This is a genomic window from Actinokineospora lacus, assembly GCF_053813445.1.
The window spans coordinates 173015-230251 of sequence record NZ_JBQERA010000005.1 but is presented as its reverse complement, the minus strand read 5'-3'; the positions used below and the strand labels follow the sequence as shown (position 1 = coordinate 230251).

The 57237-nt window shown below is 74.0% G+C and carries 48 protein-coding genes and 1 pseudogene (2 of these 49 only partly in view); 28 read left to right on the top strand and 21 right to left on the bottom strand.

The features are described from left to right. The 3 genes in view from ACTG9Q_RS14420 to ACTG9Q_RS14410 are tightly spaced (each overlapping or abutting the next) and all read left to right on the top strand, a layout consistent with a single transcriptional unit that may run on beyond the window. Positions 1–664, top strand: the 3' portion of a protein-coding gene (locus ACTG9Q_RS14420; protein WP_455573263.1) for a hypothetical protein. Its footprint begins 83 nt before the window's first position; 664 of the gene's 747 nt are visible here — the last part of the coding sequence; its start codon lies off the left edge, out of view; it ends in the stop codon at positions 662–664. After that, positions 661–1563 carry a DUF6895 family protein gene (locus ACTG9Q_RS14415; RefSeq protein WP_455573262.1) on the top strand — a complete coding sequence of 301 codons (903 nt, stop codon included), beginning with the start codon at positions 661–663 and terminating at the stop codon, positions 1561–1563. The genes ACTG9Q_RS14420 and ACTG9Q_RS14415 overlap by 4 nt, the downstream gene beginning before the upstream one ends. Continuing rightward, positions 1560–2546 (top strand): serine hydrolase domain-containing protein, encoded by a 987-nt coding sequence (locus ACTG9Q_RS14410; RefSeq protein WP_455573261.1) that lies wholly within the window; start codon positions 1560–1562, stop codon positions 2544–2546. The genes ACTG9Q_RS14415 and ACTG9Q_RS14410 overlap by 4 nt, the downstream gene beginning before the upstream one ends. Positions 2547–2565: 19 nt before the next feature. Here ACTG9Q_RS14410 and ACTG9Q_RS14405 read toward each other — a convergent pair whose 3' ends face one another. Then, entirely contained in the window at positions 2566–3315 is a 750-nt protein-coding gene (locus ACTG9Q_RS14405) for a spermidine synthase (RefSeq protein WP_455573260.1), read from the bottom strand. Between the two features lie 255 nt (positions 3316–3570). Between ACTG9Q_RS14405 and ACTG9Q_RS14400 the strand changes: the two genes are divergently transcribed. From ACTG9Q_RS14400 to ACTG9Q_RS14380, 5 genes are all read left to right on the top strand, one after another. After that, complete coding sequence (locus tag ACTG9Q_RS14400; RefSeq protein WP_455573259.1) at positions 3571–3906, top strand: cupin domain-containing protein; 336 nt, start codon at positions 3571–3573, stop codon at positions 3904–3906. Between the two features lie 253 nt (positions 3907–4159). Next, complete coding sequence (locus ACTG9Q_RS14395) at positions 4160–4942, top strand: hypothetical protein (RefSeq protein ID WP_455573258.1); 783 nt, start codon at positions 4160–4162, stop codon at positions 4940–4942. After that, positions 4939–5985, top strand: coding sequence for a GNAT family N-acetyltransferase (locus ACTG9Q_RS14390; RefSeq protein ID WP_455573257.1), 1047 nt, complete (start codon positions 4939–4941; stop codon positions 5983–5985). The genes ACTG9Q_RS14395 and ACTG9Q_RS14390 overlap by 4 nt, the downstream gene beginning before the upstream one ends. Then, positions 5982–7034, top strand: a complete 1053-nt coding sequence (locus ACTG9Q_RS14385; RefSeq protein ID WP_455573256.1) for a GNAT family N-acetyltransferase — start codon at positions 5982–5984, stop codon at positions 7032–7034. The genes ACTG9Q_RS14390 and ACTG9Q_RS14385 overlap by 4 nt, the downstream gene beginning before the upstream one ends. After that, positions 7031–8026 (top strand): GNAT family N-acetyltransferase, encoded by a 996-nt coding sequence (locus ACTG9Q_RS14380; RefSeq protein WP_455573255.1) that lies wholly within the window; start codon positions 7031–7033, stop codon positions 8024–8026. Before ACTG9Q_RS14385 ends, ACTG9Q_RS14380 begins: the two co-directional genes overlap by 4 nt. 3 nt (positions 8027–8029) lie before the next feature. On the opposite strand, the gene ACTG9Q_RS14375 is transcribed toward ACTG9Q_RS14380, so the two are convergent. Continuing rightward, complete coding sequence (locus ACTG9Q_RS14375; protein ID WP_455573254.1) at positions 8030–9277, bottom strand: hypothetical protein; 1248 nt, start codon at positions 9275–9277, stop codon at positions 8030–8032. 102 nt (positions 9278–9379) lie between these two features. Beyond that, on the bottom strand, positions 9380–10069 hold the full coding sequence (locus ACTG9Q_RS14370) for a hypothetical protein (protein ID WP_455573253.1): 690 nt from the start codon (positions 10067–10069) through the stop codon (positions 9380–9382). A 238-nt stretch (positions 10070–10307) separates the two neighbouring features. Here ACTG9Q_RS14370 and ACTG9Q_RS14365 point away from each other — a divergent pair, with 238 nt between their 5' ends. From ACTG9Q_RS14365 to ACTG9Q_RS14340, 6 genes are all read left to right on the top strand, one after another. Then, positions 10308–10685, top strand: a complete 378-nt coding sequence (locus ACTG9Q_RS14365; protein WP_455573252.1) for a YybH family protein — start codon at positions 10308–10310, stop codon at positions 10683–10685. Positions 10686–10786: 101 nt separating this feature from the next. Beyond that, complete coding sequence (locus tag ACTG9Q_RS14360; protein WP_455573251.1) at positions 10787–11794, top strand: NAD-dependent epimerase/dehydratase family protein; 1008 nt, start codon at positions 10787–10789, stop codon at positions 11792–11794. Further along, a complete protein-coding gene (locus ACTG9Q_RS14355) occupies positions 11791–12774 on the top strand; it encodes a glycosyltransferase family 2 protein (protein ID WP_455573250.1) in 984 nt (327 codons plus the stop codon). Before ACTG9Q_RS14360 ends, ACTG9Q_RS14355 begins: the two co-directional genes overlap by 4 nt. Beyond that, entirely contained in the window at positions 12771–13988 is a 1218-nt protein-coding gene (locus ACTG9Q_RS14350) for an ATP-grasp domain-containing protein (RefSeq protein WP_455573249.1), read from the top strand. Before ACTG9Q_RS14355 ends, ACTG9Q_RS14350 begins: the two co-directional genes overlap by 4 nt. Before the next feature lie 279 nt (positions 13989–14267). Next, the gene (locus ACTG9Q_RS14345; protein ID WP_455573248.1) at positions 14268–14411 is read left to right on the top strand and encodes a hypothetical protein; all 144 of its coding nucleotides are present in this window, start codon (positions 14268–14270) and stop codon (positions 14409–14411) included. A gap of 67 nt (positions 14412–14478) precedes the next feature. Beyond that, positions 14479–15129 (top strand): pentapeptide repeat-containing protein, encoded by a 651-nt coding sequence (locus ACTG9Q_RS14340; RefSeq protein WP_455573247.1) that lies wholly within the window; start codon positions 14479–14481, stop codon positions 15127–15129. A 52-nt stretch (positions 15130–15181) separates the two neighbouring features. Here ACTG9Q_RS14340 and ACTG9Q_RS14335 read toward each other — a convergent pair whose 3' ends face one another. Next, the gene (locus tag ACTG9Q_RS14335; RefSeq protein WP_455573246.1) at positions 15182–16318 is read right to left on the bottom strand and encodes a hypothetical protein; all 1137 of its coding nucleotides are present in this window, start codon (positions 16316–16318) and stop codon (positions 15182–15184) included. A gap of 478 nt (positions 16319–16796) precedes the next feature. On the opposite strand from ACTG9Q_RS14335, the gene ACTG9Q_RS14330 reads away from it, so the two are divergent. From ACTG9Q_RS14330 to ACTG9Q_RS14320, 3 genes are all read left to right on the top strand, one after another. Next, positions 16797–23033: a type I polyketide synthase gene (locus tag ACTG9Q_RS14330; RefSeq protein WP_455573245.1), complete on the top strand. Its 6237-nt coding sequence runs from the start codon at positions 16797–16799 to the stop codon at positions 23031–23033. Positions 23034–23209: 176 nt separating this feature from the next. Next, positions 23210–23968 carry a thioesterase II family protein gene (locus tag ACTG9Q_RS14325; RefSeq protein WP_455573244.1) on the top strand — a complete coding sequence of 253 codons (759 nt, stop codon included), beginning with the start codon at positions 23210–23212 and terminating at the stop codon, positions 23966–23968. Between the two features lie 112 nt (positions 23969–24080). Continuing rightward, positions 24081–24545 carry an acyl-CoA thioesterase gene (locus ACTG9Q_RS14320; protein WP_455573243.1) on the top strand — a complete coding sequence of 155 codons (465 nt, stop codon included), beginning with the start codon at positions 24081–24083 and terminating at the stop codon, positions 24543–24545. 136 nt (positions 24546–24681) lie between these two features. Here the strand turns inward: ACTG9Q_RS14320 and ACTG9Q_RS14315 are convergent, their stop codons facing one another. Both ACTG9Q_RS14315 and ACTG9Q_RS14310 read right to left on the bottom strand, forming a co-directional pair. Continuing rightward, on the bottom strand, positions 24682–25530 hold the full coding sequence (locus tag ACTG9Q_RS14315) for a hypothetical protein (protein WP_455573242.1): 849 nt from the start codon (positions 25528–25530) through the stop codon (positions 24682–24684). A gap of 194 nt (positions 25531–25724) precedes the next feature. Further along, entirely contained in the window at positions 25725–26744 is a 1020-nt protein-coding gene (locus ACTG9Q_RS14310; protein ID WP_455573241.1) for a polysaccharide deacetylase family protein, read from the bottom strand. 124 nt (positions 26745–26868) lie between these two features. Between ACTG9Q_RS14310 and ACTG9Q_RS14305 the strand changes: the two genes are divergently transcribed. After that, positions 26869–28440, top strand: coding sequence for a putative glycoside hydrolase (locus ACTG9Q_RS14305; RefSeq protein WP_455573240.1), 1572 nt, complete (start codon positions 26869–26871; stop codon positions 28438–28440). A 54-nt stretch (positions 28441–28494) separates the two neighbouring features. Here the strand turns inward: ACTG9Q_RS14305 and ACTG9Q_RS14300 are convergent, their stop codons facing one another. Continuing rightward, a complete protein-coding gene (locus ACTG9Q_RS14300; protein ID WP_455573239.1) occupies positions 28495–29235 on the bottom strand; it encodes a DUF899 domain-containing protein in 741 nt (246 codons plus the stop codon). Positions 29236–29335: 100 nt separating this feature from the next. Here ACTG9Q_RS14300 and ACTG9Q_RS14295 point away from each other — a divergent pair, with 100 nt between their 5' ends. Continuing rightward, positions 29336–29818, top strand: coding sequence for a winged helix-turn-helix transcriptional regulator (locus ACTG9Q_RS14295; protein ID WP_455573238.1), 483 nt, complete (start codon positions 29336–29338; stop codon positions 29816–29818). On the opposite strand, the gene ACTG9Q_RS14290 is transcribed toward ACTG9Q_RS14295, so the two are convergent. Together ACTG9Q_RS14290 and ACTG9Q_RS14285 are read right to left on the bottom strand one after the other, a co-directional pair. Beyond that, positions 29776–30444, bottom strand: coding sequence for a response regulator (locus ACTG9Q_RS14290; protein WP_455573237.1), 669 nt, complete (start codon positions 30442–30444; stop codon positions 29776–29778). The genes ACTG9Q_RS14295 and ACTG9Q_RS14290 overlap by 43 nt on opposite strands. After that, positions 30441–31562, bottom strand: coding sequence for a sensor histidine kinase (locus tag ACTG9Q_RS14285; protein WP_455573236.1), 1122 nt, complete (start codon positions 31560–31562; stop codon positions 30441–30443). The genes ACTG9Q_RS14290 and ACTG9Q_RS14285 overlap by 4 nt, the downstream gene beginning before the upstream one ends. 209 nt (positions 31563–31771) lie before the next feature. Here ACTG9Q_RS14285 and ACTG9Q_RS14280 point away from each other — a divergent pair, with 209 nt between their 5' ends. Both ACTG9Q_RS14280 and ACTG9Q_RS14275 read left to right on the top strand, forming a co-directional pair. Then, positions 31772–32260 carry a DUF6223 family protein gene (locus tag ACTG9Q_RS14280; RefSeq protein WP_455573235.1) on the top strand — a complete coding sequence of 163 codons (489 nt, stop codon included), beginning with the start codon at positions 31772–31774 and terminating at the stop codon, positions 32258–32260. Between the two features lie 90 nt (positions 32261–32350). Continuing rightward, positions 32351–33607, top strand: coding sequence for a DUF4032 domain-containing protein (locus tag ACTG9Q_RS14275; RefSeq protein ID WP_455573234.1), 1257 nt, complete (start codon positions 32351–32353; stop codon positions 33605–33607). A 54-nt stretch (positions 33608–33661) separates the two neighbouring features. On the opposite strand, the gene ACTG9Q_RS14270 is transcribed toward ACTG9Q_RS14275, so the two are convergent. The 3 genes and pseudogenes from ACTG9Q_RS14270 to ACTG9Q_RS14260 form a co-directional block, all read right to left on the bottom strand. Then, positions 33662–34303 (bottom strand): universal stress protein, encoded by a 642-nt coding sequence (locus tag ACTG9Q_RS14270; RefSeq protein WP_455573233.1) that lies wholly within the window; start codon positions 34301–34303, stop codon positions 33662–33664. 46 nt (positions 34304–34349) lie between these two features. Then, positions 34350–34526, bottom strand: a pseudogene (locus tag ACTG9Q_RS14265) (universal stress protein); the annotation flags it as partial. 239 nt (positions 34527–34765) lie between these two features. Then, positions 34766–35470, bottom strand: a complete 705-nt coding sequence (locus ACTG9Q_RS14260) for a hypothetical protein (RefSeq protein ID WP_455573232.1) — start codon at positions 35468–35470, stop codon at positions 34766–34768. Between the two features lie 271 nt (positions 35471–35741). On the opposite strand from ACTG9Q_RS14260, the gene ACTG9Q_RS14255 reads away from it, so the two are divergent. Together ACTG9Q_RS14255 and ACTG9Q_RS14250 are read left to right on the top strand one after the other, a co-directional pair. After that, positions 35742–36287, top strand: a complete 546-nt coding sequence (locus ACTG9Q_RS14255) for an EF-hand domain-containing protein (RefSeq protein WP_455573231.1) — start codon at positions 35742–35744, stop codon at positions 36285–36287. Positions 36288–36452: 165 nt separating this feature from the next. Next, on the top strand, positions 36453–37340 hold the full coding sequence (locus ACTG9Q_RS14250) for a Gmad2 immunoglobulin-like domain-containing protein (RefSeq protein WP_455573230.1): 888 nt from the start codon (positions 36453–36455) through the stop codon (positions 37338–37340). A gap of 10 nt (positions 37341–37350) precedes the next feature. On the opposite strand, the gene ACTG9Q_RS14245 is transcribed toward ACTG9Q_RS14250, so the two are convergent. From ACTG9Q_RS14245 to ACTG9Q_RS14235, 3 genes are all read right to left on the bottom strand, one after another. Next, positions 37351–39537, bottom strand: coding sequence for a M20/M25/M40 family metallo-hydrolase (locus ACTG9Q_RS14245; protein ID WP_455573229.1), 2187 nt, complete (start codon positions 39535–39537; stop codon positions 37351–37353). 75 nt (positions 39538–39612) lie between these two features. Continuing rightward, a complete protein-coding gene (locus ACTG9Q_RS14240) occupies positions 39613–40914 on the bottom strand; it encodes a M1 family metallopeptidase (RefSeq protein ID WP_455573228.1) in 1302 nt (433 codons plus the stop codon). Positions 40915–40922: 8 nt separating this feature from the next. Further along, the gene (locus tag ACTG9Q_RS14235; RefSeq protein ID WP_455573550.1) at positions 40923–44756 is read right to left on the bottom strand and encodes a Pls/PosA family non-ribosomal peptide synthetase; all 3834 of its coding nucleotides are present in this window, start codon (positions 44754–44756) and stop codon (positions 40923–40925) included. Positions 44757–44995: 239 nt separating this feature from the next. Here ACTG9Q_RS14235 and ACTG9Q_RS14230 point away from each other — a divergent pair, with 239 nt between their 5' ends. Next, positions 44996–45307 carry a PadR family transcriptional regulator gene (locus tag ACTG9Q_RS14230; RefSeq protein WP_455573227.1) on the top strand — a complete coding sequence of 104 codons (312 nt, stop codon included), beginning with the start codon at positions 44996–44998 and terminating at the stop codon, positions 45305–45307. A gap of 39 nt (positions 45308–45346) precedes the next feature. Here the strand turns inward: ACTG9Q_RS14230 and ACTG9Q_RS14225 are convergent, their stop codons facing one another. Both ACTG9Q_RS14225 and ACTG9Q_RS14220 read right to left on the bottom strand, forming a co-directional pair. Then, entirely contained in the window at positions 45347–46540 is a 1194-nt protein-coding gene (locus tag ACTG9Q_RS14225) for a metallophosphoesterase (protein WP_455573226.1), read from the bottom strand. A gap of 162 nt (positions 46541–46702) precedes the next feature. Next, the gene (locus ACTG9Q_RS14220) at positions 46703–48037 is read right to left on the bottom strand and encodes a serine/threonine-protein kinase (RefSeq protein ID WP_455573225.1); all 1335 of its coding nucleotides are present in this window, start codon (positions 48035–48037) and stop codon (positions 46703–46705) included. Positions 48038–48277: 240 nt separating this feature from the next. Here ACTG9Q_RS14220 and ACTG9Q_RS14215 point away from each other — a divergent pair, with 240 nt between their 5' ends. From ACTG9Q_RS14215 to ACTG9Q_RS14205, 3 genes are read left to right on the top strand one after another with little or no spacing between them, the layout of a single operon-like run. Beyond that, complete coding sequence (locus tag ACTG9Q_RS14215; RefSeq protein ID WP_455573224.1) at positions 48278–49318, top strand: helix-turn-helix domain-containing protein; 1041 nt, start codon at positions 48278–48280, stop codon at positions 49316–49318. Continuing rightward, positions 49315–50433 carry a helix-turn-helix domain-containing protein gene (locus tag ACTG9Q_RS14210; protein ID WP_455573223.1) on the top strand — a complete coding sequence of 373 codons (1119 nt, stop codon included), beginning with the start codon at positions 49315–49317 and terminating at the stop codon, positions 50431–50433. The genes ACTG9Q_RS14215 and ACTG9Q_RS14210 overlap by 4 nt, the downstream gene beginning before the upstream one ends. Continuing rightward, complete coding sequence (locus tag ACTG9Q_RS14205; RefSeq protein WP_455573222.1) at positions 50430–51446, top strand: LacI family DNA-binding transcriptional regulator; 1017 nt, start codon at positions 50430–50432, stop codon at positions 51444–51446. Before ACTG9Q_RS14210 ends, ACTG9Q_RS14205 begins: the two co-directional genes overlap by 4 nt. Positions 51447–51457: 11 nt before the next feature. Here ACTG9Q_RS14205 and ACTG9Q_RS14200 read toward each other — a convergent pair whose 3' ends face one another. From ACTG9Q_RS14200 to ACTG9Q_RS14190, 3 genes are read right to left on the bottom strand one after another with little or no spacing between them, the layout of a single operon-like run. Continuing rightward, complete coding sequence (locus tag ACTG9Q_RS14200) at positions 51458–53038, bottom strand: tryptophan halogenase family protein (protein ID WP_455573221.1); 1581 nt, start codon at positions 53036–53038, stop codon at positions 51458–51460. Further along, on the bottom strand, positions 53028–53855 hold the full coding sequence (locus tag ACTG9Q_RS14195; RefSeq protein WP_455573220.1) for an alpha/beta hydrolase family protein: 828 nt from the start codon (positions 53853–53855) through the stop codon (positions 53028–53030). The genes ACTG9Q_RS14200 and ACTG9Q_RS14195 overlap by 11 nt, the downstream gene beginning before the upstream one ends. A gap of 18 nt (positions 53856–53873) precedes the next feature. Then, on the bottom strand, positions 53874–55274 hold the full coding sequence (locus ACTG9Q_RS14190) for a cation:proton antiporter (RefSeq protein WP_455573219.1): 1401 nt from the start codon (positions 55272–55274) through the stop codon (positions 53874–53876). Between the two features lie 149 nt (positions 55275–55423). Between ACTG9Q_RS14190 and ACTG9Q_RS14185 the strand changes: the two genes are divergently transcribed. After that, entirely contained in the window at positions 55424–56596 is a 1173-nt protein-coding gene (locus ACTG9Q_RS14185; RefSeq protein WP_455573218.1) for an FAD-dependent monooxygenase, read from the top strand. A 73-nt stretch (positions 56597–56669) separates the two neighbouring features. On the opposite strand, the gene ACTG9Q_RS14180 is transcribed toward ACTG9Q_RS14185, so the two are convergent. Then, positions 56670–57237, bottom strand: partial view of a methyltransferase gene (locus tag ACTG9Q_RS14180; RefSeq protein WP_455573217.1) — the 3' portion only. It continues 446 nt past the right edge of the window; 568 of the gene's 1014 nt are visible here — the last part of the coding sequence; the start codon falls outside the window, past its right edge — the gene reads right to left on this strand; it ends in the stop codon at positions 56670–56672.

Here is a 57237-nt window from a genome sequence, read left to right as displayed (position 1 = left end):
CGCCGTTGCGAACGCGGACGAGCTGGATCTGCCCGGCTACCTCGACTCCTATCCCGACGTGACATCCGGTCTGGGGGCGGTGCGGCTGCTGGGCGCGGACGTCTTCGCCCCGCACCTGCTGCTCAACCACCCGACCGATCCGCGCGACCTCGGCATCGTGACCGAGTCGTTCGCCTGCTTCCCGCCGACGACCGACCTCGACACGCACGAGCAGCGGATCGCGGCGTGGCGGGACTGGGCCACGGTGCTGTTGGTGGCCCGGCTGACCGGGCAGGACCCGCACGACCCGGCCGTCGCGCCGCCGCCACCGGAGACCCTCACGGCGATCCTCGGCGACCCGGCGCGCTGGCAGCGGTGGTCGCTGAGCGCCGCGCAGCTCTCGCCACTGGCGCTGCCGGGGATCAACGGACCGGTGGTCGAGGCCATCTGCCGCGAGAAGCGGGCGCTGTGCCGGGGCGTGGTGCGGGCGGTGCTGCGCCGCGACCACGTCACGGCCACGCGGCTGGCGCGGTGGGTCGCGCTGTCGAGCGTGACGGACCCCGTCCGGCTGCCGCTGGACCCGGTCCTGCTGGTCGAGCACATCCGGCTGCACGGCGGCACCGCGCCGCGGTTGCTGCTGGACCTCGCGGTCGCGCGCCACCTGCTCGGGCAGGCGCCCGCGTGAGCGCGACGCTGGCCCACACGGCCCACCACCTGTCCAGCCAGGCGCTGTCCTACCTGCACGCCACCCGCGACCTGTGCGCCCTGCCCGCCGACACCACCGCCGACCTCGGCGACCCGGACGGCATCTACAAGCCCATCGGCGAGGCCGCGCTGGCCGCGACCCTGGTGCTGCGCGAGGGCGTGGCGGGGCCCGCGGAGCTGCGGGCCGCGCGGGAGCTGCTCAGCTTCTGCTGGCAGCAGCTCCGCGAAGGCGACTTCCTCTACGAACGCCAGCTGCGCTACCCCCTGCTGACCGATCCGCTGGAAACCTACGTCACCTTCCAGCGCAATGGTTGCGAGCACGCCGCCTTGGAGGAGTTGCTGAGGCACACCGCGGCGATGGGCGCGCTGACGGAGGTGGTGCCGAACCGCAGGCTGGCGGTCGCCAACGCCCGCCGGATCACCGGGATCGGCGGTCCGGAGGACTGGGAAGCCATCACCAGGACGACGTGGCTGGGCGGCACCCCGCCGCCGTGGGCCATCGACTGGATGACCGGCTACAGCCTGACGCACACCGTCTTCCACATCACCGACTGGGGCTCGCGCCCGGACGGGCTGGCGCCGGACATCGCCGACTACCTCGGCACCTGGCTGCCGGTGTGGATCGACATCTGGAGCGAGGTCGAGCAGTGGGACCTGGTGGGCGAACTGCTGATCGTCGGGGTGTGCCTGCCCGAGCCGAGGCTCGACGTGGCGGAGTGGGAAGCGCTGGCCCGCTTGCAGCACGCCGACGGGCTGATGCCGCGCGACGGCGCCCCCGTGCCGGATGACCCCCACCAGCGGTTCAGCATCCACCAGCACACGACCATCGTCGCGGCCGTCGCGGGCACGCTCGCGCTGTCCCGGCTGCTGGGCACGTGACCGCGGCGGCGACCCATCGGCACGTCACGGAGGCGCTCGCGCCCCTGCTGTCGGCCGAGGGTCCCGGCGTCGCGGTCGCGGCGTGTCGAGGTGGGCAGCAGGCGGTGCTGGTCAGCGGCACCGCGGGTGGCGGCGACCCGGTCCGGCCGGACACCCGGTTCGAGCTCGGCTCCCTCACCAAGACGTTCACCGCCCTGCTGTTGGCCGAGATGGTCGCACGCGGCGAGGTCGGCCACGACGACCCGATCGACCGCTACCTCCCGGCGGGAACCGCGCCCCGTCGACCGATCACGCTGGCGCACCTGGTCACGCACCGCTCCGGCCTGCCCCGGCTGCCGCCCGGCCTGGTGCGCACCGCGCTGCCTGCCTTCTTCTCCAACCCCTACCAGGCTTTCGGCCCGGACGACGTGCTGAAAGCGCTGCGGCGCACCAAGGTCCGCTCGACGCCGGGCGCGCGGGTCCGCTACTCGAACTTCGGCGTCGGCCTGCTCGGCCTGCTGCTGGCCCGGGCCGCCGACCGCCCGTACGAAGAACTGCTGGCCGAGCGCGTCCTGCGCCCGCTGGCCCTCCCCGACACCGGTTGCGCAAGCGCACCGCAGGCGACCGGCCACTTCCACGGCACACCACGGCCGCCTTGGCGCATCCCCGGCCTCCCGGGCGCGGGCGCGCTGCGCTCCACCGCGCCGGACATGCTGGCCTACCTCAAAGCGCTCCTCGCCCCACACAGCACCGCGCTCCCCACGGCCCTCACCGATGTCGTGGATCGTCCGGGCGGCCCGCTCATCTGGAACCTGAGGAGCAGGCCGGACCACGACTTGCTCTTCCACAGCGGCGGCACGCGCGGGTTCACCTCCTTCGCGGGCTTCAGCCCGCAGACCGGCACCGCGCTGGTCGCCCTGACCAACGCGGGCCCGACGCCGCGCAGCCGGTTCATCCAGCGTTCCTACGAAGCGCTGCACCGGCTCGCGCCGCCGGACGCGTAGGCGGCTCAGGGCAAAACCGTCAGTCGGTCGGCGCGGTCGCCAGGTAGATCGTGCTGGTCGCGTCCCGCCCCTGCAGGGGGTTGTCGAAGCGGACGACCTCGGCGGCGGCCTCGGTGAAGCACTCGCGGAGCGTCGCCAGGAACGGCTCGTCGGGCGGGTCGTTCGACCACAGCGCGAACACCCCGCCCGGACGCAGGCGGTCCCGCACCTTCCCGAGACCCGCGGGGGTGTAGAACTCGGCGTTCGCGGGGTTCAGCAGGTGCCGCGGGGAATGGTCGATGTCGACGACGACCGCGTCGAAGCGCCTGCCGGGCCGGGCCGGGTCCAGCCCGTCCGCGGAGCACGCCATCTCGAAGAAGTTCCCGTGGACCAACTCGCAGCGCGGGTCGGCCGTCAGCACCTCCCCGGCCGCGATGAGACCGCGCCGGTGCCACTCGATGACCTCGCCGAGCGCGTCGACGACCGTCAGCGAGCGCACGCGGGGCTGCTCCAGCACCGTGAGCGCGGTGAACCCGAGACCGAGACCGCCCACCACCACGTCGAGGTCGTCCGCCGGGAGCCGCGCCATCGCGAGGCGGGCCAGCGCCACCTCGGAGGCGGTGAACTGGCTCGACATCAGGAACTCGTCGTTGAGCTTGATCTCGTCGACCTCCCGGCCGGTGACCGGGTCGAACCGGCGGCGCAGGACGAGCTCACCCAGCGGCGTCTGGCGCCAGTCGAGTTCCCGGAAGCGCATCCCCATCACGACCTGCCCGCGATGGCCGAGCACTCACTGAACGGTTCCCTGCGATCCATGCTGCTCCTCGACCTCTGATCGCCAAACCCTACCGTGACCTGCGAATCCTGACTCCGACGACCGGTGGCGCCCGGTCAGAAGGGCGCGGAACCACCGGCATCCGGAGCAGGTTCACCTGGCGGGGTGGCGCGGCCCGAAGTGCGGTGACGACGAGCCGGCACCACGATAGCCACGACACCGGAACCAACGCGGTCGGGCAGCGGCCCACCCGATACGGATGGGAGCGCGATGACCAGCCACCCCGAGATCACGCAGGTCGACGTCCTGGCCACCGAACTGCTGCACCTGGCCGGTGAGCACCCGTCCCGCCGGACCGCGCGGACCCTGGTGACCGGCACCTCCCAGCGGGCCACCCTCATCGCGCTGGCCGAGGGAGCGGAGCTGGCCGAGCACGACGCGCCCTCGGCCGCCACCCTGTACGTCGTCACCGGACGGGTCCGGCTGCACACCAAGGACAACGAGTGGCTGCTGGGCAGCGGTCAGCTCGCCGCCGTCCCACCCCAGCGGCACGCGCTGACCGCCCTGACCGACTCCGCCGTCCTGCTCACCGTCGCCCTGCGCTAGCCACGCCTCGCCGTCACGCTCCCCCATCACCCGACGCCACGCCTCACCGTCGCCTTCCGCCAGTCGCGCGCCTGCTCGCCGTCGCGCTCCCCCATCACCGGACGCACGCCTGCTCACCGGCCACGATCCGGTCGGGACCACCTGTCCGCCCGGGACGTCCACTCCCCCGGCGGGCCTAGTCCCGCTACGCCGACCGGCCCTTTCGCCCGCGGGAACCGTGACCGTCGCGGAAACGGGTGGCACACTCCGCCGCGTGTGGAACCAGGTGCGGGCGATGCGGTGGCGGCGCGGCTACCTGCGGGTGGTGCGGTCGTCGTTCGCCACGGTTCCGTTCTACCGCGAGCTGTGGGCGCTCAGCGGTCGCACCGACCCGGTGCTGGTCCCCGGCCAGACCGGTGTGGACGGTGGCGCGGTCCGCCCGTCCGCGCTCACCGGCCGCCTCGGCGACCTGGTCCCGCTCGCGGGCGGTCCATTCGAGATCGATCCGCTGCGCGGCCTCGGTCCCGTGCTCGCCGAACACCTGCGGGTCACACCCGGCACGCTGGTCGCCGTGGTCGACCAGGCGACGCCGCGCCCGCCACTGGACCTCCCCGCGGGCGTGCGGTCCTGCGTCCTGGACCCGTCCGGGCTGACCGGCCCGTACGCCGGTGTCCTGGAGGAAGTGGCGAACCACGCGCGGCGCGGGGAACGGGTCGTCGCCGTCGGCGTGGACAAGGACCTGGACCAGCTCACCGCCGCGGTGCCGGAGGCGCTGGCGCACCGCCTGACCCGCGTGCCGGTCCGCGGCCCCGAGGACCTGGCGGCCCCGGTCGGGCCACACGCGGTGATCGCGCACCCGCTGCTCGGCGTGCTCGGCGCCCTCGGCGGGTGCGGGCGCTGGCACCTGGACCACTCCAGGGTGTACCTGCGCGCGACCCCGGCGGGCCCGGCGTACACCCTGCTGCGGCAGCGGTCCCCGCGCCTGGTGGACGTCCTCGCCGGGAGCGGGCGCCCGGGTTCGTGCCCGAGGCACGGCACGCCGGTGGTCGAACCATGACGCTCACCGCCCGGGTCCACGACCCGCGGACGGATGACGAGCCCGAGGGCTGGGCGGAGTTCGCGGCCCGGTGCGGGCTGCACGCGGTCTGGGACTACGGGCTGATGCGCCTGGAGGCGTGGATGTCGCGCAACCCGGCGATGCTCGGCGTCGTCCGCGACGGCGAGCGCATCGCCGCCGCGGCCACCGTGCTGGTCTGCCACCCGCGGTGGACGCGCCGGTACGCGCCCGCCCCGAGGACGGCGCGGCCGCGCCCCGGGTGGGCGGAGGTGTACCTGCCCTGGCTGTCGGGCTACCCCGCCGTCGTGTTCGACCCGGACCTCACCGGCGAGGGCCGCCGGGCGGCGGTGCTGGAGTTCGAACGGGCCGTGCTGCGCCACGTCGGCCCGGGTCTGCTGGGGATCGCCTACCGGCCGGTCTCCGGCGACCTGCTGTCCGCTGTGGCCGGTCGGCTGCGCCGCACGTGGCGCAACGACCCGACCACGGTCCTGCCGAACGAGTGGCCGACCGAGGACGGCTGGCTGGCGACGCTGAGCAAGGAGCGGCGGACGAGCATCCGCCGGTACGCCCGCAAGATCGACCGGGACCCCACCCTGCGCGTGCGGGAGGGCTGGGGGCGCACCGACACCGACCCGCACGAGCTGGCCACGCTGATCAACCGGCACCGCGCCCGCCTGGGCACCCCGCCCATGGACCCGAGGAGCGCGGTGGCCGGGGTGTTCCTCGCCGAGTTCCTGCGCAGGCCGGACGTGCGCCTGCTCACCTACCGCGACGCCGACGGCACCCTGCTCGCCGCGAACACGCTGCTGGACCACCCGTCGAGCACCGTGCTGCAACACTGGGCCGCCCGATCCCCGGCCGAGGGCGGCAGGCACAACCTGTACTTCGACTGCTACCTGCGCTGCGTCCGGCACCTGGTCTCGGCCGGGCGCGACGAGCTGACCTCCGGCCGCGGGCTGCTGGACGTGAAGGCGTCGCTGGGGTTCCGTACCCGTGAGCTGCACACGGTCGCCGTGCCCCGCCCGGCGGTCGGCCTCCGATGACCATGGCCGGGCGGGTGCACGACCCGAGGACGGACGAGGAACCCGTGGGGTGGGCGGAGTTCCGCGCGGCCGCCGCCCTGCACCCGGTGTGGGACTTCGACCTGATGCGCGTGGAGGCGTGGTCTGCCAGGGCGCCGGTGGTGCTCGCCGTGGCCCGGGACGGCGCGCGGATCGCCGCCGCCGCCTCCGTCCAGCTCTGGCGCCCGCCCACGAGGGGGTTCGCGGCCATCCCCGGCGCCCGGTCGGTTCGCCTGCGCCCGGTCCTGGCGCAGGTCGTGCTCCCCTGGCTGTCCGGCTACCCGGGCTACGCCTTCCACCCGGACCTCACGGCCGCGGGCCGCCGGGAGGCGGTGCGCGGGCTGGAGCGCGCCCTGGCCCGGGGGCCTGGGGTGCTCGCCGGGCTGGTCTACCGTGCGGTCGATCCCGCGGACCTGCCGACGCTGAGCGGGCCGGGGCGGGTGGCCCGCTCGATCATGCCCACCATGGTCCTGGACAACCGGTGGTCCACGATGGACGGCTGGCTCGCCTGCCTCAACCGCAGCCGCAGGAAGGCGATGCGGCGCGTCGAGGAAACGACCAGGGCCGACCCCGGGCTGGACGTCCGGGAGTCGCCCGGCCGCGACGACGTCGACGGGCACGAGGTGGCCGCGCTGATCAACCGGCACCGGGCAGGCTTCCCGCCGCAATTCCTGGAACTGCGGACCCCGGTCTCCGGCGCCTACCTCGACCGGTTCCTGCGCAGGCCCGACGTGCGCTGCCTGACCTACCGGCGACGCGACGACGGGCGGCTGATCGCGGTGAACACCGTGGTCGACCACCCGAGGAGCCCGGTGCTGCAGCACTGGGCCGCGCTGCGCGACGCCGAGGGCGGCCGCCGGGACCTGTACTTCGACTGCTACCGCCGAGGGGTGCGACACATGATCGACGCCGGACGGGCCGAGATCTCCGCGGGCCGCGGCATGACCGAGCTCAAGGCCACGCTCGGCTTCACCCCCCGCGACATCGTCAGCCTGCTGGTGCCGGGCCCGCTGGCCGGGGTGCTGCCGTGACCGCCGCGGAGGTGCTTGACCCGCGCACCGACCCGGAGCCGCCCTACTGGGCGGAGCTGCGGCGGCGGGCGGGCCTGCGCGCGGACTGGGCGTGGCCGGTGCTGCGGGCGCAGTCCTGGAGCGACCGGTGCCCGCACCTGGTGACCGTCCTGCACGACGGCGACGGCCCGGCCGGGGTGGTGAACGCGGGCTGGCTTGGGCTGCCCGGCCGCTGGACGGGCTTCCTCCCGGTGGGCGCCCGGCCGCGGGTCGGCGCCCTGCACGTGCGCGGTCCGGGCAGCAGCGCCGTGCCCGGCTGGTGGATGGCGGGCGGGGCCAAGGCACTGATCGGGTACCAGCGCGCCATGCGCGCCGAACTCGGTCCCGGCTGCCTGGCCACGGTGCTCCGCCAGGCGGTCCCCGCCGAGCTGGCCGAACTGGGCGGGCGGGTCGTGCTGTCCCGCCCGACCGAGCCGATCTGGAACATCGACACCTCAGGGGTGTCCGATGTGGATGGCTGGCTGCGCCTGCTGGACAAGAAGCGCCGCAGCAACCTGCGCGTGATCGGGCGCAAGCTCACCGACCGGCTGACGGTGACGGTCTCCTCGGGCGAGCCCGCGAGCCCCGCGGAGATCACCGAGCTGCTGCGCCGCAACAACGCCAAGTACAAGGGCCCGATGCACAACCCGGTTCCGCAGCTCACCGGCTACATCGAGGTGCTGACAGGGCAGCCGGACACCGTGACGTTCCGGTACACCGACCCCGGCACCGGCACGCTCCTCGGCGTGGGCATCCTGCTGGACCACCCGAGCACCCCGGTCTGGCGCACCTGGGCGATGGTCCCGGTCGACGACGGCGGCGTGCGGGACCTCTACTTCCTGCACATCACCCGCCTGATCGAGTGGGTCACCCACCACCGCCGACCGACCCTGGTGCTGGGCAAGGGGAAGGGCAGGCTGAAGTCGTCCGTGGGCGCCACCGCCACCGAGCAGTACGCGGCCCTGCTGCGCTGAGCCTCAGACCGGCACCGGCACCTCGGCCGCCGGGCCGCGCAGGCGCACGCGCAGCCACGCGGCCTTGGCCGCCAACCCGACCACCAGCGCCGTCATCGCGCCGACCGCGCCGAGCACCGGCACCAGGAGCACCGACGTCGCCGCGGTCGCGGCCAGCCCCACGGCCGCGGACGAGCCGGTCGTCCGCAGCGCGGCCCCGGTGGTGTTCTCCAGCAGGTAGACCGCGTAGACCACCGCGCAGAACACGGTCATCTCCACGAGCGTCACCCCGGCCAGGGCCAGCGGTTCGGCCCCGAACTCCCGCACCGCGGCGGTCCCCCCGCCCGCCCAGGCGTGGGCCGCGACGGCCAGGACCACCCCGAGGGCCACGGCGGTCACCGCCATGGCCACCCCGCTGATCTTCCTGGCCTGGGCCCGCCCGGCCCGGCCGCCCGCGCCGCGCATCCGCAGGGACGTGGCCGGCTGCGCGATCCGCAGCAGGAGCAGGGCCAGCCCCCCGAGCGCGGCGGACACCAGCGTCGCCAGGTAGACCATGGCCACGTCCGCCGGGGAGGCCAGCAGGGCGAGCAGCACGTAGATCACCGAGATGGACGCGGCGTCGGCCACGTCGGTGAGCGAGGCCAGCACGGCGCGGCGGGTCAGCAGCGGCCCGAGCCCGCCGCGCGGGCGCGACGGTCGCGTTCGGACGGCCGGGACCATGGCCGCGAGCACCGCGCACACCGCGAGCACCCCGCCCACCAGCACGAGCAGGTACCCATACGGTTCGAGGTGCCCGAAGAACGCCAGGGCGGTCGCGCCGAGGACGTGGCAGGCCAGGGCGATGAACCCCAGGCTGTCGCGGGTCGGGTGCCCGAGGAGGCGGTGCGTCGAGGCCAGCGCCGAGAGCAGGCCCTGGCCCGCCAGGTAGACCGACCCCAGCCCGTACAGCGCGGGCAGACCCCCGAGCGGGGCCAGGGCGGCGGCGACCACGAGGCAGACCGCGACCGGGGTGGCCGCGCGCGCCAACACCACGCGCGTCACCTGGTGGGCCAGTTCGCGGGTCCTCGGGACCGCGGTGAGGATGGTCTTCTCCGCGCCCGTCACCAGGAACAGCAGGAACACGAAGGTCCCGGTGGCGGCCACGAACTGGCCGAACCGCTCAGCGCCCCACGCCGGGAGCAGCACGACGGCGGACAGTGAGATGCAGGCCCGCGCGGCTCCGCGGCCCGCGACGACCCGCAGGACGCCGCTCAGGCGCGGGCGCCCGGTCACGGCCGCGACCGCAGCGCCGTCTCAACGTCCTTCGCCGGACCCGCCCACTGTCCGCGCGGTGTCAGCGGCGCGTGCCTGCCCTCGCGGAGCGCCACGCCGGGCTCAGCCGCTCGCCCCGACGGTCTCGGGCTCCGGGCGGCGCTCCGCCCGCGGCGCGCGGCGCGGGAGCAGCCTGCGCCAGAACCGGTCCGGCAGCGTCAGCACCAGGACCGCGAGGACGACGTGCACGCCGATGAAGACGAACGCCTCGTTCTTGGTCAGCTCGTGTCCCACGCGGACGGTCATGTGATCCGCCCAGGACCACACCTCGGGGATCGGCGTCCACTTCGGATCGGTGTGCGGGTTGATGGTCAGGAAGGCCAGGTCCTCCAGACCGGACAGCTGCAGGAGGAGGCAGGCATAGCCGAGCCGCCGGACCGTCCCCCCGGTGCCGCCGCCGAGGCGGTAGGCCAGGACGAAGGAGAGGATCAGGAACGGCGTCAGGGTGAGGATCAGGTAGTACACACCCTCGCCGAAGAAGATCTTGGGCACGAAGTAGGTGAAGAACACCAGGAAGCAGACCGGGATCGCGGCCAGGGCGATGCGCCTGCGCACCACCTCGGCCAGGTCCATCGCGGCGATCGCCTCGACGGCGAGCACGAACGGGATCAGCTTGACCAGGAGCACCCACAGGCTGGGGAGCTCCTTCTCGTGCGGGAACCCGAACCACACCGCCGCGGCGGCGGCGAACGCCGCGACCGTCAGGACGAGGAAAACCCGGTGTGACCGGAATGCCGATTGATCAACAGCCATGAACGCTCCAGAGAACCTGTGTGCCCACCCGTCCGGGCATCGTAGCCATCGGCGGCCGGATGGGAAGGGGGTTCGGCGGAGCGGACCAGCGACCGCGTCCGTTTGGCGGTGTTTCACAGTTTTGAAGAGGCAGCTCCGGGAACAACTGCTCCAATCGGCCGTTGGCTTCCGGAGATCTGCGGTTATTGTTTGCGGACCCAACCGGGCGGCACGACCCCGTCTCAGTGGAAGGAAGCGAGTGGGCCCGGAATCCAACCCCCAGGCGGCCATCGACGCGCACCTGGCCGCGGTGATCGAACGCGACCTGGCGGCGTACTCGGCGACGCTGCACCCGGACGTCACGGTCGTGATCCCCAGTGGGCGGGTAATGACCGGCGCGGACGAGGTCGTGGCCTTTCACAGCGCCTGGTTCGCGGAGCGGGACTGGACTTATCACATCACTCACGTACGCAGCGTGACCACTGGCGACTCGGCCGGTCGGGTGGTCGAGGTGACCTATGTCGACACTCCGGACGCCGAGCCGTCCCGATTCGTCATGGGACTGGTGTTCGTCCGGCACGACAACCGCTGGCTGCTCATCCACGACCAGTGCACCTTGCTCCGTATGGAGGAGTAGTTTCTCAATAGCGGCACAATCGGTGGTTGAGCACTCTTTCCCGACCTCGATGCTGTTGTTACAGTCCGGGCACTTCGCGGCGTGGGAAGGGCGACGCACCGATGAAAAATACTGTTTTAATCACGGGGGTTGCCGGGTTCCTCGGCAGCCACGTGGCGGATTGGATGCTCGCCAAGGGCTACGAGGTCCGCGGTATCGATAACATGATCGACGGCTTCAAGGAAAACGTTCCCAGCGGGGTCGACTTCCGGGTCGCCGACTGCCGCGGCGTCGCCGAGTACGAGGACATGCTCGACGGCGTGGAGATCGTTTTCCACTGCGCGGCCGCGCCCTACGAGGGCCTGTCCGTGTTCGCGCCGTACCTGGTGAACGAGCACACCACCGGGGCGACGGTGGCGATGCTGTCGGCGTCGGTGCGCAACGGCGTGCGGCGGTTCGTCCACTGCTCGTCGATGTCGCGCTACGGCGCGCTGGTCCCCCCGTTCACCGAGGACATGCGCCCGGAACCGCTCACCCCGTACGGGATCGCGAAGTACGCCGCGGACCTGCAGGTGAAGGCCATCGCCGAGGTGCACGGCATGGAGCACAACATCGCGGTGCCGCACAACATCATCGGCCCGCGCCAGCGGTTCGACGACCCGTACCGCAACGTCGCCGCCATCATGATCAACCGGGCGCTGCGCGGCCTGCAGCCGGTGATCTACGGCGACGGCAGCCAGTTGCGGTGCTTCAGCTTCATCACCGACGTGGTGTCCTGCCTGACCAAGCTGGCCATCGACCCGGAGATCGTCGGCGAGGTGGTGAACGTCGGCCCGGACGAGGGCACGGTCAGCGTGCTCGAACTCGCGCGGACGATCTGCGAGATCGTCGGCATCGACTGCGACCCGATCTTCATGCCCGCCCGGCCGCTCGAGGTGCACCACGCCACCTGCAGCTCGGACAAGGCCCGGCGCCTGCTCGGCTACCGCACCGAGGTGGGGCTCCGCCAAGGCTTGGCCGAGATGGTCGAGTGGATCTCCGCGCAGGGGCCGAGGGAGTTCGACTACAACCTCGAACTGGAGATCGTCAACGACCTGACGCCCGCCACCTGGACCCGGCGGCTGATGTGAGCGGGCTGACGGCGATCGTCCCGTGCTACAACGAGGGCGCCCAGGTCGACGTCGCGTACCGCGAGGTGTGCGACGCGCTCGGCGCGATCGATGACCTGGAACTGCTGTTCGTCGACGACGGCAGCAGTGACGACACGCTGGAGCGGATCAAGCGCATCGCCGGGGCCGACCCGCGGGTGCACTACGTGTCCTTCGCCCGCAACTTCGGCCTGCCCGCCGCGGTCACCGCCGGGTTCCGGCACGCGGCCCGGCCGTGGGCGGTGCAGCTCGACGCCGACATGCAGTTCCCGGCGGCCGAGACGTGGCGGCTGCTGGACACCGCGAGCGACGGCTATGACGTCGTCTTCGGGGTCCGCGCGGACCGCAAGGACTCGGCGCTGCGGCGGCTGGGCGCGGCGGGCGCGCACTGGGTGGCGCGCAAGCTGCTCCACGTCGACGTGCCGCACGGGGCGACGTCGTTCCGGGTGGTGCGCACCGAGGTCGGCCGCACCATCGTGAACCTGCCCACCGGCAACTCGCACTTCGTCGCGAAGGCGCCGCAGATCGGCGCCCGGTGCGCCACCGTCGCGGTGGCGCACCGCGAACGCGTGGCGGGCACGTCGAAGTTCCGGCTCGGGCGGCTGGCCGGGGACGCCTTCGAGCTGTGGTTCGGGTTCTCCTGGCGGCCGCTGAACGCGGTGTACCTGCTGGCCGCGCTGGCCGCCGTCGCCGCGGTGGTGGTGTCGGTCCTCGGGATCGTCGGCGCCGTGGGCGGCACGGCGCTGCTGGTCACCGCGCTCCTGGTGTCGGCGACGACCATGCTCGGCGTCGCCGTCGTCGGGCGCTACCTGCACCGGCGGATGGCGGACGCGCGGCCCCGCCGGATCTATTACGTGCGAGAGGCGAACATCCCCCTGCCCGACGACGAGCTGCTGGACCGGGGCATGCCCGCCCCGCCACCGCCGCGCAGGCAGGCCGAGGCGCGGGCGGTGACGCGGTGAGCACCGGGGAGCTGCTGGTGCTCGGCGCCGGGGAAGAACAGGTCGTGCTCTACGAGGAGGCCCGCCGCCGCGGCCTGCGGACCATCGCGGTGGACATGCGCACGGACCGGCCGGGCATCGCGCTGGCCGACGAGTTCCTGGCGATGTCCACAACGGACCACACGGGCATCGCTGAGGCGTTGCGCGGCAGGCGGATCGCCGGGGTGGTGTCCACCGCGGCGGACACCTGCCTGGCGTCGTGGCACCACCTCTGCGTCCACTTCGGAACGCCTTGGCTCTACCCAGCCGAGGCGGCGGCGGTATCGATGGACAAGTCGGCGTTCCACCGGACCGCCGCGGCCGCGGGCGTGCCCACCTACCGCTGGGCGCAGTCCGGTGACCTGGCGGAGCTGGCCGCGACCGTGCGCGGGTTCCGGTTCCCGGTGGTCGTCAAGCCGACCGACGCCTCCGGCGGGCGCGGCGTGCACGGCGTGCGCGAACCGGCCGAGCTGGACGCCGCCCTGCGGTTCGCGGCCGCGTCGTCGCCGCGCGGGCAGGTCATCGTCGAGGAGTTCGTCGAGGGCGTGAACTACACGGTCAACGTGTTCATGTCCGCGGGCGAGGTCGCGCTCAGCGTGATCACCGAGAAGCACATCCTGCCGGGACCCGGGTTCCTGATCGGCGGGCACACCGCCCCGGCGCCGCTGGCCCCGGCCGCCGAGGCGGAGATGACCCGGGAGGCGCGCGAGCTGTGCCGCGCGTTCGGCCTGCTCGACGGCCCGGCGAACTTCGACGTGGTGCTCGGCCCGGACGGCACGCGGTACGTGCTCGAAGTGGGCGCGCGCATGTCCGGCAACGGTTTCCCCCGCCTGGTCTCGGCACTGGCCGATGTGGACTGCGTGGCCGCCCTGGTCGACCTGGCGATCGGCGAACCGGTCCGGCTGACACCCCGGCGGTGGCGCCCGACTCGGCTGCACGTGCTCACCTCCCCCCTGCCGGTGCCCGGTCGGTTCGTCTCCGCCCACGGCCTCACCGACGTCGCCGCCATGCCCGACGTGACCTCGGTGGAGCTGTTCATCGACCCCGGCGACGTGGCACAGCCGTTCACCGAGGCGGGCCGCAAACTCGGCTGGGTCGTGGTCAGCGCCGACGACCAGACCAGCCTGCCCACCCGGGTGTCCGAGGTCGTCGCGGCGCTGGACCTGGTCGTCCACCCCTCCGAGGCGGTCGCCTAAGCGGGCATCACCAAGGGGTCGTGCCTGCAAGCCCACCTCGGAGAGCGCTTCGGTGCGGAGCTTGGCGACGGCCAGGTACCCGGGATCGGCGACCAGCGCGGCGGAACCAGTGCCCGCGAAGACGACCTCGGCGCCGTACCGGGGCAGGATCGTCGTGCCAAGTCCTCGCCGTACTCCTGGCACGACCCGAATGCCGCCCTCCGCAAACCACAGCAGGTCCACCACCGACCCTTCCGGTAGTCATCGACCGAGGTGCGGTGGTTGGGCCACCATGGAGGCATGAGGGAACAGCCGGTGCAGGTGAGCCGCGCGATACGGGGTTTCCAGCGGCGGCCACGCGTGCGGCAGGCGCTGGCGGCGGGGTTCCTGGCCGCCGCGGTGGTCAGCCTCGTCCCCCGGTGGTGGGGCGGATGCCCACCGTGAGGACACCAAGGTCCTGCTCGACCGCTACTGCAAAGCCGCTGAACTCCTGGGAGCCCCCAACGCCTCGGTGCGCATCGCGGGCGTCTACGCCTTCGCGGCGTTGGCCAACGACGCGCCCGACGCGCGCCAAGGCTGCATCGATGTGCTCTGCGCCTACCTGCGCCAGCCCCATGGCGATCCCGACGCCGAGGATCACCGGCGGGTGAGCGCCGACCCGCCTCAGGCAGGCCGCGACCACGGACAGGAGCGACAGGTCCGGCTCACGATCATCCGCCTCATCCGGGACAACCTGCACCTCCCCGATGACGACCCGCGCACCTGGCGTGGGCACGACTTCACCTTCACCGGCGCGGTCCTCGACGGCGGCGACTTCAGCGGGGCGGCCTTCACCGGCGAGGGCACCGTCACCTTCGCGGGCGCCACGATCACCGGTCCCTTGTCCTTCGCGGGGGCGAGCTTCGCGGGTGGGACCGTCTCCTTCGACCGCGCCCGGTTCGCGGGTGGCAGTGTTTCCTTCCACGGAGCCAGGTTCACTGGTGGCGTCGTCGACCTCTCCACCGTGGACGAAAGCCTGCCTCCCCCGGCCGACGCGCTGTGGCCAGGTGGAACGGCGGTGCCCGCCGGCCTGCGGTTGCCACCCGCTGCCGGAGGTCCTACAACTCAGCCTGAGGCGCCGCCCCAGCCTGAGAACGCCCAGCATGAGGACGACCCAGCCTGAGGACGGCCCGAGCGGCGAACCTCAGGTGTGAGGCCGCGGTCCCGCGATGAGGTCAGCCGAAGCGGGCGGCGATTGCCTTGGCGAGGGGTTCCAGGCGGTCGCGCATGTCCTTGGGGGTCCAGTCCGAGGTGCCGTTGGTGAGGCCGCAGTCGACGCGGACCAGGTGGGGGCCGACGGTGAACAGCAGGCTGAAGTAGGAGGGGTTGCCGACGCCGAAGACGGCTTTCTCGCCGATGCCGGGGATGTCGGCCGCGCCGTCGATGTCGCCGCGGTCCTTCGCGAGGGCCGAGCGGGCCGCCGCGGGGTCGGGGTGGGCGGTGACCGTCACCTTGGGGGACATCGCGCCGTCGAGGTAGGTAACGCCGTCCGGAGCCGGGAAGCCCTGGTTCTTCGTGGCGGTGGTCCGCGCGCACGAGCTGGTGACCGACGACCTCGCCGGGAGGGTGTACTTGCGGGTGACCCGCGCCGGGTTGACGACGTAGCCGACCGCGTCCTGGAAATCCGGGCCGGTGAAGACCGTGCAGGCGTCGGTGACGACCCGGTCGCCGCCTTGGCTGAGGTCGCCGAGCCCGGCCGGTTCGCCCGGCGCGTCGGCCAGGCCCGCCGTGACCGAGTTGACGATCTTGGCCATGGCCGCGTGCGGGATGTCCGCCTTCTTCCTCCCCCAGCTCAGCGCGAGCCGGAAGGAGATGTTGCGGGACTGCCAGTGGACGGCGGCCGCGCCGTCCTGGTCCTCCACGACGGCGCCCTCGGCGCCCTCCAGCGGCCGCACCCCGTCGGTGGGCAGCTTGTCGGCGGGCGGCTCGGCCCCGTACTGCCGCATCTCCAGCGTCACATCGCGGAAGGCCGCCGTGCCCTCGTAGTCGTCGGCGGCGATGGTGCACGTCGAGTGGGTGCCGTAGGTCCACGACGGGCGCGACGAGGGGTCCACGCGCGGCAGAGGGTCGGTGTGAATCTCCGTCACCCGCACGCCTTCGTCGCCGACGGGACCGATCCGCGTGGGCATGCTCGACGGGTCGAGCACACCACACGCGTTCACATAGGGGTAGTCGCCGACGCAGTAGTCGCCCGAGCACCGCTCACCCGCGCCTCGCCCGCCGGGTCCACGCTCAGTGGGCGCACCGCTGTCGTCGTCGCCGACCAGCAGGAACGTGACCACCCCCGCGACCAGCACGACCACGAGCCCCACGACCAGCCACACAACCCCGTGCCCGCGCCGCGGCGGCGGGGGCCCCGCCCACATCCCGGGACCAGGACCAGGACCAGGACCGGGGCCGCCCGGATACGCGGGCCAGGGCTGCTGCCCGGGACCGCGAACGTATCCCGGGCCCTCAGGAGGTCCGGGATGCTGCGGATACGGCGGCGGCATCGACGGCATGTCCGACACTCAAGCACACCGCCCACCGCCGGACGCGCACATCGGCGCAAATGTGATGACCACTTCGCTTCCGCCCCCACGCTGGGAAATGTCCCGACTGGCCACAACGAACGGACACAAAGGCCACGCCGCCGGACCGGCGATGTCAGCGATCTGGCCAATCGCCCCCTCGCCGCCGCGTTCTCCCTGGCAGCGACGGTGCCGAAGCGCGTCAGCGCACCGTCAGAACGCCGTGCTTGCCTGGATCAGCACCCTGCGCGCCCATGTGATAACGCCCTGTGGAGGTAACGTGGTCCCCCCGATCTCCGGCGGCCCGCATTCCGAGCGTTCGAACGACGAGCACATCGCGATCGTGGGAATCGGGCTCCGCTTCCCCGGCGGGGCCCGCACGCCCGGGGAGTTCGCCGACTTCCTCCGCGCGGGCGGGTCCGGGATCAGGCCGGTGCCCGAGGACCGGTGGGACGTGGCCGCCTTCCGCGCGGCCTCCGGCGGCGAGAAGGGCAAGATCCAGAGCCCGGGCGGCGGCTTCCTCGACCGGATCGACGAGTTCGACGCGGGGTTCTTCGGCATCTCGCCCAAGGAGGCGCAGTACACCGACCCGCAGCAGCGGCTGCTGATGGAGACCACCTGGGAGGCGCTGGAGGACGCCAACGTCGACCCCGCGGCGCTGCGGGGCGGCAACGGCGGCGTCTACGTCGGCGCGGGGTCCATCGACTACGCGATGGAGCTGAACACCCTGGGCGACGAGGAGCTCGACGGGCACCTCGCCGCCGGGATCACCTTCTTCCCGATGTCCGGGCGGCTGTCCTACTTCCTGGACTGGCACGGCCCGTCCATGACCATCGACACCGCGTGCGCGTCGTCGCTCACCGCCCTGCACCAGGCGGTCGTCGGGCTGCGCCGCGGGGAGTGCGAGGTCGCGGTCTGCGCCGGGGTCAACGCCCTGCACTACCCGCGCACCTCGGTGATCTTCTCCCACGCCAACATGCTCGCCCCCGACGGGCAGTGCAAGACCTTCGACGACGCCGCCGACGGCTACGTCCGCGCCGAGGGCTGCGGCGCCCTGGTGCTCATGCGGCTCTCCGACGCCGAGCGCGAGGGCGCCACGGTCGTCGCGGTCATCCGCGGCTCGGCCGTCGGCCAGGACGGCGACGGCCCCGGCCTGTCGGTGCCCAACGGCGCCGCGCAGGTGCGGGTGATGCGGGCGGCCCTGGCCGACGCCGGGCTGTCCCCCGCCGACATCTCCTACGTCGAGGCGCACGGCACCGGCACCCCGCTCGGCGACCCGATCGAGATGGGCGCGATCAGCGACGTCTTCGCCGAGTCGCACACCCCCGCGGCCCCGATCACGGTCGGCTCGGTGAAGACCAACGTCGGGCACCTGGAGCCGGTGGCGGGCATCGTCGGGGTGGTGAAGGCCGTGCTCCAGATGCGCGACGGCGTCATCTACCCGCACCTGAACTTCACGAACCCGTCCGGGCGCATCCCCTGGGAGCGCTATCCGGTCACGGTGCCGACCGGGTGCGTGCCGTGGTCGGCCGAGCGCCGCCGCGCGCTGGTCAACAGCTTCGGCTTCGCGGGCACCATCGCCGCGGCCGTCATCGAGGAGCCCGCCCCGGCCGCCGCCGAGCCGCCCGGGGCCGACGGCCCGCACCTGTTCACGCTCTCGGCCAAGAACAAGCGGGCCATGCGCAACCAGGTCGCCCGGTACCGCCGGTACCTCGACGAGCACCCCGACGCGGACCTCGGCGACCTGTGCTACACCGGCAACGTCGGCCGCTCGCACCTCCCGCTGCGGGTGGCGGGGGTGGTGGCCGACCACGCCGGGCTGGCCGACCTCCTCGACCGCCACGCCGCCCAGCTGGACAGCGGCGCCGGGGCGCCGGTCGAGATCGGCAAGGTCGCGTTCCTGTTCAGCGGGCAGGGCACCCAGTACCCGGGCATGGGCGCGGCGCTGTACCGGGCCTACCCGCGGTTCCGGGCCGCGTTCGACGAGTGCGACGCCCTGTTCGCCGCGCACCTGGGCCACTCCGTGCGCGACATCGCCTTCGGCGAGGTCGAGCGGCCCGAGGAGCTGCACCAGACCCTGCACACCCAGACGGCGCTGTTCTGCCTGGAGTACGCGCTGGCCACGCTCTGGCGGTCGTGGGGCGTGCGCCCCAACGTCCTCATCGGGCACAGCATCGGCGAGGTGGTCGCCGCCGCGGTGGCCGAGGTGTTCTCCCTGCCCGACGCCGTGCGCCTGGTCGCCGCCCGCGCCCGGCTGATGCAGTCGGTGTCGGCGCCGGGCGGGATGGCCGCAGTGCGCGCCCCGGTGTCCGAGGTGGCCCCGCTGCTGGCCGCGCACCCGGACCTGGCGATCGCCGCGGTGAACTCCCCCGGGCAGTGCGTGGTCTCCGGCGGTGTCGCCGCCCTCGACTCCGTGGTGGCCGACCTGGGGAGCAGGGGGATCGGGGTGACCAGGCTGGCGGTCTCGCACGCCTTCCACTCGCCGCTGATGGCCGAGGTCTTCGACGAGTTCCGCGCGGCGATCTCCGACATCGCCTTCGCCAAGCCCCGGTTCACCCTCATCTCCAACCTCACCGGCAAGGTCGCCCGGTTCGCCGACCTCGGCACACCCGAGTACTGGGTGCGCCACATCGCCGAACCGGTCCAGTTCGCCGCGGGCATGGCCGAGCTGCAACGGCGCGGCCCGCACGTGATCGTCGAGATCGGCCCGTCGGCGGCGCTGTCGGCCCTGGCCAAGCGGTGCGTGAGCGCCGAGGACCACCGCTGGGCGCAGAGCACGGACAAGTCCGACACCGGCGGCACGATCCGCCACGCCCTGGCCCGGCTCTACACCGCGGGCGCCGCCATCCGCTGGCCCGAGGTGCACCGGGGCCGCGAGTGCCGGAAGGTCACGCTGCCCACCTACGGGTTCGACCGCAAGCGCTACTGGCTGCCGGTCGGCGCGGGACCCGCCACCGCGGGCGCCGCGGGGCACCACCCGCTGCTCGGCGCGGAGACCACCACCGCGGAGCAGGCCGCCTCGGGTGTGCGCGAGTTCCGCACCCGGATCAGCCCGCGGACGCCGGGCTACCTCGCCGACCACGTCGTCGCGGGCCAGGTCGTCTTCCCCGGCGCGGGCTACGTCGAGATGGTGTTCGCCCTGCAGGACGCGGTGTACGGCGAGACCGCCCGCGCCGTGTCCGACCTGCGGATCAGCGAGCCGCTCTTCCTCGCCGACGACCGCGAGACCGAGGTCGCCATCCGGCTCACCGAGACCTCCGACGGCGCCGCCGAGGTGTCGATCAGCAGCCGCGCCGACGCCGTCGAGCGCTGCCACGCCACCGCCGCCATCACCGCGCCGGGCGAGCGCGGCGCGCTGGCCGAGCTGCTGCCGTTGGCCGCGGGCGAGCCCGAGGAGGTGCTGAGCGCCGAGGAGATCTACGCCGGGTTCGCCGCCGTGGGCATGGCCTACGGCCCGCGGTTCCAGCGCGTCCAGGCCAACACCCGCCACGGCGGCGGTTTCGCGACCGCCGAGCTGCGCGGATCGCGGCAGGCGGGACCGGAGCACCTGCCGCCCACCATCCTCGACGGCGCCCTGCACACCCTCGCCTGCCTGGTCGACGACGGCAACAACTACCTGCCCGTCCGGTTCGGCGAGGTCCGCCTGCTGCGCAAGCCGCGCGCGGAGGACCTGCGGGTCCTGCTGCGGCTGCGCGACGGCGGGGAACCGCGCGTCGAGGGCGTCGACCTCACCGCCGACCTGGTGATCCTGCAGGGCGACCTGCCGGTGGCCGAGGTGCTGGACCTGGGGCTCAAGCGGCTCGCCGACGGGACCGGCGGCCAGGGCCGGGCCTTCCTGCACCGCCCGGTCTGGCTCAAGCGGTCCCAGCTGGGGCCCGTGATCGAGCAACCCCGACGCGCCCTGCTCGTGCGCGGCGCAGCGGGCACCGCGCTGGTCGACCGGGCCGCGGACACCGGGGTGGAGCTGGTCTTCGCCGCCGACGCCGCGGAAGCCGCCGCGCTGATGCGGACCACCGCGTTCTCCGACGTGTGCTGGTTCTGGCGGGCGGCGGACGGCCCGACCACCGAACCGGGGCTGCGCGCCGAGTGCGAGGACAACTACCGCGACCTGCTCGACCTGCTCACCCTGCTCGACAGCGCGGACTTCGGCGGCGACCAGCGGCTGTGGCTGGTCACCACCCGGGGCCAGGTGCTGCCCGGCGACTCCCCCGGCGACGCCGGGGCCGCGGCGGCCACCCTGTGGGGTTTCGGGCACTCCCTGCTCAACGAGCGCCCCGGCTACCGGGCCACCCTGCTCGACCTGCCGGTCGGCGGGGAGGCGCACCTGGTCGAGGAGCTGCGCTGCCGCGACGGCGGCGAGTTCCAGCTCGCCTACCGCGACGGCCTGCGGCACGTGCGGCGGCTGCTGCCGCTGCGCCCCGGCCACGACGACGACAACATCGCGTTGTCCATCAAGGACTACGGCCGCTTCTCCGGCGTCCGGCCGGGCCCGGCGGAGGACATCGCCCCGGTGGGCGACCAGATCCAGGTCCGGGTGCACGCCGCGGGGCTCAACTTCAAGGACGTGCTCAACGCCCTGGGCATGCTCAAGGAGCACGCCGAGAGCCTGGGGGTCGAGTACCGGCCGCTGCCGCTGGGCTTCGAGTGCTCGGGCACCGTGGTGGCCGCCGGACCCGAGGCGGAGTTCGAGGTCGGCGCCGAGGTGATCGTCAACTACGCCGGGCTGATGCGGCGGCTGGCCACCGTGCCGTCCTCGGCCGCGGTGCGCAGGCCCGGCCGGATCAGCGCGGTCGAGGGCGCGGGCCTGGCCTCGGCCTACGTCACCGCGCACTACGCCCTGCACACCCTGGCCGGGCTCAAGGCAGGCGACCGGGTGCTCATCCACGCCGCGGCGGGCGGGGTCGGCCAGGCCGCGGTGCGCCTGGCGATGGCGGCGGGCGCCCAGGTGTTCGCCACCGCCAGCCCGCACAAGTGGGGCGTGCTGCGCGAGCAGGGCGTCGAGCACCTGATGAACTCCCGGACCCTGGACTTCGCCGACCAGGTCATCGAGGCGACCGGCGGCGCCGGGGTCGACATCATCCTCAACAGCCTCAACAAGGACTTCATCCCCGCCGGGCTGCGGGCGATGGCCCGCGGCGGGCGGTTCGTCGAGCTGGGCAAGGTCGGGGTGTGGACCACCGAGGAGGTGGCCGCCGCCCGGCCCGACGTCCGCTACCACAACTTCGACCTCAGCGAGCTGCCCGAGGACGAGGTGGTCGCGCTCACCAAGCGCATCCTGACCGAGGTCACCGCGCGGATCGCCGACGGCGGGCTGGAGCCGATCACCACCACGCGGTACTCCCTCGACGAGGTCGAGGAGGCCTTCGGCGTTCTCAGTCGGGGCGCCAACGTCGGCAAGCTGGTCATCGGGTTCACCGACGACGAGGCCGCCGAGCCACGCCCCGTGCCGGTGCGCCCCGACCGCACCTACCTGGTCACCGGCGGCCTCGGCGCGCTGGGCCTGCTCACCGCCCGCAAGCTCGTCGACCTGGGAGCCAGGCACCTGGTGCTCGTGGGCAGGCAGGGCGTCCCCCGCCCCGACACCGCGCACCTGCTCGACCGCCTGGGCGCCGCGGAGGTCACCGTCTGCCGCGGCGACGTCGGCGACAGCGCGGACCTGCGCCGCATCGGCGCCGTCCTGGCCGGGCTCCCTCACCCGCTCGGCGGCATCGTGCACGCCGCGGGCGGGCTGGCCGACGCGCCGGTGTCGGCGCAGACCTGGGAGAGCGTCGAGGCGGTCTTCCAGTCCAAAGTGTACGGCTCGTGGCTGCTGCACGAGTTCGCCGAGAACAGCCCGGAGCTGGACTTCTTCCTGCTCTACTCCTCGGCGGCCTCGGTCATCGGCAACGCGGGGCAGGCCAACTACGCCGCGGCGAACGCCTTCCTCGACCAGTTGGCCCACCGCAGGGTCCGCGCGGGCAAACCCGGCCTCTCGCTCAACTGGGGCCCGGTCGCCCAGGTCGGCATGTCCGCCCGGCTCGGCGACCAGCACGCCAAGGCGTTCGAGAACAGCGGGGTGGCCTTCTTCAGCCCCGCCAAGGCCATGCGCGCGCTGGAGTCGCTGCTCGGCGGGCCCAGCGCGCAGGCCGCCGTGGGCGAGTGCGACTGGGGCCGGTTCGTCTCGATCAAGCCGATCACCAACGCGCTCTACCAGGAGCTGACCCGCGACACCGGCGCCGCCGCGGCGGGCATCGACCTCGACGCCCTGCGCTCGGCCCCCGACGCCGAGCGGCTCGCGGCGATCGACCGGTTCATCAGGGCGAAGGTGGCCGACGTGCTGCACTTCAGCGACGTCGACGACATCGACTCGCGGGCCCGGTTCGCGCAGATCGGCCTGGACTCGCTGGTCGCGGTCGAGCTGAAGAACGCCCTGGAGGTCGCCTTCGGGATTCCGCTGCCCGCGACCGTCGCCTTCGACCACCCGACCGCCCACGACCTGGCCGGGTTCATCGACGGCCAGATCACCGTCGCCGCCTAGGCCGTGCTTCAGATGTGGAGCACGGCATAGCCGCGCCAGTCCGGCCGCAGGCGGCACGCCGGATACGCCCGAAACAACACCGGTATGAGGACGATCCGTCCGCACCGCCAGCGGCCGGACTGATCACGGCTCTCCCGCACACCACATCTGAAACACGACCTAGGGAGGACAGCGCCATGCCGCCGACCGTCGGAACCCGCTGGCTCCAACCGGCCGACGTCTCCGCAGAGGCAGGTCTGCGCCTGCTGCTGTTCCCGCCAGCCGGGGCGGGCGGGACGATCTTCCGGGACTGGCCGGGCCTGCTCCCCCGCGACGTCGCCGCCCAGGTGGTCACCCTCCCCGGACGCCTGGACCGGTGGGCGGAGCCCGCGCACACCGACTTCCCCACCCTGGTCGCCGAGCTGTGGGCGGAGCTGGAGCCGGAGCTGGACGAGCGGCCGTACGCGTTCTTCGGCCACAGCATGGGCGCGATGCTCGCCTACGCCCTGACCCAGGCCATCGAGGACGACGGCGGCGACGGCCCGGTGCTGCTCGCGGCCTCGGCGTGGGCGCCCGTCGGGTTCGCCACGCCGACCGTGGAGCACGCCCGCCAGCCCGACTCCGGCCTGGTCGAGTGGCTGCGGGCCACCGGCTCGCTGCCCGAGGAGGTCACCGCCGACCCGGCCGCCCTGGCCATGGTGCTGCCCGCGCTGCGGGCGGACCTGGAGCTGTGCGCGGGCCACACCGACACCGGGGCGCGGGTCACCTGCCCGGTGGTCACCTACAGCGGCCGGTCAGACCCGCTGCTGGCCCCGGGCGCGATGGGCTCGTGGGCAGCCCGTACCGCCGAACACCTCGGCCACCGGGAGTTCCCCGGCCACCACTTCTACCTGACCGACCACGCCCTCACGGTGGTCACCGACCTGGTGGGCGCCCTGCGCGGAGCGCAACGATGATCAGCACACCCTGCGAGAACGGGCCTGGGGCCTGTCCTCAAACCCCGATCCCGACTCTCACCGACCAGGGTCTGAGGACAGGCCCTGGCGCCCACAACCCGAGGAGCCCGCGATGACCGACCTGACCGACCACCCGGAGTACGGCGTGGTGGCCACCCTCCCGGTTCACTTCGGTGACCTCGACGCGATGGGGCAGCTGCACAACGCCCGCTACATCAACCTGATCGAGCAGGCGGGCGAGGCCGTGCTGGCGGGTGTCGGCCTCACCTTCAGCCACGGCAAGGTCACCCATCCCGACATGTTCGCCGCCATCCGCGAGCTGCACATCGCCTACCACTACCCGGTGCGGTCCACCGGTCCGGTCGCCGTGCACCTGTGGATCGAGGCACTGGGCACCTCCAGCCTCCGCTGGGGGTTCCGCGTGCAGTCCACCGACGGCTCGGTGACCCACGCCGAGGGGCACCGCACCGTCGTCAAGGTGGACCCCAGCACGGGACGCTCGGCGCCGTGGTCCGAGGAGACCCGCGCGGCGACGACCAGGCTCATGCGCACCGAGCAGGCGACGAACCCGGTCTGAGCCCACCGCCCGGCGCACGCGGTGGGGGCACCATCCCAGGTGGACCCCACCGCCGCCGGGGCGGCGACCGCCCAATGACCACCCACTGGTCATCCACAGTGGACACTGGGATCACCTTTTGGCGGCGCCGCGCCGCTCACATCGTGACGCAGACGACCCGGCCGGTGGCGGACCAGTGCCCGGCGTAGCCGTCGTCGTCCTCCCGCGCGCCCAGCTCGTACCAGTTGGTGCCCGCGGAGTACGGCCCGGCCAGCACCTGCCCGGCCGGGGAGCCGCTGCCGGAGCCGACGAGCGACCAGCCCGCGGAGAGCCGCCGCTGGTCGGGATCGCACACCAGCACCAGGGACTTGTCCGAGGAGTCGGCTGCCGAGACCGCGGTGCGCAGGTGCAGGCCCGGCAGAGGGTCGGCGCACACCGCGTACGTGGTGAGCCGCCAGGTGTCGGCGAACCCGTCCTGGTCCTCCATGCCGGTCACCGCCACCTGGCCGAGGTCGGCGGCCTGCGCCACCTGGTTGAGGAACACCTCGCCGTCGCTGCCCGCCAGGCTCCAGCCCGCGGTGAGCAGGCGCTTGCCCGCCGGGCACGCGGCGGTGACCTGCTTGTTGAGCGAGGTGGACTCGGAGGAGGCGCTGACGACGACGTGCCCGGGGACCGGCAGCGCGCAGACCGCCTGCACGGTCAGCTGCCACTGCTCGGCGGTCCCGTCCTGGTCCTCGCGGGCGACCGCGATCGCCGACGTCGCGTTGGGGATCAGCGCGGTGACCACCACGTCGCGCACGCCGCCCACGACGAACGCGAACGCCCCCAGCAGCCGCTTGCCCGACGGGCACCCCGCGGCGGCGATCCGGGTCGTCTCCGAACCGGGCGCGGCGGGGGCCGACCAGACCAGCTCGTGGCCGGGGATGGCGGCGGCAGCGGGCGCGGCGACCCCGAGGACGCAGGTGGAGGTCAGCAGGATGGTGCAGAGCAAACGCGGTACGGACACGGGGCCGCCTCATCGCTGTCGGGATCTACACAGCCAGGGACGTCTCAGCGGTCTCGCGGTTGCTGTTCGGCACCGGAGCAAATTCCCCGTTATCTTGATAAAAGATAGCGGATAGAACAGTAATGGTTGTTGACCTTTTGGAGCCGCGGGAATTCAGTCGATCGCATCTGGGGAACCCCGGCGCGCCCGTGGGGTCAGTACTGGACGGCCTTGGGCTTGTGGGACGCGGCGACCGTCCTCGATGTGCCGCGGGGGAAGACGACGCGGTCGGGGACGCCGTCGGAGGTGTAGCGGGCGGCGGGCTGGGCGGCGAGCTTGTCCAGCCAGACCGCCGAGCCGAAGGCGGCCTCCTCCCCCGTCCGGCCCTGGGAGCGGATGCGGGGGATGTGGAGGGGGTCGAAGTCGGCCGAGTACGGCGACGGGGCAGGGTTGGCGCCGACCTCCAGGGCGCCGATGTAGGTGTAGGCCGTGCCGTCGGCGCTGCCCTTGACGGCCATGCCCTCCTGGTCCGGGTAGATGCCGAAGGGCAGCGAGATGGTGCGGGGCTTCGTCCCGGGGACGGCCTCGCGGATGGCCGCGTCGCCGCGGGCGATGTCCCGCTGGGCGCCCGCGGCGGAGGCCTGGCCCAGGTTGGAGTGGGTCAGGGTGTGGTTGCCGACCTCCATGTCGTGGTCGACCAGCCACTTCAGCGCCCGCTTGCCGCCGGGGTCGGCGAAGGGGTCGCCGTTGACGTAGAAGCTGGCGACCGGGCGGAAGGCGGGGTGGTCGCGGGCGACGTCGAGCAGGATTCGCACCGCCGTGCCCGGCGCGGGCTCGCCGCCGGGGGTGAGCGCGAACTGCGTCGGGTCGCCGTCGTCGAAGGTGAGGACGACCGGGTGGGTGCCAGCGGGGATGTCGATGTCGCCCGTGGCGTACTCGGCGGTGGTGATCGGGACGTACTTCTCGCGGGCGAGGCGCACCAGTTCGGCCTTGAAGTCGGCGGGGGTGCGGTCGTAGACGCTGGCGGGCTTGTGGACGAGGCGGTGGTACATCAGCACCGGGATGTCGCCCAGCTCGTTCGCCGCGTGCGCGGCGGGGTCCGGTGGCGGGCTCGTCGTGGGAGCCTGCGGCGGCGGTGGCGGCGCGCTCGCGGCCGGGGGCGCCGCCGGGGCGACCCCGCACGCGCTCACCAGGACAACCAGGGCGCCAAGTGCGGCGATACGCGGACCAGTCACGCCTCCACCGTCGGTCGAGACCCTCGGGACGCGCAACGGAGGGACACGAACGTGTGCGATGTGGTTCACAGGTCCCATTCTGGATACGTCCCCACGGAATGGCATCTGCTCGGGAGGTCCGGGAATGGGTTCAGGCAAGAAGGGCGGCCGCGTCGCCGTGGTCGTGGGAGCGGTGGTGCTGGTGGCGCTCGCCGTCGTCACCCCGCTGACCATTCGCGCGCTGTCGTCGAAGCCCGTGGTGATGGGCTTGGCGGACGGCGCGGTGGTGTCCGCCGACGGCGTGCGGGACCTCGCGGTCACCGTGCCGGAGGGCACCGACCCGCACGAGGTGCGGCTGCTCCTCGATGGCAGGCCCGTGGCGGCCACGGTGGACGGCGACCGCGTGCTGCTCACCGACGAGGTCGCCGAGGGCGAGCACACGCTGACCGCGCGGGTGCCCGACTCGGTCCCCCTGCTCCCCGACGAGGACATGAGCAGGACCTTCACCGTCGACCGCACGCCGCCCGCGCTGTCGGTGAGCGCCGAGGTGGTGACCGACCTGCGCAAGCCGGTCGAGGTGACGGGCAGCGCGGAGGGCGCCGCCGAGCTCACCGTCGACGGCAAGGCGGTGCCGCTCGGCCCCGATGGCGCGTTCGCCGTCACCCTGCCCACGGCGGCCACCGCCAAGGTCGCCGCCCGCGACACCGCGGGCAACGCCGTCGAGCAGGACTTCACGGTGCCGACGCGCCACCCCGGCATGCGCGCGGTGCACATGTCCGCGGCCGGGTGGGCGTCCAAGGCGCTGCGCGAGCCGGTGCTGCGGCTGATCGAGGACGGGCGCATCGACACCGTCCAGCTCGACATCAAGGACGAGAGCGGCGAGGTCGGCTACGACTCGCGGGTCCCCCTGGCCAGGGAGATCGGCGCGACCAAGGGCTACTACGACGCCAAGGCGGTCGTGGACGAGCTGCACGGCATGGGGGTGCGGGTGGTCGGGCGCCTCGTGGCCTTCCGCGACCCGATCCTGGGCCGCGCGTCCTGGGAGTCGGGCAAGGCCGACCGGGTCATCCAGAACGCCGGGGGCGGCGCCTGGTCCAGCGGGTACGGCCAGTTCTCCTTCACCAACTTCGCCCACCCCGCTGTCATCGCCTACAACATCGACCTGGCCGAGGAAGCGGCCCGCCTGGGCTTCGACGACATCCTGTACGACTACATCCGCAGGCCCGAGGGCGCGCTGGGCCGGATGAAGCTCCCCGGCCTCAAGGGCACGCCCGAGCAGGCGATCGTCGACTTCGTGGCGAAGAGCCGCGCGGCGGTGCGCCCGCACGGGGCGTTCGTGGGGGTGTCGGTGTTCGGCATCGCCGCCACCCGGCCGGGCCCGGTCGCCCAGGACATCCCGGCCATCGCCAAGCACGCCGACTACATCGCCCCGATGGTCTACCCGTCGCACTGGGGCCCCGGGGAGTACGGCGTCGCCGACCCGGTGAACCAGCCCTACGAGATCACCGGCCGCTCGGTGGGCGACTTCGTCAAGAAGGTCAAGGGCTCCAACAGCGTGGTGATCCCGTGGCTGCAGGCGTTCAGCCTGGGCAGCACCTACGGTCCCGCGGAGATCCGGGCGCAGATCGAGGCGTCGAAGTCAGTGGGCGCGCCGTCGTTCCTGCTCTGGGACCCGGCCTGCCGCTACGACCCCGCCGCCCTGGCGCCGAAGCCCTGACGCTGCTCGGGCGTTCGCGTCCGGTCGGCGGGGGAACCGCCGACCGGGCGGTTGTCAGTTGGAGAAGCCGGGGTCGGCCGAGCGCGCGGAAGGCGCCCGGCCCTTCGGCTCCTCCCACTCCTCGTGGCGCCCCAGCGCGGTGATGTCGAGCAGGCGGTAGGCGTGCATCATCACCTCGACGCCGCGGCCGTAGGTGGAGTAGGTGTGGAAGACCTCGTCGCCGTCGCGCAGGAAGGCGCTGACCCCGGGCTGCTCGCCGACGTGGTCGACCAGCCAGTCCTGCCCGGCGGCGGCCAGCTCCTCGGCGTCGCGGAAGTTGTGGTTGTTGGGCGTGACGGCCGGGTCCAGCGAGACGTGGAAGTCGTAGTTGAAGTCGCTGTCGTGCGAGGAGTACCAGGGGAAGGTCCAGCCGCGGGTCTGGCGGTAGGCGGCCAGCTTGGGGTACGGCGCGCGGGAGACGGCGGCGAACGCGGTGTCGCGCGTGGCCAGGTGGGCGCGGGCGCCCGCGCTGAGGTCGTCGGCCATCGCGGTGCAGCTGGAGCAGCCCTGGTCCCAGGACGGGTCGAACATGAAGTGCTGCAGCACCAGCTGGGTCCGCCCGTCGAACAGGTCGGCGAGCCCGACCTCGCCGTCCGGGCCCGCGAACCGGTAGTCCTTCGCCACCCGCGCCATCGGCAGCCGCCGCCGGTCGGCGTTGAGCCCGTCCAGGGCCCGGGTCAGTGCCTTCTCCTTGGCCAGCAGTTCCCGGCGGGCGGCGAGCCACTCGTCCCGGGTGACGACCTGCGGTCGGTCCATGATGTCCTCCAGAGGTTTCTACTTGCGTGATGCAAGCAGCCTAGGAGGCAGGCTTGCATGACACAAGTAAAAAGCGGACCATCGATGCGTGCTTGGTCGGATGTACGAACGTGAGAACTGCTCAGCGGCACGCGCGCTGGAACTCGTCGGCGAGCGCTGGAGCCTGCTGGTGATCCGCAACGCGGTGTTCGCGGGCATGACCCGGTTCTCCGACTTCGAGCGCAGGCTGGGGATCGCGCCGAACATCCTGGCCAAGCGCCTGGACGGGTTCGTGTCCGACGGGCTGATGGAGCGGCGCGACGACCGCGAGTACGTGCTCACCGAGAAGGGCCGCGAACTCGGCACGGTGATCGTCGCGCTGACCGAGTGGGGCGACCGGTGGGCCGCCCCGCAGGGCCCGCCGATCCTGTTCGAGCACGAGGACTGCGGCGGTCCGGTCCACGTGCACGCCCGGTGTGACGACTGTGGCCGCCAGCCCGCCGCGGCCGACGTGGTCGCCGTCGCCGGTCCGGGGGCGGACCCGCGGCGCATGCCGTCCCGTCAGCCTCGGCGGCCGCGCGGGGTCACCAGCCCGGACTCGTAGGCGAGGACCACGAGCTGGGCGCGGTCGCGGGCGTGGAGCTTGGCCATGGCCCGGTTGACGTGGGTCTTGGCGGTCAGCGGGCTGATCACCATGCGCTCGGCGACCTGGTCGTTGGACAGGCCGTGGGCCACCAGCGCGACGGCCTCGCGTTCGCGGGTGGTCAGTCCTGCCAGGCCCGCGTCGGCCGCCAGGGGGCGCGGCTCGGTGACGTAGCGGTCGATCAGCCTGCGGGTGATCGACGGTGCGAGCAGCGCGTCCCCGCGCGCGGCGACCCGGATGGCGTGGAGGAAGTCCTCGGGCTCGATGTCCTTGACGAGGAACCCGGCGGCGCCCGCGCGTAGCGCGGTGAAGACGTATTCGTCCAAGCCGTAGTTGGTCAGGATGACGACGTGCACGCAAGCCAGGGCCGGGTCGGCGGCGATGCGCCGGGTCGCCTCGATGCCGTCCATGACCGGCATCTGGATGTCGATGAGCGCGATGTCCGGCAGGTGTTCCCTGACGAGCGCGAGGCCCGCCTGGCCGTCGGCGGCCTCGGCCACCACCTCGATGTCGGGCTCGACGTCGATGAGCGCGCGGAACCCGCCGCGGAGCAGTGGCTGGTCGTCCACCAGCACGACGCGGATCACGGCGTCCGGTCCACGGGGAGTTCGGCGTGGACGGTGAAGCCGCCCCCGCCGCGCGGCTCCGCGCGCAGGCGGCCACCGAGGGCGGTGACCCGCTCGCGCATCCCGAGCAGCCCGACGCCGGGCGCCGCGGCGGTGTCCGGCGTGGCCAGGCCGTCGTCGTCCACCCGGATGGCGAGGGCGCCGGGTCGGTAGTCGATCCGGACCGACGCCGTGGCGGCCGAGGCGTGGCGGGCGATGTTGGTGAGCGACTCCTGGACGATGCGGTAGGCCGTGCGGTCCACCGCGGCGGGCACGTCGTGGCGCTGCCCGTCGATGGTCAGCGTGGCGTCCAGCCCGGTGGCGCGGGCCCGTTCGACCAGGTCCGGGACGTGGGCGAGGCCGGGCCGCGGGGTCGTGCCGTCATCGCGCAGTGCCTCCAGGGTGGCCCGCAGCTCCCTGGCCGCCTCCCGGCCCGCCTCCTCGATCGCCAGCAGGGCCTCCGGCACCCGCTCACCGCGCTTGCGGGCGAGGTGGACGGCGACCCCGGCCTGCACCGTGATGATCGAGATTTGGTGGGTGAGGGAATCGTGCAGCTCCCGCGCGATGTGCAGGCGCTCCTCGTCGGCGCGGCGCCGCGCGGTCTCCTCCCGGGTGCGCTCGGCCTCGTCCGCGCGCCGCTCGGCCTGCCGCAGCGCCTCCCCGGCGGCCCCGGCGGCGACCAGCCAGGCCAGCTCCAGCGCGCCCCGCGCCCGGGTGAACGCCTCCCCCACCGGCATGTCCTGCGCCAGGACGAAAGCCGCGAGCGGGAGGGCGGCCAGCATCAGCGCCGCCGCCACGACCGTGACGCCGCGGTGCCCCGCCCGCACCGCGAAGTACACGGCGAACAGGAACGCGACGGCGGGCACGTCGAAACCACTCGCCTGATAGCCCACCGCGCACACCCCGGTGACAGCCAGGACGGCAACCGGAGCCCGCCGACGCGCGGCCAGCGCCAGGCCACCCGCCGCCAAGAGCGCGCAGCCGAGCAGGTCGACCTCCTGGTCCCCCGACAGCCCGACGACCACCAGCGTCGCCGCCACACCACCGGCGATCGCCCAATCCCTGACCCCGGCGGGAAAGCCGGACCACCCTGCGCCCATGCGCGCACCGTAGCCGGATACCGCCACGGGCGACTCCTCCCCACAGACGAGCCGCCCACTACCGCCCCCGCGGTACCGACCCCGCTCCCTGCCACGCCCGCGGTAACCGAGCACCCCTCCCGCGGCAGCGCGAATCGCCTCCGCAGGCACGACGACCGCCGCCACGTCCGAGGACATGATCCACCTCGGCACACGAGATGAGGAGAAACATGGATATATCCCCACGCTCCCTACCAGTCCGACTGGCCCTGGTCGCCGCGGCCACCCTGATCGGCCTTCTCGGACTCGCCGCGCCGGCGACCGCGCACATCGCCGAAACCCGGACCCCCCAGTCGGTCGAGACAGGATCGCTGCCGACAGACACCGACCAGCAACCCGGCCGCCTCGGCGCCACCGTGGCAGACGTGGTGGGCCTGATCGGCGTGGTCATCGGAGGCTTCGCCGTCGCCCGCTCCACCGGCCGCGTCCGCACCGGCAACGCCCGAACCGCGGCCATCACAGCCGCCCTGGCAGCCCTGACCGCGATAGCCCTGGGCGCCCTACACCTGACCCGCTCCACCGGCGGCTTCGGCACCGGCAACGGACGGGCCGGAGCCATCGTCGCCATCCTCCTGGGCCTGACCGCCCTCGTCCTCGCCTGGCTCGCCTCGGCCCGCTCCCGCCGCACCGGCCATGACGCTGTGACGGATCGCGCTTGACCCGAGCCCGTCTCACTCCCCGGCGAGGCTGTTCCTGGATCGGGGAGGCGGGTAGTTTTCGGGCGTCGGGGTGTCAGGCATGGGGGGCACATGCGATTTCTCTTTCGCCCACCCGCCACCGAGGCGGGCGGGTTGCTGGCGCTGCCGTGGGCGCGGCCGTTGGAGGAGTGGGACGAGCGGCTGCTGCTGACCGTGTCCCAGCGGGGCATCTCCCGGCACGTGGTGCGGTTCGTGGCCAGTGAGGGGCAGGTGTACGCGCTCAAGGAGATCGCGGAGTCGCTGGCGCGGCATGAGTACGCCGTGCTCAGCGACCTGGAGGGGGAGGGGATGCCCGCGGTGTTGGTGCTCGGGCTGTGCGTCGACCGGCCCGAGGACCAGCAGGCCATCCTGGTCACCCGCTACCTCGACCACTCGATGTCCTACCGCTACCTGTTCTCCAACCCGCGCGGCGAGCACTCGGCCGACCGCCTGGTGGACACCCTGGTCGAGCTGCTGGTCAGGCTGCACCTGTCCGGCACCTTCTGGGGTGACTGCTCGCTGTCGAACACCCTGTTCCGCCTGGACGCGGGCAAGCTGGCCGCCTACCTGGTCGACGCCGAGACCGTCGAGCGGCACCCGGTGCTGTCGCCGGGCCAGCGCACCTACGACGTCGACCTGGCGCGCGAGCGCATCGGCGGGGAGCTGCTCGACCTGGAGACCGGGGGCCTGCTGCCACCGGACATCGACCCCGTCGAGGTGGCCGACAGCGTGCCCCGCCGCTACGCCGCGCTGTGGGAGGAGGTGACCCGCGAGGAGTTCTTCCGGCTCGACGAGCAGCGCTACCGGGTCGCCGAGCGCCTGCGCAGGCTCAACGACCTGGGCTTCGACGTCGGCGAGGTCGAGCTGGTCACCTCCGACAGCGGCGCCCGGCTCCGCGTCGACATCAGGGTCGCCGAGATCGGCCAGCACCGCCGCGAGCTGTTCAAGCTCACCGGCCTGGAGGCCCAGGAGAACCAGGCCCGCCGCCTGCTCAACGACCTGCGCTCCTTCCGCGCCTACCTCGAGCAGCGCGACGGCGCGCCGGTCCCGGAGACCACCGCGGGCCACCTCTGGCGCAACGAGGTCTACGACCCGGTCGTCACCGCCGTCCCACCCGACCTGCTCGGCGTCCTGGCGCCCGCGGAGCTCTTCCACGAGGTCCTGGTCCACCGCTGGTACCTCTCCGAGCACGCGGGCCGCGACGTCGGCACCACCGCGGCCCTGCACTCCTACCTCGCCACCGTCCTGCCGGACCGGGACAGTCCGGCCGGGGAGGACGAGGCCGCGGCCGCCGAGATCGACTGGCCCCCTGACGACGAGGGCTTCTGAGACGGGAACAGCCGCCTCCTGGATCGGGAGGCGGCTGTTCCCGTCCGCGCGGGACTACGCCTCGGTGCGCACGATCGCCACCGGGCAGGTCGCGTGGTGCAGCACGGCCTGGCTCACCGAGCCCAGGAGCAGGCCGCGGAAGCCACCGGCCCCGCGCGACCCGACCACCAGCATGGCCGCGCCCGCGGCGAGGTCGGTGAGCGTGCGGGCAGGGTGCCCGACGACCACATCGCGGCGGACGGGCACCTCCGGGTACTTCTCCGCCCAGCCCGCCATGGCCTCGGCCAGGGCGCGGGCGGTCCTCGCGTCGTCGGCAGGCAGCTCACCCGCGGGCAGGCCCACCGGCGCGACACTCACCGCGAGCAGCCCGGTGCCCAGGCGCCGGGCCTCGCCGAAGGCGAAGGCGATGGCGTCGGCAGAGTGCGCGGAGCCGTCCACGCCGACCACCACGTCACCGCGGGCCGTCCGCTCCCCGGGTCCGCCGCCGTGGACCACGACGACCGGCACGCAGGCGTGCGCGGCGACCTGGACGGCGCTGGAGCCGACCAGCAGCCCGCTGAACCCGCCGAGACCACGGGAGCCGAGCACCACCAGCGCGGCGGAGCGGCTCGCGCGCAGCAACAGCGGAACAGGCGTCCCCTCGGGCAACTCGCTGGTGACCTCGATCGCGGGCGCTGTCTTTTTCGGCGCGGTCAACGGCGTCGGCGAGGAGTCGCCGGGCCTCGCCGCGCAGGCCGCTGTCCGAGTCCCCATGGCTGGCCGGGCCGACCGCGACACGCAGCAGCGGCCAGACGAACGCGTGCACGATGCTCAGCCCGCTCCCCCGCGCCTCGGCCGACCGCGCCGCCCACTCCACCGCGACAAGACTCGATTCCGAACCGTCAACCCCGACGACAACCGGGGCGGCATTGACCGACATCAGTTCTCCTTGCTTGGTGTCTTCCAGGATCGCGAGGAGAAACCGGCACGACAGCTCCGGAGAGCGCGGGGACCTCACTCACCCTCGGTGGGCGGTCGTCCCCTTTCCGGCCTGCACGGCCTGAGCAGAAGTCCCAGGCGGCTCCTCACGACGGCGTCACCGTTGAAGGCCCGGTCGAGGTGCGCACCCGCATCCCCCAGGGTAGCCCTGCGAACACGTCACCGAGGAGCGCTGGGAAGTCAGCCTCCCCCGCTGCCCTCCGGCACGCTGTCGGGGGCGATGGCGCCGGAGTCCGGACCCGCGGGCAGGTAGACGTGGACGTGGCCGTTGCCCGCCTCGACGTTGATCACGTCGAGTTGGAGCGCGGCCGCCGACCAGGTGCGCAGGGCCAGGGTGCGCTGCTCCCCCGCCAGGGCGAGGAGGCGGCCCTTGAGCGGCTCCGGCGCAGCGGCCGCCGCATCGAAGGCGTCCACCGCCGCCGCCAGTTGCTCGACAGAGGTGCGCATCGCGGTGCGGGCGACGTTGACCCCGTTGCCCGCCGACGGCGTCTCCGCGTACCGCTCGGCCTCCGCGGACACCACCTCCCGCCACCCCCGCACCACCCCGGCGGACGCCTGCTTCACGTCCCCGTCGCCGATCGGGGCGACCTCGGACATGGCCGCCAGCACGGGCGCCAGCCGGTCCCGGGTGCCCGTGGCCAACTCGGTCAGCACCCCGACCTGGACCAGGTCGGCCCGCTCCTGCTCCTGCTGGAGTTCGGCGGTGCGCCGCTCGATCGCGTCGGCGCCGCCCAGTGGCGAGACGATCAGGAACGCGGCGGCGAAACCGATCACGAACGCGGTGACCAGACCTGTCGCCTGGACCCACCCGACCCGCCGCGAACCCGCCGATGGGCGCACCGGCTTCCCCGTCCGCGCCCGAACCGCCTGCTTGGACCTGGCCATGCCGTTCCTCCTCGCAGCCCGAGGTCGACGGTAACCAGGACATACGACCAGGTCAACACAAAGTTCGACGAGCAGTGACATACTTATGTACATCACCCGCCATAACTGGTTGCGGGTTTTTCAGCGATACAGCCTGTGGTCAATCGAGGTGGATCACCACACTTTCGAGGCGGACGTCGAACCCGAATCGCGGCTGCCCGCCGGAGCGCCGCCTCAGTAGTGTTCGCCCACCGAGAGTTGACCGCGCATTCGAGATAAAGGACTTTTCGCGATGTCGGATAACCTCCAGGCGGAGAACATCGACCGGGTTTTCGCGCTTCTCGACATGGACGGCGACGGCGTTGTCAGCGGGGCGGACTTCCAGGCCATGGGCGGCGGGATCGCGCGCGAGTTCGGGCTCGACGCCGACTCCGAGCAGGCCCAGCGCCTGGTGGCGGGGTACGTGGGGGTGTGGGACTACATCCGCGGCGCGGACATCGACGCGGACAGCGAGGTGAGCAGGACCGAATTCCACCAGGCCCACGAGTCCGGCAGGCTGGAGACCGCGACAGTGGTGGAGAAATGGGAGTCCGCCTCCCGCCAGAGTTTCGAGGCGGCCGACCACGATGGTGACGGCTACATCGACGTGGACGGATTCGCGGGCATCCTGCGGGGCGCGGGCGTCTCGGACCCGGAGGTCCCGGCGACCGCGTTCGGGGACATGGACGTCGACGGCGACGGCCGCCTCGACTGGACCGAGCTCTCCGCCCACGTGCGGGGCCTGTTCACCGCGAACGACGAGTCGGTGAAGGGCTCCCGCATGCTCGGCGGCAGCTGAGCGCACCGCCCCACTCGATCAACAGCGCCAGACTTGTCGACGCACCGGCTTCATCAACAGACCGGGTTTGATCAACAGACCGGGTTTGATCAGCAGCACCGGTTGGGCGGTGGGTGGGCCCACCCGCCATGATCTGCGCGTGCCGTCTCACCCAGGAGGGTCCGCATGCGCCGACTGACCACCGCCCTCGCCGCCACCCTGCTCCTGGTGAGCGGGTGCGCCGAGGCCGAGCCGAGCGCGGGTGGCGCTGCCACGACGACAGCCACGACGACAGCCGCCCCGACCCCGACGACCGCGGTCCCCACCACCCCGGCGCCCGGCCCGAGCACCGACACCGGCGCGGTGGTCGCGGGCTCGGTGTACTTCCTGCGCGGGGAGAAGCTCGTGCCCGCGCGGCGCGAGCTCGCCGGGCCCGGCGTCGCGGCGGGCGCGGTGCGCGCCCTGCTCGCGGGCCCGAGCGCGGCCGAGCGGGCGGCGGGCATGTCCAGCACGGTGCCGGAGGGCAGCGGGCTGCGCGGCGTCAACCTGGCGGGTGGCACCGCGACGGTGGACCTCACCGGCCGGTTCTCCTCCGGCGGCGGCTCCCTGTCGATGACGGGCAGGCTCGCCCAGCTGGTGTTCACGCTCACCCAGTTCGACTCCGTGGAGCGGGTGGAGCTGCGGCTCGACGGCAAGCCGGTGCGGGTGTTCGGCGGCGAGGGCATCGTCCTGGACCGCCCGCAGACCCGCGCCGACTACGAGGACCTGGCCCCGCAGGTGCTCGTGGAGTCCCCGGTGCACGGCGCCGCCGTCACGAGCCCGCTTCGCGTGTACGGCAGCGCGAACGTGTTCGAGGCCCAGTTCTCCGTGCGCGTCACCGATGCCGCGGGCACGACGCTGGTCGAGCAGCAGGTGATGGCCACCTCGGGCACCGGCACCCGGGGCACGTTCGACACCACCCTGCGGTTCACCGCCGCCGCCCCCGGCCCCGGCAAGGTCATCGCCTGGTACGACTCGCCCAAGGACGGCAGCGAGGTCGTGGTGAGCGAGACCGCGGTGGCCATCGGCGGCTGAGCCCGCCCCTTCAGAGCGTGGCGACGGCGCGGACCAGGGCCGAGTCGTAGAGGCGGGTGCCGGACGGGACCGTGGCCGAGTCCGGCGGGCGGGGGCCGACCAGGGCGGCGACCTGCGCGGGCAGGCCGATCCAGTGGTCGGTGAGGTCGACGGCCAGCTCGCCGGGCACCGCGCAGGTGAACTCCGCCGGGCCGCCGTACAGCTCGGTGACCGGGAGCAGCGGTGTCCCGCCCGCCTCGCACGAGTCGGGCAGCGTCACCTGGGTGCGCCACGCCGACGGCGACGGGGTGACGCGGAAGCGCACGACGCGCTCGTCGCCCGAGGTGGTGTCCGCGAGCAGGTTGACAGTCGGCGGCGGCAGGGCCATCCGCGGCGCGGGCGCGCGCAGCACCGGGCGCGGCAGCATCGGGTACCGGTCGGACAGGTCCACGCGCTCGGGGGCGGAGCCCAGCGCGGCGGCCGTCCACGGGCTGCTCGCGGGGTCGGGGCTGAGCCAGTGGGCCCCCTCGCCGTCGGCCAGGTAGACCAGGGAGTCCGGGCGGGGGGACTCGCGGCTGAACCCGACGCCCGCGACCCCGGAGACGAGCAGTCCCACGGCGCACACCACCGCGGCCAGCACGGTGATCGTCTGCCGGGGTACCTCGGCCAGCACCGGCACCAGCAGCACCCCCGCCAGCAGCGCGAACGCGATGCCCACCGCGACCAGCGGCATCCCGAGCGCGACGAGCATCGTGCCCACCAGCGGTGTGTAGATGGCGGCCGCCACCACCGGCCCGACCCCGGCCAGCACCAGCCCGAGCCGGTCCCGCCCGGCCCACCACAGGGCGGGAAGCGCCGCCAGCAGCGGCCACTGGAACAGGAAGCTCGCCCCGGGCATCGCGATCACGGTGACCACCAGCAGCACCGCGGTCAGCAGCAGCGGGGCGGCGACCAGTTCCGCCCGGCGGCGACCGCGCACCAGCCGGACCGCCGCGGCCAGCACGGCGAGGGCCAGCACGCCGAACCCCGCGACGAACCACCCCCGGTTGTACGGCTCGGACAGCGGCAGGAACGCCAGCTCCGGCCGGGCCGCCGCGACGAGCCACCACACGCCGAGGGCGAGCGCGGCGGCCGCGACCAGGGTGCCCACCGACGCCGCCAGCACCGCCGCCGTCCCCCGCGCGCCCGGCCGGGCCCGCACCAGCGCCACCACCAGCCCGGCCACCGTGAGCCCGGCCAGCACGACCGCCAACCACACCGGGTAGTGCACGAGCACGCGGGAGAACAGGTCGAAGTAGACGGCCTCCGACCCGGCGGCCACCTCGGTGTCGGCGAGCGCGCGGGCCAATCCGAGCATGGTCTCGCCGTGGTGCTGCAGGCTGCCCCGGTCGAGGTGGGCCAGGTCGTCGGTCGGGGCGTGGTAGTGGTGGACGCGCTCGATGAACGCGCTGTTGAGCCCCGGCGCGCCCGCGTCGGAGAACACGGTGAAGTCGGTGCTGTTGGGCATTCGCTTGTAGACCTCGACGGCCAGCGAGTTGGCGATGGGCCTGCTGCTCGCCTCGGCGAAGGCGGAGATCAGCGGGGCGCTGCCGGGTCCGGTCTGGAACATCCACACCGGACCGCCGCTGCCGCGCGCCTCGAAGTTCAGCACCGCGCTGATGGCGTCGACCCCGTGGCGCCGGACATAGGCCTCGGCGCCGAGCAGCCCGGCCTCCTCGCCGTCGGTGAACAGGAACAGCACGTCGCCCGCGAGCGGGCCGGACGCGGCGAGCGCCCGGATCGTCTCCAGCATGGCGGCCACCGCGGCGCCGTCGTCGGCCGCGCCCGGCCCGGTGGGCACCGAGTCGTGGTGGGCCACCAGCAACAGCGACTTGGCGCCCGGCTGCCTCCCCGGCAGGCGGGCCAGGACGTTGTGGACGGTCGCGACCCGGCTCACGTCCCGCCACCGCACGACGACCTGGTCGGTCTCCTGGGCGACCTCGGCGCCGAAGCGCTGGGCGGTGTCCACCAGGTACCGCCGCACCCGGGCGTTGTCCGGCGTCCCGATCGGGTGCGGGCGCTGGGCGATCGCCGCCAGGTGCGCTTCGGCGCGCCCCGCCGCGAACTCCGCCGCCGGGGCGTCCGCCAGTGGAGCGGGCGGCCGGAAGGCCAGCACGGCGAGCGTGCCGATGGCGGCCACCACGGCCAGGAGGACGACAGCGAGCACACCGTTGCGCATGGGGCCGATCATGTCGTGTCGGCACGACGGTGTCACCGCTCCCCCGAGTGCGCGGTCAGGCCGGGGAAAGCCGCCTCACAGCTCCGGCAGTCGCGGGGACAGGACCCAGTCGCGCAGCAGGGCGCCGACGTCGCCGTGGCGGGCGCAGTGGGCGAGGAAGCCGTCGGTGTCGACCAAGCCGTGGCGGCGGGTGGCGACCCAGTCGGTGACGAGGGTGGTGAAGGCCGGGTCGCCGAGGTGGCGGCGCAGGGCGTGGAGGGTGAGGGCGCCGCGGAGGTAGACGCGGTCGTCGAACAGGCGGTGGACGCCGGGGTCGGCGAGGACGAGGTCACGGGGGGTGGTGGCGAGGGTGTGGTGGGCGCGGACGGCGTGCCCGTGCGCCGAGTGCCCACCGGAGCGTTCCGACCAGAGCCACTCGGCGTAGGTGGCGAAGCCCTCGTTGAGCCAGATGTGGCGCCAGGCGGCGACGGTGAGGCTGTTGCCGAACCACTGGTGGGCGAGTTCGTGGGCGACCAGGTGCTCGCAGCCGCGGCGGCCGTCGACGTGGTTGGCGCCGAAGACCGACAGCGCCTGGGCCTCGATCGGGACGTCGAGGTCGGCGTCGGCGACGACGACGCTGTAGTCGTCGAAGGGGTAGGGGCCGAACAGGGTGCTGAACTCGGCGATCATCCGCTGCTGGCGGCCGAAGTCGTGGCGGGCGGCGGTGGCCAGGCGGGCGGGCGCGGCCACCAGGATCGGGACCTGGCCGGGCGCGGCTCTCACCGGGCCGGACGCGCGGTCCAGGGCGTAGCGGCCGATCTGGACGCTCACCAGGTACGACGGCGTGGGCTGGGGCAGGTGGTACACCCAGGTCGTCGTGCTGGCCGCGGGCCGGGCCGAGACCAGCGTGCCGGTCGCCACCACCTGGTAGGCCGACGCGGTGGTCACCGCGATGCGGTAGGCCGCCTTGTCCGAGGGGTGGTCGTTGCAGGGGAACCACGACGGCGCGCCCACCGGCTGGGCGGCGACCAGGACGCCGTCCTCCAGGTGGTCCCAGCCGATGTCGCCCCAGCGGCTCCGCACCGGGACCGGGTTGCCCGCGTACCGCACCTCGACGGCGAACCCGGCGGACACCGGCTGCGCGGGGGTCACGGTCAGCTTCCCGCCCTGGTGGGCGTACCGGGCCTGCCTGCCGTCCACGTTCACGCGCGTGACGCGCAGCGGCGATGCCAGGTCGAGGGTGAAGCGGCGCAGCACCCGCGCCGCCACCGCGGTGATCCGGGCGGTGCCGCTCAGCCTGCCGGGGCCGACCCGGTAGTCGAGGACGAGGTCGTACCCGGTGACCCGGTAGCCGCTGTTCCCGTTGTTCGGAAGGTAGTCGTCTACCAGCCCACCCATGCCCACATTCAACAGGACGGCCACGCGGCGATCGGATTGCCCAGCCACCGGGTGGCCTCGGGCACCGACTCACCGCGCATGACCAGCGACGCGGGCCCCACGGTCGCCCGCGCGCCGACCGCGGCGCCGGGCAGCGCGATGCTGTGCGGGCCGAGGGTGGCGCCCGCGCCGACGGTGACCGGCGCCAGCGCCATGATCCGGTCGTGGAACAGGTGGGTCTGCACCACGCAGCCGCGGTTGACGGTGGCGCCCGCGCCGATCCGCACCAGGTCGGCCTCGGGCAGCCAGTACGTCTCCAGCCAGGCGCCCGCGCCGATGCGCGCGCCGAGACCGCGCAGCCACAGCGACAGCAGCGGGGTGCCGTGCGCGACGGGCGCCGCCCAGCGCGCGGCCAGCACCTCCACGAAGGTGTCGGCCAGTTCCGCGCGCCACACGAAAGCGCTCCAGAGCGGTTTGCGGGTCGGCCGGAAGCGCCCGACGAGCAGCCACTTCGCCAGCACCGCCACCGCGGCCGCGGCCACGGCCGCCCCAGCCAGCAGCAGACCGGTCGCCGCGGCGGCCAGCCAGCCGTTCCACAGCCCGGCCAGCGCGGTGTACCCGGCGGCGACGAGGACGGCCAGCGCCACGGACACCATGACCGGCACCAGCCTGCACAGCTCGACCAGCGCCCTGGCCACCACCAGCCGGGCGGGCGGGTCGAAGGTGGTGCTCTCGTCGCCGGTCTCGGCGGTGCGGGGCAGCCGGATCGGCGGCATCCCCAGGTAGGACGTGCCCGCCTTGGCCTTCTTCGGGGTCGAGGACAGCACGCCCACCAGGCCCCGGTTGGGCACCTTGCGGCCCGCGGCGGCCATCCCGGAGTTGCCGAGGAACGCCCGCTTGCCGACCCGCGCGGTGGCGATCCGCAGCCTGCCGCCGCCCAGCTCATAGGAGCCGACCAGGGTGTCGTCGGCGAGGAAGGCGCCGTCGCCGACGGTCGTCAGGCTTGGCAGAGCCAGCACGGTGGAGGCTTCCACCCGCTTGCCGACCCGCATGCCCAGCGCCCGCAGCCACACCGGGGTGGCGAGGCTGGCGTAGAGCGGGAACAGCGCGCCGCGGGCCAGGTCCATCAGCCGCTCGGTCGTCCACGCCTGCCAGGCGACGCGGCTGTGCACGGCGTGCTCGCCGGGGCGCAGGCCGATGGCGAGCAGCCGGACGGAGACCAGCACGAGCAGCGCGTACGCCACCAGGTAGGCGATGGTCGCCAGGGGCACGGCGGTCAGCGCCGCGCCGAGCGCCGAGCCGAGGTCGGCCGTCGCGGCGACGGCGGAGTGCAGCACCAGCAGCGCGGGGACGGCGGCGACCGCGGGCAGCAGGCTGAGCGCGATCGAGGTCAGGCCGTAGCCCGCCACCCAGCGGCGGCGGTGCGGCGGGCGCGGCCCCCTGCGGCTCGCCCTGCCGGTGCGGACGGCGGGTGAGCCGCCCCACCGCTGTCCCGCCGGGACGGTCCCCGTGACGCCGGACCCGGGCGCGACCTCGGCCCGCTTGCCGACACGGGCGTTGGGCAGCAGGGTGCTGCGGGAGCCGACCACCGCGCCCGCGCCGATCCGGATGTCGCCGACGTGCAGCAGGTCCCCGTCGAGCCAGTGGCCGGACAGGTCCACCTCGGGCTCGACCGCCGCGCCCCGGCCCAGCCGCAGCAGCCCGGTGACCGGGGGCGGGGAGTGCAGGTCGACGCCGTCGCCGACGCGGGCGCCGAGCGCGCGGGCGTAGAGGGTGAGCCAGGGGGCGCAGCCGACCCCGGTGACCCCGGTCAGCTCGGCCATCCGCTCGGCGGCCCACAGCCGCAGGTGCGCGCTCCCGCCGCGCGGGTAGGTGCCGGGGCCGACCCCGCGCAGCAGCAGCCGCGCGGTGCCCGCGGCCAGCGCGACCCGTCCGGGCGGCGAGAGGAAGACCAGCCAGCCCACCAGCACCAGCCACCACGGGGTGCTCGGCGCCCACGCGGTGCCCAGCAGGTTGCCCAGCGCCGCCAGCACCACCGCCCAGCGCGCGCCGACCACCGTCAGCAGCGGCACGGCGAGCAGCGTCTGGGTGAGCCGCGCGGACCGGGGGGTGGGAACGACGACGCGGTCGGTCTGCGCGCTCGCCGCGGCCGAGTCGACCAGCGCGGCGAGCGCGGCCAGCGTCGGCCGCTGGTAGAGGTCGGCGACGGCGATCCCGGAGTGGGTCGCCCGGACGCGGGAGACGAACTGGGCCGCGGCCAGGCTGCCGCCGCCGGAGGCGAAGAAGTCGGCGTCCGGGCCGCTCGGGCCGACGCCGAGCAGGTCGGTCCAGATCTCGGCGAGCCACGCCTGGGTGCCGGTGAGGGTCGCCGCGGTCTCGGCCGTGGTCAGCGGCCAGGGCAGCCGGTCCCGGTCGACCTTGCCCGATGTGCGGGTCGGCAGGGTGTCGACCTGGGCGAGCAGGGGCACCAGCGGCGCGGGGAGGGTCTCGGCCAGCCGCACGCGCGCGGCGTCGGCGTCGAAACCGGCCTCGGCGACGAGGTACCCGACGAGGAGCTGGGTGCCAGCGGCGGTCGTGCGGACCGCCGCCGCCGCGCCCGCCACCGCGGGCAGCGCGGTGAGGGCGGCGTCGACCTCGCCCAGCTCGATCCGCCTGCCGTGCAGCTTGACCTGCTCGTCGGCGCGGCCGAGGAAGACCAGGCCCTCGGCGTCGCCCCGGACGAGGTCGCCGCTGCGGTAGGCGCGGTGCCAGCCCAGGGCGGGCAGGGCGGCGAACTTCTCGGCGTCCTTGGCCTGGTCCAGGTAGCGGGCCAGCCCGGCGCCGCCGATGACCAGCTCACCGGAGCCGCCCATCGGCACCGGCTCGCCCTTGGCGTCGACCACGGCCAGCTCCCAGCCCTCCAGCGGCAGGCCGATGCGCACCGGTCCGGTCCCGGTCAGCCGCGCGGCGCAGGCCACCACGGTGGCCTCCGTCGGGCCGTAGGTGTTCCAGACCTCGCGGCCGGGCGCCGCCAGCCGGGCGGCCAGCTCCGGCGGGCACGCCTCGCCGCCGAGGATCAGCAGGCGCACGGCGTCCAGGGACTCCACCGGCCACAGGGCCGCCAGCGTGGGCACCGTCGACACGACGGTGACGCCGCGCTCGACCAGCCACGGCCCCAGGTCGACGCCCGAGCGGACCAGCGAGCGGGGGGCGGCCACCAGGCAGGCGCCGCGCCGCCAGGCCAGCCACATCTCCTCGCAGGAGGCGTCGAAGGCCACCGACAGCCCGGCCAGGACCCGGTCGCCGGGCGCGATCGGGGCCCCGGGCAGGAACAGGTCGGCCTCGGCGTCGACGAACGCCGCCGCCGAGCGGTGGCTCACCGCGACGCCCTTGGGGGTGCCGGTCGACCCGGAGGTGAAGATGATCCAGGCGTCGTCGTCCGGGGTGGGCCGCCCCGCCGCGCCCCCGCCGGGGGCGCGCACCGTCAGCGCGCGGTCCTCGCCGATGACCGCGCAGACCCCGGCCTCGCCGAACACCGTCTCGGCGCGCTCGTCGGGGTCGTCGAAGTCGACCGGCACGTAGGCCGCGCCCGCGGTGAGGACGGCCAGGACCGCGACGTAGAGGTCGGTGGTGCCCGACGGGACCCGCACGCCCACCCGGTCGCCGCGGCCGACCCCGGCCAGCGCCAGCACCTCGGCCAGCCGGTCCACCTCGGCCAGCAGCTCCGCGTAGCCGAGCACGGTGGCGCCGTCGTCAAGCGCGGGCGCCGCGGGGTGGCGCGCGGCGGTGGCGGCGAGGATGTCCACCAGCGTGCGCGGGGGGCTCTCGGGCCCGGAACGGAACACGGCGCGCTGGGCGAGTGCGGGATGGGCGTCAACGGTCATGTGGGCGTACGCAGTCCTCACGTGGGTCCATTAAGCACTGACAAGCAGGTAATACTACCCGCTGTGATCAGGCCCGTCGCCTCAGACTACCCACTCGTGCGAGGGGTCACACCAACCAAACCCTTTTCCCGCAACGAATCTGACATCGACCACCGATATCGGATCACGATATCCCTTTGCTGATCACCTATTGGCCCGGAAACCACCCGGTCGATATCGGCTGACGATATCGTGGGCGGATGGACGTCCTCCGCGAGTTCCACACCGGCGCGCTCCGGCTCCGGGTGCTCCAGCACGCCACCGAGACCCCGGTGCACGGCGCCTGGCTCGCCGAGGCGCTGGCCGCGCGCGGGCACCGGGTCTCCCCCGGCACCCTCTACCCGCTGCTGCACCGGATGCAGGAGGCGGGCCTGCTCAAGTCGACGAGCGTGGTCGAGGCGGGCAGGCGGCTCCGCCGCTACCGCACCACCAAGCGCGGCAGGCGCCTGCTCGCCGACTGCCGCGACGTGGTCGCCGACCTGGCGCGCGACCTCACGCGCGACCCGGCCTGACCTGCTGGTCTACTGACCCTGCCTGCCTGGGGCCCGCGGTCACCGCCGGGCCTCGGCGCTGCCCGAGCGCAGGGTGAGGACGGTGATCTCGCTGGGCGCGAACACCCGGAACGGCGGTCCCCAGAACCCCGCGCCCCTGCTGGTGTAGATCCAGGTGCGCCCACCCGCCTTCGCCAGGCCCTGCAGGTGCGGCTGGTCGGTGCGGACCAGCCAGTGGAACGGCCAGATCTGCCCGCCGTGGGTGTGCCCGGAGACCTGCAGGTCCACCCCGCGGGCGACGGCGTCGGCGACCTGCTTGGGCTGGTGGGCCACCAGGAGCACCGGCAGCTCCTGGCCGGCGCCGAGCAGGGCCGCGGCCAGGTCCTCGCCGTGCCCGTCGACGCCCGCGTGCCGGGCCGTGCGGTCGTCCACCCCGGCCACGACCAGCCGGTCGCCGCCGCGCTCGATGACGGTGTGGGTGTTGTGCAGGTGCGTCCAGCCCAGCTCGGCCATGTGGTCCACCCAGGACGGCGCGCCGCTGTAGTACTCGTGGTTGCCGGTGACGTAGACCTTGGCGTGCTTGGCCCGCAAGGGCCCCATGTGCTCCGACTGCGGGCGCCTGCGCTCGACCGGGCCGTCGGCGATGTCGCCCGCGTGCACCAGGACGTCCGGCTCCAGCGCGGCCACGGCGGCCATCGTCTTCCGCGACCACTCCGCGCGGTCGATGGGGCCGAAGTGGGTGTCGGCCAGGACGACCACCCGCAGGCCGTCCAGGCCCCGGCCCAGCCGCTCCAGCGGCACCTCGGTCCGCCGCACGCGCGGCACCCGCATCGCCTCGTGGTACCCGTACGCCAGAGCGGCCAGCACCACGGCGACCGTGCCCGCCGCCACCGCCCGCGACCGCAGCGGGTCCGCCATCCCACCCAGCGCCAGCACGACCTCCACGAGCGCCCCGACGACCGTCCAGGTGAACACGATCCAGGCCGCGCCCAGCACCGTGTCGCCAACTTTGGCGCCCACGTCCCGGCCCTGGCCGTGCCCGACGGCCATCCCCCACGGCAGCGCGACCGCGCCTGCCAGGAACACCAGGCTGCCCGCGGCGACCAGCCAGCCCGGCCACGCCTGGCCGCCGACGACCAGCTGCCACCACGGCACCCCGAACAGCAGCGCCACCACGACCGCCACCACGGCCCCGAACCGGAGCCGCGGCGAGCGCCGCCGCGGCCGTGCCTTGACTTCTCCAGTGCTCGTCATCGCCACACCTCCCCTAACCGACCGCCGCGCGCGGGGATTCCGAGTGTAGGGATTCCGCCGACAGCGGGCCGTCGCCGTGAAACCGCCGCTCCTGCGCGGGACGTGAGGCCGTGACGCCTTCCTGGGCCTGCCTACTGGGGGCCAGGATCTACTGGGGCCTGTCTACTTGCCGGACTTGCCCTTCTTGGCGGCCTTGGCCGGGAGTTCCGCGGGCTTGCCCTTGCCGGCCTTGGCGGATTTGCCCGAGTTACCCGAATTGCCGGAGTTGCCCGCCGCGGGCGCGCTCTTGGTCTTCTTGGCCGTGGCGACCACCGCCGCGTCCGTGGTCTCGGGGGCCCGCGGGGCGACCTCGAGCACGCGCTCGGTGGTGGGTTTGGCGACCGAGTCCGTGGGCGGCTCGCTCCCGTCGGTGTCCTCGAGTGAGGTGATGGCCGCGGGGCCGGGCACCGCGCTGGTGGGCATCTCGGAGTGCACCGACCCGGCGACCCCCCACACCGTGATCGCCGCCGCGGCGACCAACCCCAAGGCGGCGGCGAGGGGCCGCCTGCGCGCCGGAGCGCCCGCGCGCCCGCCTGCCGAGTCCTTCGCCCCCTTGTCGTCCAGTTCCCTGTCGTCCAGTCCCCCGGCGTCCGACCACGTGGCGTCCGGCCACGCGTCGTCCGCCCACGGGAAGAAGTCCAGCTCCACCCGGGTGTCGGCGGGGGCGGGCACGCGCTCCAGGGCTTCCGCGCACGCGCGGGCGGTGGGGCGGCGCGCCGGGCTCAGGGCGGTCATGAGGGCGAGCAGCCGGACCATGACGGGCGGCAGGTCCGGCGGGATCGCGGGCGGGCGGTGCAGCCGGGCGATCGCGCTCTCCACGTCGCCGCCCTGGTACTCGGGCAGGCCGGTCACGCACTCCAGCAGCACCAGGCCCAGGGCGTAGATGTCGGCGCGGGTGTCCACCACGTCGCCGCGGACCTGCTCGGGGGCCAGGTAGGCGGCGGTGCCGACCATCTGGTTGGACGCGGTGATGTGCTCGGACCCGAGCAGCCGGGCCACCCCGAAGTCCACGAGGTGGGGCCGCCCGCCCGCGTCGAGGAGGATGTTCGAGGGCTTGACGTCCCGGTGCGTCACGCCCTGCTCGTGCACGTAGGCCAGCGCCTCGGCCAGCCTGCCGCCCAGCCGCGCGGTCTCGGCGGGGGACAGCGGCCCCTCGGCGATGCGGTCGCGCAGGGTCCCGCCCTCGATCAGCTCCAGGACGACGTACGGCCGCCGCCCGTTCATCCCCGAGTCGTAGACCTCCACCAGGCCGGGGTGGGAGAGCGTCGCGAGCGTGCGGATCTCGTTGTCGAACCGGCGGAGCTCGACGGTGTCGGGCACCCCGCGGAACGTCTTCACGGCCACCGCCCGGTCCAGCCGGGTGTCCCAGGCGCGGTTGACCCGCGCCGCCCCGCCGGAACCCAGCACCTCGCCCATCAGGTAGCGCCCCGCCAGCAACTCGCCGTCCACGTGACCCACCGCGACACCCCTCCGTAGAAGTACTCGCGCGCATCTACCCGTTCCCACCCGGCCCTAAACCACGCGCGCACGAAGCCGCAGGTCGCGGCGCTGTACGCCAGTGTCCGGATGAGCTGTCCGATAAGTGCCGGTGACACGACCGTACCCACGTTCTCGGTCAAGTGCGCTAGGAGTTAACGAGGGACAACCACAGTGGGAGGACTCATGACGCACGGGCCTGCCTCCGCCTCGATACGACAAGTGGCCGCGGAGCTGGTGCGGCACCCGGTGCCGCGGGGGCCGGGGCGGCTGGTGGCCGCGGGCCTGCACGACGTGGTGGCCGCCGTCCGCAGCGGCGCCACGGGCGGCGAGGTGTCGGAGGTGGGGCTCAAGGAGGCCGCCGTCCTGGCGGTGACCGAGGGGGTCTCCCTGCTGGAGGTGATGACGGCCGCGGAGCGCTGGTGCGCGGCGGCGATCGCGGCGGCGTGGCGCGACGCCGACCCCGACGGGTTCGCGGCGGTGGCGGCGGCGGCGGACGCCGTGGCGAAGGCGCAGGTGCGGGCCTCGCGCACGTTCGCGGCGGCGTGGTTCGCCCACTCCCCCACACCGCCGCACACGGTGGTCGCCTCGGCGTTTTTGAACGCTCAAACCCCCGACCTGCTGGCCTCCGCCGCGCGGGTGCCCCTGCCCAGGGGGCGGTTCCTCCTCACCGCGGCGCCGGTCCGCGGGGATGTCGGGCAGGTGGTGACGGCGATGGGCGCCGACACGACCCTGTGGTGCCTCGACGGGAGCGACCTGGTGGTCATGCTGCCCCTGCCCGACCGCAAGCGGACCGCGGCGCTGGACGCCCTGCGCCGCGTCCTGCACCGCGTGCGGACCCTGCTGCGCGGCTCCGCGGTCGCCGTGGCCGGGCAGGCCGCCCACCCGCGGCGGGCACTGCTGCGATCCCGCGAGCTGCGCCCCCTCGTGGCCGACCTGCCGGGCCTGGTCCACGACGAGGACCTGCTGCTGGTCGACTCCACCGCCGCCGCGGACCCGGTGGCCGCCGACGGCCTGGTCTCACTGCTCGACCCCATCCGGCACCTGCCCGAACTCGTCGACTCGCTGCGGGCGGTGTACGCCGCCGACCTGCACCGCGGCAGCGCCGCGCGGGCCCTGGGCGTGCACCGCCAGACCATCGCGCACCGGATGAACCGGATCACCTCGGCGACCGGCCTCGACCCGCTGTCGACCCGGGGGGTGCTGCTGTTCTCGGTGGCGCTGGCCCTGACCGGGCGCCAGAGCGCGCGGGAGGCGGGGTGAGCCGGGACCTGGCGGACGCGCTCGCCGCGGACCAGAGGGCGATCGTCGCCCGGGTCCTGGCGCGGACCGCGAGAGCCATGCCCAGCCTGGGCGAGGAGGTCTTGCGGGTCGCGGCGCCGATCGTGCGGGCGGCGCTGCGCCCCCTCAACACGCCGCTGGACCCGCTGGTGCGCCCCGCCTGCGCCGAGATCGCCCGGCACTTCGTCCGCGCGGGACTGCCCTCCGACGACCTGCTCCGCACCTGCAAGCGCGCCGCGGGGGTCCTGATGGCCGAGATCTGGAGCCGGGCCGGGGAGGGCGGCTGCGCGCAGGCGCTGGCGCTGGCCGCCCGGGTCGCCGAGGACACCGAGGTGATCGCCGACTTCCTCGCCGAGGGCTACCTGGGCGGGGTCTGGCTGGACGCGGGCGCCGCCCGCAGGCAGGCCGCGGTGCGCGGGCTGCTCCTCGGGAGGCTGCCGCCGGGGACGGCGGAGGCGCCCTGCGGCTACCTGGTGGCACACCTGCGGATCACCCACCCCGCGCTGTACGCGCGGGAGGCCACCCGGATGAACCACCAGGCCCGCAGGCGCGACATCCTCGTCCAGGTGCTCGACCACGAGCAGGCGATGGTGCTGATCCGCCCGCTCAACCGCACGGGCACGACCGCGCGGGCCGAGGCCGAGCGCGCCCTGTCGGCGCTGGTCGAACGCGGGGCGGCGCTCGGCTTCTGCGCGCCGGTCGGCGGGTGCGCCTACGCCGACAGCGCCAAGGCCGTGCCGGACGCGGTGCGCTCGGCCGCCTCGCTGGCGCTGATCACCCGGTCGTCGGCGGTGCACCTGGTGGGCGCGGTGGACCTGCTGCTGGAGAACGCGATGAGCGCCGCCCCCGACGCGGCCGTCCGCCTGCACGAGCGGCTGGCGCCGGTGCTCGCCGAGCCGTCCCTGGTGACCACGCTGCGCGTGTTCTTCGACTCCGACCTCGACCGCACGAGCGCCGCCGCCCGGCTGCACATCCACCGCGCGACCCTGGCCAGCCGCCTGCGCCGCGTGCGCGAGCTGACCGGGGTGGTGCCGACCTCGGTCCTGGGGATCAAGCTGTTCACGGTGGCGCTGGCCCTGGCGGAGACGGTCCGGTGAAGCGCCCGCACCGGGTCACCATCGATCGGGTCGCCGCGGAGTCCCGGGTGTCGCGCCAGACGGTGTCCAACGTGCTCAACTACCCCGAGCGGGTGGCGCCGGACACGCTGCGCCGCGTGCGGCTCGCGATCGAGCGGCTCGGCTACCAGCCCGACCGCAGCGCCCGGACGATGGTGCGCAGGCGCGCGGGCCAGGTGGGCTACTGCCTGAGCCCGAACAGCACCGGGTTCATGGACGACTTCCTGCGCGCGCTGTGCGCCGCGGTGGAGGCGTCGGGCTCGCACCTGCTGCTGTTCACCGCCCCGGAGGGGGAAGCGGGGCTGGCCGTCTACGCCGACCTGATCGCCCAGCGGGCCGTGGACGGCTTCGTCTGCGCCCACGTCGTCGACGACGACCCCCGCCCGGCCTGGCTGCACGAGCGCGGTGTGCCGTTCGCCATGTTCGGCCGCACGTGGTCCAGCGGCCCCCGACCTGGCCCGCAGCCCGGCCCGTGGGTCGACGTCGACGGCGCGGGCGCCGCCGCGGCGCTGGTGGCGGGGCTGCGCGAACTCGGCCACTCGCGGATCGCGTTCCTCGACTGGGCCGGGGCCACCGGCGCGATGCTCGACCGGGGGCGCGGCTGCGCCGAGGCGTGCCGGGCCGCGGGCCTGCCGCCGCCGCTGGCCGTGCGCGCCGAGGAGTACGACTCCGCCTCGGCCGAGCGGGCGGTCCGCGCCGCCCTCGCCGCCGAGGACGCGCCGACCGCGGTGGTCGCGGCCAGCGACATCCTCGCCGTCGGGGCGGTGCACGCCGCCTACGCCGCCGGGCTGCGCGTCGGCGAGGACCTGGCGGTCACGGGGTTCGACGACTCCGTGGTCGCCCCGCTCTGCCCGCCGGGGCTGACCTCGGTCCGCCAGCCGGTCGAGGTGATCACCGCCGCGCTCGTGGAGCGGCTGCGGGACCAGGACGCGGGCGGCCTGCTGGTCCAGGGCGAGGTCGTGGTCCGGCTCAGCGCGCCGATCGCGACGCGCTGAGCCAGAAGGCGTCAGGCGAGTACGCGGTCCCCGTTCAGGACGGCGAGGTACTCGGCCTGGCTGGGCAGCGTGGCCGCCAGGTCGGCCGCCTGCGCCCGGACCTTCGCGAACTCGCGGTGGACGCCCTCCTGGGGCAGCAGGTCCAGCGCGGTGCGGTGCTTGCGGGGCAGGTGGCCGCCGAGGCCGAGCAGCATGACGTTGTAGGAGTAGGGCTCGAACCCGTGGTAGTGCGGGTAGACGGTGGAGGCGTCGGGCAGCATGCCCGACCACAGGTCCATGCGCTCGGCGAGCCCGTCGGGCAGCGGCCGCTCCTTGGTCTCCTGCCAGTAGCGGTTGTCGGTCCGCGCGGCGCAGCGGTAGTGCAGGACGAGGAAGTCGCGCACGCCGTCCAGGCACAGTGCCACGGCCCGGTTGTAGGCATCGACGGAGGAGGAGTCCCAGCTGTGGTCCGGGAAGTGGCGGACCAGCTGCTCGATCCCGTGCTGGATGAAGAAGATGCCGGTGGACTCCAGCGGCTCGACGAACCCGCTGGAGAGCCCGATCGCGACGCAGTTGTTGACCCACGACCGGCGGTTGCGCCCGATGCGCATGCGGATGTGGTTGGCCTCGGCGCCCTCGGCGGCCGGGCCGACGTGCTCGCGCAGCGTCCGCTCGGCCTCCTCCGGCGAGCAGTGCTCCTCGGAGTAGACGTAGCCGGTGCCGATGCGGTGGTACAGGGGGATGTTCCAGATCCAGCCCGCCGCCGACGCCGTCGCCGTGGTGCACGGGCGCATGCCGTCGCGCTCCGGGTCCGACGGCACGCGCAGCGCGACGGCGCGGTCGTTGGGCAGGTGGTCCTGATAGGACTCGAAGGTCTCCCCGAGGGTCTTGTTGATCAGCATGCCGCGGAAGCCGGTGCAGTCGATGAACAGCTCGCCGCCGATGCTGCCGTGCTCGGCGGTGACCAGGCCGGTGATGAACCCGCGCTGGTCCTGCTCGACCTCGACGACGTGGTCGAGGACCCGGCGCACCCCGCGCGCGGTGCCGTAGCCCGCGAGGAACTCGGCGAGCTGGGCGGCGTCGAAGTGGTAGGCGTAGGGGAACTGGGTGCTCTGCCGCTCGGTGATGGTCGGCCGGGTCCGGTCGCCGCCGTCGCGCAGCGCCGACTCGAACAGCTCGCCGTCGAGGAACTTCGGCGCCCGCTTGGCGTCGACCAGGGCGGGCAGGACCATGCACTCCTTGTCGAACGGCTGGGTCCCCATCTTCAGCCACCACTCGGTGAGCGGGAAGCCGTCGACGATGCGGGGCCGCTCGAAGGGGTGGTAGAACACCTCGCCCGGCCCGCGCCAGTTCTCGAAGCGGATGGCGAGCTTGTAGCTGGCGTTGCACGCGGGCATCCACTCGGACTCGGCGAGGCCGAGGTAGTCGAAGAAGTGCCGCACGGTGCTGAAGGTCGCCTCGCCCACGCCGATCGTGGGCACCCTCGGCGACTCCACCACGGTGACCGAGATCCGGTCGCCGAAGGCGGCGGTGAGGTAGGTGGCGGTCATCCACCCCGCCGTCCCACCCCCGAACACCACGACCTCGCGCACGGGCGCCCGCTCAGACTGCATAGGGATCTTCCTCCTCATCACCGAGTGCGGTGGCGATCGCGGCGGTCACCGCGGGCCAGGTTCTCGCGGCCGGGTCGATCAGGTCGAAGTGGTCGGCCCCCGGCAGGTCCACGAGCATCACGTCGTCGCCTGCCGCGACGGCGAGGTCCCGGTAGCGCCTGCTCACCCCGAGGGGCACGCGGTCGTCGTCGGTGCCGTGCACGAGCACGCACCGCCTGCCCAGGGGCAGCAGCCGCGCGGGATCGGCCATCCGGTAGCGGTCGGGGCTGCGCCGGGGGTCGCCGAGCAGCGCTTGGACCGCGCCGTCGCCCAAGCCCAGCGCGCCCGCCATCCGCAGGTCGCAGACGGCGGCCAGCGCGACCACCCCGGCGGGGACGAGCCAGCCCTCGACCGGGCGCGCGGAGTTGTCGGCGACCCGGTGGCGCCCCGCGGCCCAGAGCGCGAGGTGGCCGCCCGCCGAGTGTCCCAAGAGGACGGTCTGGTTGCCGGTCACCGCACCGCGGGTGAGCCGCGGCAGCGCGTCGAGCGCGGCGGCGACATCGGTGAAGGTGCCCGGCCACCCGCCGCCGGGGTTGCCGACCCTGCGGTACTCCACCGCGGCGACGAGGTAGCCCGCCTCGGCGAGGGCGACGCACATCGGCCTGGTGTGGGTCCGGTCGTACGCGGCCCGCCAGAAACCGCCGTGCAGCACCACGACCGTGGCGGTGGGGACGCCGGGGGGCCACCACAGGTCGATGAGGTTCTCGGCCCCCGGGCCGTACCGCTTGGTCTCGTCCGGCGCCCGCACCGTGCTGTCCAGCAGCTCCCGCAGCCCCATCCCGGGCCTCCCTCCGCCTCACTGTGAGGCTGCCCGCTGCCCTGGCCCCGGGCGCAGTTCGGCTGGGCGGGCCTTGGGGGGTACCCGGTCGGGCAGGTCGGGCAGGCCGGTGGCGCCCCTCGGCCACACCGCCGAGAGCAGTGGGCCCGTCAGGGCGGTGGTCACCAGCGCCATCGCGATCAGCGCGGTGAACAGCGCGTCGGTGAGCAGGCCCGCCGACCGGCCGATCTCCAGCACGACGATCTCGGTCAGCCCCCGGCAGTTCATCATCGCCGCCAGCGCGAACGAGTCCCGCCGCGGCAGGCCGAGCATCCTGCCCGCGGCCAGCGTCGCGCCCACCTTCGTGACCAGCGCGAGCGCCACCGCCCCGGCCATCACCGCCCACAGCAGCGGGGCCCCGAGGGCGGCCGGGCTCATCGCCAGCCCCACGGAGGCGAAGAACACCGGCAGCAGCAGCGTCCGCACCAGCCACTCCAGACCGCCCAGGACCTCGGCGACCACCCGCGCGGGCGGGGCGGCCAGACCCGCTGCCAGCGCGCCGATCGCCGCGTGCAGCCCCAACTGGTGCGCGCCCCAGGCGCACAGGAAGGCCAGGGCCAGCAGCGCCACCGCGAGCGGCGCCCGCGCCCGCTCGCCATGCCCGGCGAGCCTGCTCAGCGCCGGGCGCACCACCGCGCGCAGGACCACGACGCCCACCACCGCCGGGCCCACGATGCCCAGCAGGCCTGCGCCGCCGAGCACCACGGCCATCAGGCACCAGGCGGTCGCGTCGCAGACGGCCGCCGAGGACATGCCGAGCACGCCCAGCGGCGTCCGCAGCACCCCGCGCTCCTGCAGCACCCTGGCGAGCACCGGCACCGCGGTGATCCCCATCGTGATGCCGCAGAACAGCGCGAAGGACAGCGGGTCGACGCCAGCGGGGCGGAACGCGGCGGGCAGCAGCGGGGCCAGCGCCGCCCCGGCGGCCAGCGGCACGGCCAGCGCGGCGTGCCCGATCACCAGCCCGGCGCGGCCGGTGCCGCGCAGGCCCCCACGGGACAGCTCGGCGCCCACCAGGAACAGGAACAGGACCATGCCCACGGTGGCGAGCGCGGCGATCGCGGTCTCGGTGCCCGGCCCGAACAGCCAGGCGTGCGGCTCGGGCGCCAGCGCGCCGAGCGCGATCGGGCCCAGCGCGACGCACGCCCCGAGCTGGCCGACGACCTCCGGCTGGCGCAGCCGGACCGCGGCACGGCCACCCAGATGGGCGACCACGATGATCGCGGCGAGCGCCAGGATGTGCCGGTGCGCCCCGTGCTCGCCCGACATCGGCGCCGAGTCCCCGCCGCCCATCGGCACGACGACCGCCAGCAGGACGCCGACCGGGACGCCGACCAGGACAAGGTAGGCGACCACGTGCCGCAGGGGGCCGACCCGCATCACCGGGCACCTCCGGACTGCCCGTCCAGGCACCCCTGTCCGCGGTGTGGCGTGGTTAGCATCGCAGCGTCCGTGACTTGCCTCATCGTGAGTCCTTTCTGGAATTTCCTGTTCAGACGGGACCGCATTCGGAACAGGTGGTGTTCAGCGTGGAGCAACGCACAGCCGTGGTGATCGGCGGAGGTATCGGCGGCCTCGCGGCCGCGTGCGGGCTGTCCAGGGCCGGGTGGGACACCGTCGTCTGCGAGCGCGCCCCCGCGCCCCGGGAGGTCGGGGCCGGGCTGTCGGTGGCCCCCAACGCCGTGCGGGCCCTGGACTGGCTCGGCCTCGCCGCACCGCTGCGCGCGGCCGCCCAGCCGCAGGGCATCGGCGTCAAGTCCCGCGCGGGCCGCTGGATGGTGCGGCTGCGCGAATCCGACCTCGTCGGCCGCTACGGGGCGCCCATGTACGCCATGCACCGGGGGGACCTACACCGGATGCTGCTGGACGCGGTCGGGTTCGACCGGGTGCGCACCGGTTACCGGGCCGTCGCGGTGGAACAGGCCGATGGCGGCGCCGTGGTGCGCTTCGAGACCAAGGACGGGCCGCGCGAGGTGCGGGCGGATCTCGTGGTCGCCGCCGACGGTGTCCACAGCCGCACCCGGGCGGCGCTGTTCCCCGCGCACACGGGCGCCACCTACGCCGGGTACGTCTGCTGGCGCGGGATCGCCCCGGCGGGGGCGGTCGTGCCCGACGGCGCCCCCATGTGGACGGACACCTGGGGCCGCGGGGTGCGCTTCGGAGCGGCGCCGCTGACCGGCGGCCAGGTCTTCTGGTACGCCAGCGCGGGCGGCCCGGAGGGCTCCATGGCCGAGGTGACCCTGGCCGACATCGCGGCGCGCTTCGGCGCGTGGCACTCCCCGATCGCGGACCTGCTGGCCGCCTCGGACCCGAAAGCGTTGCTGCGCAACGACATCTACTACGTCCGCGACCCCCTGCCGCGCTTCACCCACGGCCGGGTCGCGCTGCTCGGGGACGCCGCGCACGCGGTGACCCCGGACATCGGCCAGGGGGCCTGCCTGGCCGTCGAGGACGCCGTCGTCCTGGCCCAGTGCGTCTCCGCCCACTACGACGTGGCCGACGCGCTGCGGGCCTACGACACCGCGCGCAGGCCGAGGACCCAGCGGCTGGCGACCCTGTCCGGCCGCTCGGCCCGGGTGCAGCAGGCCGCCAACCCCGTCGCCGCCACCCTGCGGGACCTGGCCGTGCGGCTGACGCCCACCCGGGCCTACCTGGAGGCCGGGGCCGAGGCGCTGGGCTGGCGGCCAGAACCCGCCGCCTGAACGGAACCCGCCGCGTGAAGGGGGCCCGCCGCCTGATGAGCCGCTCCCGGCGGGGGCCCCGGGAGCGGCGCGCTCACGCCGGGCGCGCCACCAGCACATCGAAGGGGCCGATCGAGCTCCGGGTGTCCTGGCGCAGCCCGGCGGCGGCGAACAGGGCGAGGTACTCGTCGGCGGTCCGCTCGCGGCCGCCGGTGTTGACCAGCATGTTGAGGTCGCTCATGACCATGCCCGCGGCCTCGGGCGCGGCGAGGTCGGGCAGCACGGGCTCGACGACGACCACGGTCCCGCCCTCGGCCATCGCCGCGCGGCAGCCGGTGAGCAGGCGCACGGCGTTGTCGTCGTCCCAGTCGTGCAGCACGCTCTTGAGCAGGTAGGCGTCGGCCCCTTCCGGCAGGTCCGCGAAGAAGTCACCCGCGCGCACCCGCGCCCGGTCCTCGACGCCCGCCGCCGCGAACACCCGGTCGGCCCCCACCACGCCCGCGGGCAGGTCGACCAGGACGCCGCGGGTCCGCGGGCACGCGGCGAGCACCCGCGCCAGCAGGGTCCCGTTCCCGCCGCCGACGTCGACCACCGTGCCGAAGCGGGTGAAGTCGACCGCGCCGACGACGCCCGCCGCGACGGCGTTGGTGAACTGCTCCATC

Bases quoted from the DNA above. Each gene is read 5' to 3' on its own strand.
- ACTG9Q_RS14325 (WP_455573244.1), top strand. From the start codon at position 23,210: ATGCCGCCGACCGTCGGAACCCGCTGGCTCCAACCGGCCGACGTCTCC.
- ACTG9Q_RS14250 (WP_455573230.1), top strand. From the start codon at position 36,453: ATGCGCCGACTGACCACCGCCCTCGCCGCCACCCTGCTCCTGGTGAGC.
- ACTG9Q_RS14245 (WP_455573229.1), bottom strand. From the start codon at position 39,537: ATGCGCAACGGTGTGCTCGCTGTCGTCCTCCTGGCCGTGGTGGCCGCC.
- ACTG9Q_RS14280 (WP_455573235.1), top strand. From the start codon at position 31,772: ATGGATATATCCCCACGCTCCCTACCAGTCCGACTGGCCCTGGTCGCC.
- ACTG9Q_RS14260 (WP_455573232.1), bottom strand. From the start codon at position 35,470: ATGGCCAGGTCCAAGCAGGCGGTTCGGGCGCGGACGGGGAAGCCGGTG.
- ACTG9Q_RS14275 (WP_455573234.1), top strand. From the start codon at position 32,351: ATGCGATTTCTCTTTCGCCCACCCGCCACCGAGGCGGGCGGGTTGCTG.
- ACTG9Q_RS14370 (WP_455573253.1), bottom strand. From the start codon at position 10,069: ATGGCTGTTGATCAATCGGCATTCCGGTCACACCGGGTTTTCCTCGTC.
- ACTG9Q_RS14285 (WP_455573236.1), bottom strand. From the start codon at position 31,562: ATGGGCGCAGGGTGGTCCGGCTTTCCCGCCGGGGTCAGGGATTGGGCG.
- ACTG9Q_RS14195 (WP_455573220.1), bottom strand. From the start codon at position 53,855: ATGGGGCTGCGGGAGCTGCTGGACAGCACGGTGCGGGCGCCGGACGAG.
- ACTG9Q_RS14400 (WP_455573259.1), top strand. From the start codon at position 3,571: ATGACCAGCCACCCCGAGATCACGCAGGTCGACGTCCTGGCCACCGAA.
- ACTG9Q_RS14225 (WP_455573226.1), bottom strand. From the start codon at position 46,540: ATGACGAGCACTGGAGAAGTCAAGGCACGGCCGCGGCGGCGCTCGCCG.
- ACTG9Q_RS14240 (WP_455573228.1), bottom strand. From the start codon at position 40,914: ATGGGTGGGCTGGTAGACGACTACCTTCCGAACAACGGGAACAGCGGC.
- ACTG9Q_RS14230 (WP_455573227.1), top strand. From the start codon at position 44,996: ATGGACGTCCTCCGCGAGTTCCACACCGGCGCGCTCCGGCTCCGGGTG.
- ACTG9Q_RS14300 (WP_455573239.1), bottom strand. From the start codon at position 29,235: ATGGACCGACCGCAGGTCGTCACCCGGGACGAGTGGCTCGCCGCCCGC.
- ACTG9Q_RS14295 (WP_455573238.1), top strand. From the start codon at position 29,336: ATGTACGAACGTGAGAACTGCTCAGCGGCACGCGCGCTGGAACTCGTC.
- ACTG9Q_RS14200 (WP_455573221.1), bottom strand. From the start codon at position 53,038: ATGCAGTCTGAGCGGGCGCCCGTGCGCGAGGTCGTGGTGTTCGGGGGT.
- ACTG9Q_RS14305 (WP_455573240.1), top strand. From the start codon at position 26,869: ATGGGTTCAGGCAAGAAGGGCGGCCGCGTCGCCGTGGTCGTGGGAGCG.
- ACTG9Q_RS14390 (WP_455573257.1), top strand. From the start codon at position 4,939: ATGACGCTCACCGCCCGGGTCCACGACCCGCGGACGGATGACGAGCCC.
- ACTG9Q_RS14320 (WP_455573243.1), top strand. From the start codon at position 24,081: ATGACCGACCTGACCGACCACCCGGAGTACGGCGTGGTGGCCACCCTC.
- ACTG9Q_RS14385 (WP_455573256.1), top strand. From the start codon at position 5,982: ATGACCATGGCCGGGCGGGTGCACGACCCGAGGACGGACGAGGAACCC.
- ACTG9Q_RS14235 (WP_455573550.1), bottom strand. From the start codon at position 44,756: ATGACCGTTGACGCCCATCCCGCACTCGCCCAGCGCGCCGTGTTCCGT.
- ACTG9Q_RS14190 (WP_455573219.1), bottom strand. From the start codon at position 55,274: ATGCGGGTCGGCCCCCTGCGGCACGTGGTCGCCTACCTTGTCCTGGTC.
- ACTG9Q_RS14255 (WP_455573231.1), top strand. From the start codon at position 35,742: ATGTCGGATAACCTCCAGGCGGAGAACATCGACCGGGTTTTCGCGCTT.
- ACTG9Q_RS14345 (WP_455573248.1), top strand. From the start codon at position 14,268: ATGAGGGAACAGCCGGTGCAGGTGAGCCGCGCGATACGGGGTTTCCAG.
- ACTG9Q_RS14360 (WP_455573251.1), top strand. From the start codon at position 10,787: ATGAAAAATACTGTTTTAATCACGGGGGTTGCCGGGTTCCTCGGCAGC.